A 56,518-nucleotide genomic window follows, 5' to 3' on the forward strand; every position below is an offset into this window, starting at 1 on the left:
ATTCTCGGCATGAATCCGCGGATTCTGTGTTCTTCACCCCGCCTCCCGGTCACCCGGTCGGCGTCTTGAGCACGAGATGGAACTCTACACACGAATCCCACCGAACACAAAATCAGGGGTGACACCCGGCGTCCGGGCACGAGGGAGGGCCCCGTTCTCCGCAGAATCCTGCGGAGAACGGGGCCCTGTGCTCCTCCCGTGGGCGGTTCCTCCGCCGTCGCCGCCCGTCGTGTCCTCGGTCACTTCTGGCGACCCGGTGGACACCGGTGGTCTGCGGCCGTGGTCAGGCCTCCCCCAGGTCCGCACCCGCCATGTTCTTCTTGCCCCGGCGCACCAGCAGGTGCCGGCCGGCGAAGGCGTCGTCTCGGGTGAACACCTGGTCGGCATCCGTCACCCGCACGTTGTTCACCGAGGCGCCGCCGTCGCGCACCGTCCGACGCGCCTCGGAGCGCGAGGCGACCAGCCCGGTGGAGACCAGCAGCTCGACCGCGGTCACGGTGCCCGGCTCCCCCTCCCACTGGGTCCGGTCGGCCTGCGGCAGCTCGGCCAGCACGGCGGTCAGCGTGTCCGGGTCCACCGTGGTGAGGTCGCCGCCTCCGAACACCGCCTGGGAGGCCTCGATGACCTTCGTCGTCGTCTCCTCTCCGTGGGCCAGCGCCGTGACCTCCCACGCCAGGCGCCTCTGGGCTTCCCGGCGGAACGGCTCGTCGGCCACCTTCTGCGCGTACTCCTCGATCTCCGCGCGGGTCAGGAACGTGAAGACCTTGAGTCGGTCGACGACGTCCGCGTCCGCCGTGTTGAGCCAGAACTGGTAGAAGGCGTACGGGGAGCACATCTCCGCGTCGAGCCAGACGGCGTTGCCCTCGGACTTGCCGAACTTGGTGCCGTCCGCGTTCGTGATCAGCGGCGTGCCCAGCGCATGGGCGTGGGTCCCCTCCACCTTGCGGATCAGCTCGGTGCCGGCGGTGAGGTTGCCCCACTGGTCGGAGCCGCCGGTCTGGAGGGTCACGCCGTGCCGGCGGTGCAGCTCGAGGAAGTCGTTGCCCTGCAGCACCTGGTAGGAGAACTCCGTGTAGGAGATGCCCTCATCAGAGTTCAGGCGCTTGGCCACGATCTCCTTCTTCACCATCGTGCCGACGCGGAAGTTCTTGCCGACGTCCCGCAGGAAGTCCAGCGCGCTCATGCCCGCGGTCCAGTCCAGGTTGTTGACCATGGTCGCCGCGTTCTCCCCCTCGAAGGAGAGGTACGGCTCGATCTGCGCGCGCAGCGACTCCACCCACGCCGCCACGGTCTCCTGCGAGTTCAGGACGCGCTCCGAGGTCTGCCGCGGGTCGCCGATGAGGCCGGTGGCGCCGCCCACGAGGGCATACGGGCGGTGGCCGGCGAGCTGCAGGCGGCGCAGGGTGAGCAGCTGGACCAGGTGTCCCAGGTGGAGAGACGGAGCGGTCGGGTCGAAGCCGCAGTAATACGAGACGGGCTCCCCGGCCAGCGCCTGTTCCAGCGCGGCCTCGTCCGTCGAGACGTGCACGAGCCCGCGCCAGCGCAGCTCCTGCCAGACGTTCTCGAAGCTCGGGTCGTTCGCCTGTGCGCGCAGTCGGGCCGCGCGCTCCTCGTTCTGGGGTGCCATAGCCCCCAGCCTAGCGACGCGCCCGCGCGCCTCCGCGACGCCGCGCACGTGCGACGTCGCCCGCGGGGCTCACTCCGGGACGTCCGCCAGCCCGGCCGGCAGCGCGGCCGCGTCCGTCCCGGCGACGACGGACAACGACTGGGTGGCGCGGGTCATCGCCACGTACAGATCGCCCACCACGCCGCGCGCGTCGGCCACGATCCGCTCGGGCGAGACGAGGACGACGGTGTCGAACTCCAGTCCCTTGGTCTCCCACGGGGTGGCGACGACGATCTCGACGCCGGGCAGCGGCGCGGTGTCCACGGCCGCCTCCCCCCACCGCTCCCGGAGGACCGTGAGCAGCTCCCCCGTCCGCCCGGCGGGGGCGATCACGGCGGTCAGGGCCTCGGGCACGCGGTCCCGCTCGACCTCGACCGCGTCGAGGGCCAGGGCCGCGACGTCCCCGCCCGGCTCCGTCACCAGGCGCGGGCGGTGGTCGCCCTCGCGCACGGCGCGCGGATGGGAGACCTCGAGCCCGGCCGCCCGTGCGACCTGCGCGGCCCAGCGCATCACGCGCGCGGGCGAGCGGTAGTTCACGGTCAGCTCTTCCAGGCGCCAGCGGTCCCCGAACTCCGGGGCGAGGACGGACGCCCACGAGCCGGCCGCGTCACGACGGGAGGACTGCGCGATGTCCCCCACGATGGTGAACGACTTCATCGGGCAGCGGCGCGCCAGCAGGCGCCACTGCATCGGAGAGAGCTCCTGAGCCTCGTCCACCACCACGTGCCCGTACGTCCAGGTGCGGTCGTGGGCCGCGGTCTCAGCGGTGGTCCGTCGCACCCCGCGTGCCTCATTGGCCGCGGCCAGCTGCTCGGCGTCCACGACGCCGTCGACGCCCAGGTCCGCGAGCGTCTGGTGCATGTTCTCCAGGGACGCCCTGGCGTTCTCGAGGTTGCGCTCGTGCTGGGCCGCGAACTCACCGCCCCGGCCCGGGGTCTCGAGGCGTCCGAGCAGCTCGGCCGCCTCGTCCAGCAGGGGCACGTCGGCCTCGGTCCAGGGGGCGTCGGCCGGCCGCAGGAGCGTGCCGACCTCGGCGTCGGAGAGCCACGGGGCGGCCGCCCGGAGCAGGTCCTCCCGGGTGAGGAGGTCGCCGATCAGCTTCTCCGGCGTCAGCGGCATCCAGCAGAGGTTGAGCGCGATGCGCACGTCGCGCGAGGTGCGCACGTCCTCCAGCAGGAGGTCACGCTGCACCGGGGTGCCCGAGGACTTCTCCAGCTTCTTGCGCAGCTTCTCCGCGAGCTCGCGGACGAGGATCTTCACGAACGTCACCCGGGCCTCGTTGTGGGGCTTGCGGGTGGCCCGCGCCTTGTCCCGGGCGCGCCGGACCATGGCCGGCTTGAGCTTGACGGCCGTGCCGTCGATCATCAGGCGCCGCGGCTCGACGAGCAGGCGCTGGCGCTGCGCGACCGCGTGGGCGACGGCGTCCACCATGTCCAGCCGGCCCTTCACCGCCGCCGCGTCGAGGTCCCGCTCCGGGACGGCCCGCACACCCGGCATCAGCGTCCCCAGCGAGGACATCACGACACCGGTCTCGCCCAGCGAGGGCAGCACCCGCTCGATGTACCGCATGAACGCGGTCGACGGGCCGACGATCAGCACGCCCGAGCGCGCGAGGCGCTCCCGGTGGGTGTACAGCAGGTAGGCGGCGCGGTGCAGGGCGACGGCGGTCTTCCCCGTGCCGGGCCCGCCCTGCACCACGACCGCCCCGGGCAGGGGCGCGCGGATCACCTCGTCCTGCTCCGCCTGGATCGTGGCGACGATGTCCCCCATCCGTCCCGTGCGTCGGGCGGTGACGGCGGCCAGCAGCGCACCCTGGGCATCGGCGCGCACGCCGTCCTCGCCCAGCAGCGTCGGGTCCAGGATGTCGTCCTCGAGGTCGCGCACCTCGCGCCCCCGCAGCATCAGGTGACGACGACGGCGCACGCGGCCCCGGTGGGCCGCCGTCGCCTGGTAGAAGGCGCCGGCCTCGGCCGCGCGCCAGTCGACGAGGAGGCGCTCGTGGTCCTCGGTGGTGAGGCCGATGCGCCCGATGTACCGCTGCTCGTCGGCCCCACCCTCCCGCTCGGCGTCGAGGTCGAGCCGGCCGAAGACGAGGCGGTCGTCCACGGCGTAGAGCTGGGCGAGTCGGTCCTCGTAGAGGCTGGCGAAGGCGTCGCGCTCGGAGTGGTTCTGCAGCGACCCCTGCGGGCCGGTCCGGCGCACGGCCGCGAGCTGGCGCTCCTTCTCCTCACGCAGGGCGTCGAGGCGGGCGTACCGCTCGGCGACCCGACCCCGCTCGAGGTCGAGCTCGGACTGGCGGACGGACACGGTATCGGTCATCGGGGGCCCTCGCGGTGCGGTGAGGGGCGGACCACGCTGCGGCCCGCCCGGCGGAAAAGTGACCACCCATGCTACGCCGACCGCGGTGAACGGCGGGTGACGCGGCGGTGCCCTGGGGGCGCCGCCGCGTCCGGCCCGGTCGGCGCCGCCTCGGCCGGGCGACCGCGTCAGCGGGCGTCGACGACGGAGCCCGGCGTGTCGGCCCAGCGGCGCAGCGGCGCCAGGGCGTCCTCGAGCGCCCCGATCTGCGCCGCGACGGCCGTCGGCGCGGTCCCGCCCTGGGCGTCGCGAGAGGCGAGCGAGCCCTCCGTGCTGAGCACCTCGCGGACCTGCGGGGTCAGCGCCGGCGAGATGGCCGCGTACTCGTCGTCCGTGAGGTCCCACAGCTCCACGCCCCGGGCCTCGGCCGCCTTCACGGCCTCGCCCGACAGCTCGTGGGCCTCGCGGAACGGGACCCCCTGGCGGACGAGCCACTCGGCGACGTCGGTGGCCAGCGCGAAGCCCTGCGGGGCCAGCTCCGCCATGCGCTCCGTCTGGAACTCGAGGGTGGCGATCATCCCGGAGACGGCGGGTAGCAGCAGCTCGAGGGTGTCCGCGGCGTCGAAGACGGGCTCCTTGTCCTCCTGCAGGTCGCGGTTGTAGGCCAGCGGCATGCCCTTGAGCGTGGCCAGCAGCCCCGTGAGGTCGCCGATGAGGCGGCCGGACTTGCCGCGGGCCAGCTCGGCGACGTCCGGGTTCTTCTTCTGCGGCATGATCGAGGACCCCGTGGAGTACGCGTCGTGCAGCGTCACGAAGCCCGCCTCCTTGGTGGCCCAGAAGATGACCTCCTCCGAGATGCGGGACAGGTCGACGCCGACCATCGCGGCGACCCACGCGAACTCCGCGTACACGTCGCGGGCGGCGGTGCCGTCGATCGAGTTCCACACGGCCGACTCGAAGCCGAGCTCGGTGGCCACGGCGTTCGGGTCCAGACCCAGGGAGGAGCCGGCCAGGGCCCCGGAGCCGTACGGCGAGACGGCCGCGCGCGCGTCCCAGTCCACGAGCCGCTGCAGGTCCCGCGCGAACGCCCAGGCGTGCGCGAGCAGGTGGTGCGAGAGCAGGACGGGCTGCGCGTGCTGCAGGTGGGTGCGGCCCGGCATCGGCGCGTACGGGTGCGCCCGCGCCTGATCGAGCAGCGCGTCCACCGTGGCGATCACGCCCCGCGCGATGATGCGGGCGTGGTCGCGCAGGAACATCCGGCCGAGGGTGGCGACCTGGTCGTTGCGGGATCGGCCGGCCCGCAGGCGGCCGCCGAGCTCGGGACCGGCCCGCTCGATGAGGCCGCGCTCGAGCGAGCCGTGCACGTCCTCATCGGACGCCGCCGGGGTGTAGGCACCGGAACGCACGTCCGCCTCGAGCCGGTCGAGGGCCGCGATCATCCCGTCCAGGTCGTCCGCACTGAGCAGACCGGCGGTGTGCAGCACCCGGGCGTGGGCACGGGAGCCGGCGATGTCATAGGGCGCCAGGCGCCAGTCGAAGTGCGTGGACTTGCTGAGCGCGGCGAGCGCCTCGGAAGGGCCGCCGGCGAAGCGGCCGCCCCACAGGGCGCCCTCGTTGGTCCCGTGGCGGGCGTCGGTGTTCTCGGTCATCGAAGGTCTCCTCGAGGTCGGTGACAGGCCGACGGCGGCCGGCCCGGGCGCGGGCGGGCCGCCGTCGTGCGCGGGGCGTGCGGGGTCAGTCGTTGGACAGGCGGGCGACGTCCTGGAGGTCGTCGCCGCCGCGCAGGCGCTGCTCGCGCTCCGAGGCCGTCTTCGCGGACAGGCCGAAGATGTCGATGAACCCGCGGGCCGAGGACTGGTCGAACGAGTCGCCCTCGTCGTACGTGGCGAGGTTGAAGTCGTACAGGCCGGTCTCGGACCGGCGACCCTGCACCGTGGCACGGCCGCCGTGGAGCTCCAGGCGGATCTCACCGTTGACGTGCTCCTGGGTCGCGTCGATGAACGTGTCCAGGTTCCGCTTCAGCGGGGAGTACCACTGGCCGTCGTAGACCAGCTCGGTCCAACGCTGGTCCACATGCTTCTTGAAGCGCGCCTGTTCCCGCTCCAGGGTGACGTTCTCGAGCTCACGGTGGGCCGCGATCAGCGCCATGGCGCCCGGTGCCTCGTAGATCTCACGGGACTTGATGCCCACGAGGCGGTCCTCGACGATGTCGATCCGGCCCACGCCCTGGGCACCGGCCCGGCGGTTGAGCTCCTCGATGATCTCCAGCGGGCTCAGCGCGCGACCGTCGAGGGCCGTGGGGACGCCGCGCTCGAAGGCGATCGTGACCACGTCCGGCGCCGGCGGGAAGGCGGGGTCGTCCGTGTAGTCGTAGACGTCCTTCGTGGGGCCGTTCCAGATGTCCTCGAGGAAGCCGGTCTCGACGGCGCGGCCCCACACGTTCTGGTCGATCGAGAACGGGTTCTTCTTGGTGGTGACGATCGGCAGGTCGTTGCGCTCGGCGTACTCGATGGCCTTCTCACGGGTCAGGGCGAGGTCGCGCACCGGCGCGATGCACTTCAGGTCGGGGCCGAGGGTCTGGATGGAGACCTCGAAGCGGACCTGGTCGTTGCCCTTGCCGGTGCAGCCGTGCGCCACCGTCGAGGCGCCGAACTGGCGGGCCGCCGCGACCAGGTGGCGGGAGATCACCGGGCGCGAGATCGCGGAGACCAGCGGGTAGGCGTCCATGTAGAGGGCGTTGGCCTTGAGCGTGGGCATGCAGTACTGCTCGGCGAACTCGTCACGCGCGTCGGCGACGTAGGCCTCGACGGCGCCGCAGTCCAGGGCGCGCTGGCGGATCGTCTCGAGGGACTCGCCCCCCTGGCCCACGTCGACCGCGACGGCGACGACCTCGGCGCCCGTGGCCTCGGCGATCCAGCCGATGGCCACGGAGGTGTCCAGGCCGCCCGAGTAGGCAAGGATGATGCGTTCCTTCACGTTTTCTCCTCTTTATATAGGGGGGTCTCCGAGCGCGGCACGTGGCCGTCGGAGGCGTGCTCGGCGACGATCCTACCCGGGTCTTGAATAAATATGCAACTGACGGAATATCAGCTCCTGATGGATCCTGCGCAGCCCCTCTGCGCCCACCGCGGCGGCCACCCGCAACCATGGCCCCGCGCTCGAAGTTCGGGTCGAACGCGACGCCGGTCACGGCTTCGACCGTCGATCGTGACCTTCGCCCACGCCCCTGTGACGGAGGTTGTCCACACTGTCCAATCAGACGCCCTAAGATCCAATGCGGGCAGTGGCGTGCATTTCGTCCACGTACTCCCGCCTCAGGGAGCGATTCGTCACCTGATCTCAAATGTGAGACGGACGGGCAAGAATTCGTCGACCCATGATTTGACGCGAGGGGGGCTCCCGTCGTTGACTCTTCCGTAGCCGATTCGTGATCGAACCGTGATCTGACCGAGAGGTCGGGGACGGGGAGGCCACGACATCGAACCCCCTCCGACGGTCGCCCGCTGCTGGGTCGTCTCGAACCGACGGAGGGCATGACCCGACCAAGGAGAAGGACGACCCCGGTGTGCCTCGGCCACCGATCAGCGAGGACTCGCCATGGACACCATGACTCTCTTCACCACTTCCGCCACCCGCTCCCGCCGTGCCACCGCCTCGATCGTTGCGGGCATGACCCTCGCCGGCGCCGCCGCCGTGGGCTTCTCCGCCCTGGCCCAGGCCGCCACCGTGGACACCTGGGACCGCCTCGCCGAGTGCGAGTCCAACGGCACCTGGGACATCAACACCGGCAACGGCTTCTACGGCGGCGTGCAGTTCACCCTGTCCTCCTGGCAGGCCGTCGGCGGCGAGGGCTACCCGCACCAGGCCTCCAAGGCCGAGCAGATCAAGCGCGCCGAGATCCTCCAGGACCTGCAGGGCTGGGGCGCCTGGCCGCTGTGCTCGCAGAAGCTGGGCCTGACCCAGGCTGACGCGGACGCCGGTGACGTGGACGCCACCGAGGCCGCCCCGGTCGCCGTGGAGCGCACCGCCACCGTGCAGCGCCAGTCCGCCGCCGACGAGGCTGCTGCTGAGCAGGCCGCTGCTGAGCAGGCTGCTGCCGACCAGGCCGCCGCCGAGCGCTGGGCCGCCGAGCAGGCTGCTGCCGACCAGGCCGCCGCCGAGCGCTGGGCCGCCGAGCAGGCTGCTGCCGAGCAGGCCGCCGCCGACAAGGCCGCTGCCCAGCGTGCCGCCGCCGCGGAGAAGGCTGCCGCTCAGAAGGCTGCCGCCGCGGAGAAGGCCGCCGCTCAGAAGGCTGCCGCCGCTGAGCAGGCCGCTGCCGCGGAGCAGGCCGTCGTCGCCGAGGCCGAGACCATCGTCGTCAAGTCCGGTGACTCCCTCTGGAAGCTCGCCAACGAGTACGAGGTGGAGGGTGGCTGGACCGCCCTCTACGAGGCCAACAAGGGCGCCGTCTCCGACGCCGCCGTGATCTACGTCGGCCAGGAGCTCGTCCTGCCGCAGGCCTGAGACGCCTGACCGGTCCCCCGGACCGGTACCACACGAGGAAGGCCCCCGCCGTCGGCGGGGGCCTTCCTCGTGCCTGGTGCCCGTCACCCGCGCGGGCGGGGCCGGACGGGTCGGTTAGCCCGCCAGACCCAGCAGGTGGGCCGCGACGGCCGGGGCGGACGTGGTCCCCGTGGTGATGAGGAGGATGGTGTCGTCGCCGGCGATCGTGCCCATCACGTGCTCCACGCGCGCCTGGTCGATCACGCTGGCCAGGAACTGCGCCGCGCCCGGGGGCGTGCGCAGGACCACGAGGTTCGCGGTGGGCTCGGCGGAGACGAGCAGCTCGCGGGCCATGCTCGCCAGGCGATTCAGCTGCGCGTCCGAGCCGCGGCCCGGCACGGCGGCGTCGTCGCCCTCCGCCGGAAGGGCGTAGACCATGCCGGCCGGCCCGCGCGTCCGCACCGCGCCGAGGTCCACCAGGTCCCGCGAGAGCGTGCCCTGGGTGACGGACAGCCCGCGATCGCCCAGGGCGTCCGAGAGTTCGGCCTGGGAGCGGATGCCCCGGGTGGCCAGGATCTCCCGGATCGCGGCCTGACGGGCGATCTTCGTCGTGGGGGCGGCCATCAGCGCGGCTCCTCGGCCAGGCCGGAGCGGTACAGCAGCCAGGCGATGAGCGCCTTCTGCGCGTGCAGCCGGTTCTCGGCCTCGTCGAACACCACGGACCGCGGCCCGTCGATCACCTCGGCCGTGACCTCGTAGCCCCGGTACGCGGGCAGGCAGTGCAGGAAGATCGCGTCGTCGGCCGCCCGCGCCATCGCGGCGGCGTCCACCTGGTAGTCCCGGAACAGCGCCAGGCGGGCCTCCTTCTCCTCCTCCTGGCCCATGGACACCCACGTGTCGGTCACGACGACGTCCGCGCCCGCCAGGGCCTCGGCCGCGTCCGTCGTGACGAGGACGGAACCGCCCGTCTCCGCCGCCCGCCGTCGGGCGGCGGCCACGACGTCCTCGGCAGGCAGGTGCCCCTCGGGGCCGGCGACCCGCACGTGCATGCCGGCCGTCGCGCAGCCGAGCAGATACGAGTGGGCCATGTTGTTCGCCGCGTCCCCCAGATACGTCAGAGTGCGGCCCGCCGTGCCGCCGAGGTGCTCGCGCACCGTCAGCAGGTCGGCGAGGATCTGACAGGGGTGGTAGTCGTCGCTGAGCGCATTGACCACGGGCACCGAGGAATGGGCGGCCATCTCCTCGAGACCGGCCTGCGCGAACGTGCGCCAGACGATGACGCCGACCATCCGCTCCAGCACGCGGGCCGTGTCCGCCACGGACTCCTTGTGGCCCAGCTGCGACTCCCCCGGGTTCACGATCAAGGGCGTCCCGCCGAGCTCGGCGATGCCGGCCGCGAACGAGACGCGGGTGCGCGTGGAGGTCTTGTCGAAGAACACGATGCCGGTCCGGGGCCCGGCCAGCGGGCGGTGCCGGAACCGGTCGGCCTTCATCTGCGCGGCGAGGTCGAGCACCTCGGCCTGCTCGGCCGGGGTGAGGTCCGTGTCCACCAGGAAGTGGCGGACGGCGGTGGCGGGGGTCATGGGCGGTCTCCTTCGGCGGGGGTCAGGGCGGCGGCCACGAGCCCGGGCAGGGCGGCGGCGAAGCGCTCGAGCTCGGCCACGGGCACGGTGAGCGGCGGGGCCAGGCGCAGGGTGGACGGGCCGGTGGCGTTGAGGATCCAGCCCGCCTCGAGGCCGGCGGCGACGACGGCGGGGGCCAGCCCGCCGGCCGGGACCGGTCCCGCGGGGTCGGCCAGGTCGACGCCGATCCACAGGCCGTGACCGCGCACCGCGGCCACCTCGGGCAGGTCCTCCAGCAGGGCGGCCACGGCCTCGCCCGCGGCGCGGACGTGGCCGAGCAGGCCCTCGTCCTCGACGGTCTGGAGCACGGCCAGGCCCGCGGCGGTGGCCAGGGGGTTGCCGCCGAACGTGGTGCCGTGCTGGCCGGCGGTGAGCAGCCTGGAGACGGCGGGGCCGACGCACACGAGCGCCCCGATCGGCACGCCGCCGCCCAGTCCCTTCGCCAGGGTGAAGGCGTCGGGCACCACCGGCTCTGCCGCACCGGTGACGGCCGGGTTCTGGAAGCCGAACCACGTGCCGGTGCGGCCCACGCCGGACTGCACCTCGTCGAGGATCATCAGGGCGCCGGCCTCGCGGGTCGCGGCCCGCACCTCGGCCAGGTAGCCGGCCGGCCAGCCGTGCACGCCGGCCTCGCCCTGGACCGGCTCGAGGATGACGGCGGCGACGGTGGCGCCGTCGTCGTCCGGGGCCAGGGCCGCCCGCAGGGCTGCGGCGTCCCCGCCCGGCACGTGCTCCACGCCGCCGGGCAGCGGCTCGAAGGGCGCCCGGTAGGCCTCCTTGTGCGTGAGCGCGAGGGCGCCCATCGTGCGGCCGTGGAAGGCCCGCTCGAGCGCGATCACCCGCGTCCGGCGGCCGGACGGGTCGTCCGCACCGTGGCGGCGGGCGAGCTTGAACGCGGCCTCGTTGGCCTCCGTGCCGGAGTTCGCGAAGAACACGGTGGAGCCCGCGGGCACGCCGGCCAGTTCCAGCAGGCGCTCGGCCAGGCGGATCTGCGGCTCGGACGTGAAGAGGTTGGACACGTGGCCGAGCGTGGCGATCTGCTCGGACACGGCCCGCACCAGCGCCGGGTGGCCGTGGCCGAGCGCATTCACGGCGATGCCGGCCAGCAGGTCCGTGTAGCGCCGGCCGTCGGCGTCCCACACGTGGACCCCCTCGCCGCGCACGAGCACGCGGGTGGGGCGGCCGAAGACGCCGGTCAGGGCGGCGTGGTAGCGCTCCAGCAGCGCGGACTGGTCGGTGCTCATGCGTCCTCCTCGGGGGTGGTCGGGGCGGTGGGTTCGGCGTCGGGCACCACCTGGGTGCCGACGCCCGCGGAGGTGAAGACCTCCAGCAGCATCGAGTGGGGGCGGCGGCCGTCCACGACGTGGGCGCGCTGCACGCCGGCGTCGACGGCCGCCAGGCACGCGGCCATCTTCGGGATCATCCCGGAGGCCAGGGAGGGCAGCAGCGCACGCAGCTGGGCGGCGGTGAGCGAGCTGATGAGGGAGTCCCGGTCCGGCCAGTCCGCGTAGAGGCCCTCGACGTCGGTGAGCAGCACGAGCTTCGCGGCGCCGAGGGCGGCGGCCAGGGCCGCGGCGGCGGTGTCCGCATTGACGTTGAGGACCTGCCCGGTGGGCTGGCCGTCGTCGTCGATCTCGGGGGCGACCGACGAGACCACGGGGATCCGCCCGGACTCGATCACGTCGAGGATCGCGGTCGGGTCGACGCCGGTGACCTCGCCCACGAGGCCGAGGTCCACCTCCTGCCCGTCCACGACGGCGCCCGTGCGGCGGGCGCGCAGCAGCCCCGCGTCCTCGCCGGAGAAGCCGACGGCGTACGGGCCGTGGGAGTTCACGAGGCCGACCAGCTCGCGGCCCACCTGTCCCGTGAGCACCATGCGGACCACGTCCATGGCCTCCTCGGTGGTCACGCGCAGGCCGCCGCGGAACTCGGACGCGATGCCGAGGCGGTCGAGCATCGCGTTGATCTGCGGGCCGCCGCCGTGCACCACCACGGGGTGGACCCCCACGTGGTGCAGGAACACGATGTCCTCGGCGAACGCCCGGCGCAGCTCCTCCGACACCATGGCGTTGCCGCCGTACTTGACGACCATGACGGTGCCGGCGAACCGCCGGATCCAGGGCAGGGCCTCGACGAGGACCTCCGCCTTGGACTCGGCGCGGTCGAGCCGGTCCGCGGTGGACAGGACGGGTGCGGCCGCCGTGGCCGGGTCGGTGTGCGGGCTCATGCTGGGGGTCCTCACGTGGAGTAGGCGGAGTTCTCGTGGACGTAGTCGTGCGTCAGGTCGTTGGTCCAGACCGTGGCCTCGGCGTCGCCGGCGTGCAGGTCGACCTCGACGAGCACCTCGCGGGCCGTCAGGTCCACGCGGGAGCGGTCCTCCCCCACACCGGAGGCGCGGCACACCTGGACGCCGTTGAAGCGCACGTCGAGGGCGTACGGGTCGAAGGCGGCGACCGACTCCGGGACCGTGCCGACGGCGGCGATCACGCGTCCCCAGTTCGGGTCCTGGCCGAAGATCGCGGTCTTGAACAGGTTGGAGCGGCCGACGGCGCGGGCGACGGCCTCGGCCGCTTCCTCGGTCTCGGCGTGGACCACGCGCACGGCGATGTCGTGCCGGGCGCCCTCGGCGTCGGCGACGAGCTGGCGGGACAGGTCCGCGCAGACCTCGTGGAGGGCCGCGGCGAACGCCTCGGGCTCGGGCGCGGTCCCGGACGCGCCCGAGGCCAGCAGGATCACGGTGTCGTTGGTGGACATGCACCCGTCCGAGTCGACCCGGTTGAAGGTGGCGCGCACGGCCTCGCGCAGGGCCGCGTCGAGGGCGGGGGCGGGGACGTCGGCGTCCGTGGTGATGACGCTGAGCATGGTGGCCATGCCGGGTGCCAGCATGCCCGCCCCCTTGGCCATGCCGCCCACGGTGAAGCCCGCGCCGCGGGCCACGGCGGTCTTGGCCACGGTGTCCGTGGTCTTGATCGCGACGGCGGCGTCCTCGCCGCCGTCCGGACTGAGGGCGGCGACCGCCTCGGACACGCCCGCGGTGAGGGTGTCCATCGGCAGGCGTTCGCCGATGAGGCCGGTCGAGCAGACGAGCACGTCGTCGGCGGCGGTCGCGAGGGCCGCGGCCGCGTGCTCGGCGGTGCGACGGGCGTCCGCGAGGCCCTCGGCGCCGGTGGCCGCGTTCGCCCCGCCGGAGTTCAGGACGACCGCGGTCGCGCGGCCGTCCCGCACGGCGCGGCGGGTCCAGACCACGGGGGCGGCCGCCACCCGGTTCTCGGTGAGGACGGCGGCCGCCGCGCGGCGCGGGCCCTCGTTGACGACGACGGCGACGTCGGGCGTGCCCGAGGCCTTCAGCCCCGCGGTGACGCCGGCCGCCCGGAACCCCTGTGCCGCGGTGACGCTCACGGTGCGACCCCCTGCTGTTCGAGCCCCGCCTGCTCCGGCAGGCCCAGGGCGATGTTCATGGACTGCACGGCGCCGCCGGCCGTGCCCTTGGTGAGGTTGTCGAGCGCCGCGCAGACGATCACGCGGCCGGCCCGCTCGTCCACGGCGAGCTGCAGCTGCACGTGGTTGGAGCCGAGGACCGCCTTCGTGGTGGGCCACTGGCCCTCGGGCAGCAGGTGCACGAAGCGTTCGCCGCCGTAGGCCTCGGCCCATGCGTCGCGCACGTCCGCGGCGGCGACGCCGGGGCGCAGCCGCGCCGTGGCCGTCGCGAGGATGCCGCGCGACATCGGCGCGAGCGTGGGCGTGAAGGAGACGCGGACCGGCTCGCCGGCCGCCTGGGCCAGGCCCTGCTCGATCTCCGGGGTGTGCCGGTGCCCGCCGCCGACGCCGTACGGGCTCATCCCTCCCATGACCTCGGCGCCGAGCAGGTGCGGCTTGAGCGCCTTGCCCGCCCCGGAGGTGCCCGAGGCGGCGACGATCACCACGTCCTGCGGCTCGAGCAGCCCCGCGGCGAAGCCGGGCGCGAGGGCGAGGATCGAGGTGGTCGGGTAGCACCCGGGGACGGCGATGCGGCGGGTGCCGGCGAGTCGCTCACGCTGACCGGGCAGCTCGGGCAGGCCGTAGGGCCAGGTCCCGGCGTGCGCGGTGCCGTAGAAGGCCTCCCAGTCTGCGGCGGACTCGAGGCGGTGGTCGGCGCCCGCGTCGATCACCAGGGTGTCCGGGGATCGCTCTGCGATCTCGGCCGCCAGCGCCCCGGAGGCCCCGTGGGGCAGCGCGAGGATCACGACGTCGTGGCCGGCGAGGACCTCCGCGGTGGTCTCGGCGAGGACGCGGTCCGCCAGGGCGTGCAGGTGCGGCTGGAGAGCGCCGAGGCGCTCCCCCGCGTTCGAGTGGGCCGTGATGGCTCCGACGGTGACGGACGGGTGGCCGGCGAGCAGGCGCAGGGCCTCTCCCCCGGCGTAGCCGCTGGCTCCGGAGACGGCGACGGTGTGGGTCATGGCTTCATCCTAGCGCAGATATGCGTTGCACCGAATATCTATGCGGCGCCTCGGGTCCCTCGGGCCGGGCCGGATGGCCCGGCCCGCTCCTAGAGTGGGGCCATGACCACTGCGAACACCCCCGCCGTCCCCCGCACCCACCACGCCGTCGTCGTGTCCGCCACGGGCGGCCCCGAGGTCCTGCAGTGGACCGAGACGGAGGTGCCCTCCCCCGCGCCGGGGCACGTGCTGGTGCGCACCGCCGCGGCGGGCCTGAACTTCATCGAGACGTACCAGCGCTCCGGGGTCTACACGATGGACCTGCCCTTCACCCCCGGTACGGAGGGCTCCGGCGAGGTCGTCGCGCTCGGCGAGGGCGTGGACGCCGGGCTCCTGGGGGCCCGTGTCGCCACCGCGACGGCCACCGGTGCGTACGCCGAGCACTTCACCGCCCCCGCGGATCGTCTCCTCACCGTCCCGGAGGGCATCGACCTGGCCGAGGCCGCCGCCCTTCCGCTGCAGGGCATGACGGCCCACTACCTCTGCCGGTCCACCTTCCCGGTGGAGGAGGGCCACACGGTGGTCGTGACGGCCGGTGCCGGCGGGGTGGGGCTCCTGCTCACCCAGCTCGCGACGGCCCGCGGCGCCCGCGTGGTCACCACGGCGTCCACGGAGGAGAAGCGGGAGCTGTCCCGGGGCGCGGGCGCCGTCGCCGCGGTGGACTATCCGGACCTCGCCGCCACGGTGGCGGAGCTGACCGACGGCGAGGGCGCGCACGCCGTGTACGACGGCGTGGGGAAGGACACCTTCGACACCTCGCTCGAGGTGCTGCGCGTGCGCGGCACACTCGTGCTCTTCGGCGGGGCCTCCGGGCAGGTGCCCCCCTTCGACCTGCAGCGGCTCAACGCGGCCGGCTCGCTGTACGTCACCCGGCCCTCGCTGGTGCACTACACGCGCACGGGCGAGGAGACCCGCTGGCGTGGTGGAGAGGTGTTCGGGGCGTGGGCCTCCGGCGAGCTCGACGTACGGATCGGCGAGCGCTTCCCGCTGGCGGACGCGGCCGCCGCGCACGCCGCACTCGAGTCCCGGTCGACGACGGGCAAGGTGCTGCTCACCCTGTCCTGAGCCGGACCCGCCCGGTGCCTTCCAGGCGCCCCGCGCGGCCGCGGGCGGGGCATAGAATGTCCCGCTGCGGCCTGGTCCGCGTCCGACCCTCGGTTTGCCGCTCACACCCCCGGAGGCCCCTGTGTCCCTTTCGTCCGCCGCGCCCACCCCGCCCTCCGTCCCCCTCGACCCCGCGGGCGCGCCGCATCGGCCGCAGCTGCCCGGCTCCGAGCGCACCCCGCCCGCCCGGACGCTCGTGGAGCTCTTCGACGCCACGGCGCGCGAGCACCCGGACGCGACCGCCCTGGACGACGGCGTCGAGCCGCTGACGTACGCGGAGCTGCGGGAGCGCGTCGACGAGACCGCCCGCCACCTGTGGGCCGCCGGCGTGCGGGCGGGAGACCGGGTCGGCGTGCGGATCGCCTCGGGCACGGCCGCGCTGTACGTCTCGATCCTCGGCGTGCTCGCCGCCGGCGCGGCCTACGTCCCCGTGGACGCGGACGATCCGGAGGAGCGCGCCCGCCTCGTGTTCGGCGAGGCGAAGGTGGCCGGCGTCCTCACCGACGAGCGGGTCTACGCCCCGCACCCCGAGCACACCGCGGACCCGGCCGCGGAGGCCCGCGCCCCCGGGCTCGAGGACGACGCGTGGATCATCTTCACCTCTGGCTCGACGGGCACCCCCAAGGGCGTGGCGGTGAGCCACCGCTCGGCCGCGGCCTTCGTGGACGCCGAGGCGCGGATCTTCCTGGCGGACGATCCGCTCGCCCCGGGCGACCGCGTGCTGGCGGGACTGTCCGTCGCGTTCGACGCCTCGTGCGAGGAGATGTGGCTCGCCTGGCGTCACGGTGCGTGCCTGGTCCCGGCCCCCCGCTCGCTCGTGCGCTCCGGCATGGACCTCGGCCCGTGGCTCGCCGAGCGGCGCATCACCGCCGTGTCCACCGTGCCGACCCTCGCCGCGATGTGGCCCACCGAGGCCATGGACAACGTCCGGCTGCTGATCTTCGGCGGCGAGGCCTGCCCGCCCGAGCTCGCCGCGCGCCTGGCGGAGGACGGCCGCGAGGTCTGGAACACCTACGGCCCCACGGAGGCCACCGTCGTCGCGTGCGCGGCCCCGCTCACGGGTCTCGGCCCGGTCCGCATCGGCCTGCCCCTGGACGGCTGGGACCTGGCCGTCGTCGACCCGCAGACCACGCTGCCCGTGGCCGAGGGCGAGACGGGCGAGCTGATCATCGGCGGCGTCGGCCTGGCCCGCTACCTCGACCCGGCCAAGGACGCCGAGAAGTACGCCCCCATGCCCTCCCTCGGCTGGGAGCGTGCCTACCGCTCCGGTGACCTCGTGGTCTTCGAGCCGGAGGGCCTGCTGTTCGTCGGCCGCGCCGACGACCAGGTGAAGCTCGGCGGCCGCCGCATCGAGCTCGGCGAGGTGGACGCGGCCCTCCAGGCCCTGCCCGGCGTCCACGGCGGCGCCGCGGCCGTGCAGACCACCCCGGCGGGCCACCAGATCCTCGTCGGCTACCTCGTCCCCGCGGACCCCGAGGCCGAGCTCGACCTGCACATGGCCCGCGAGCACCTCGCGGCGGAGCTGCCGGCCGCCCTCGTGCCCCGGCTGGCCGTCGTGGACTCCCTGCCCACGAAGACCTCCGGCAAGGTGGACCGCCACGCGCTGCCGTGGCCCCTGCCCGGCGCCGAGGTGGACGAGGACGCGCCCCAGCCGAACGAGGACACCGCCGACGGCTGGGTGCTGCGCCAGTGGGCGGACGTGCTCGGCGCGCCCCCCAAGGACGCCGACACCGACTTCTTCGAGGCCGGCGGCGGCTCGCTCGCCGCTGCCCAGCTCGTGGCCCGCCTGCGCCTGCGCCACCCGGCCGTGACCGTCCAGGACGTCTACCGCAACCCCACCGCCGGGGCCCTCGTGGCCGCCGTCGTGGGCGACGACGGCCCCCGCGGCATCGAGGTGCACGACCGGCACGTCGACCGCACCCGCCACCGCACCCAGTGGGTCCAGACCCTCGTGGGACTGCCCGTGTTCGTCCTGCCCGCCCTGCGCCTGGGCGTGTGGACCGGCCTGGCCCTGAACCTGCTGACGCTCTCCGGGCTCGCGCCCGGGCTGCCCACCGTGCCGTGGTGGGTGCTGATCGTGGCCGGTCTGCTGGTGGTGACCGTGCCCGGCCGCATGCTGCTCACCGCCGCGACGGCCCGGCTGCTGCTGCGCGGCGTGAGCCCCGGGTCCTACCCGCGCGGTGGCCGCGTCCACCTGCGCCTGTGGCTCGCCCAGCAGATCAGCGACCTCGTGGACCCCTACTCGCTGGCCGGCGCCACGTGGGTGCCCGCCTACGCGCGACTGCTGGGCAACCGGATCGGCAAGGACGTGGACATGCACACCGTGCCACCGGTCACCGGCATGCTCACGGTCGAGGAGGGCGCCGCGATCGAGCCTGAGGTGGACCTGTCCGGCTACTGGGTCGACGGCGACGTCGTCCGGCTCGGCGAGGTGCGCATCGGCGCGGACGCCGTCGTGGGCGCCCGCTCCACGCTCCTGCCGGGCGCCCAGGTCGGCGCCGGGGCGCACGTCGAGGCCGGGTCCACCGTCGCCGGGCGGGTGCGCGGCGGCCAGCGCCACGCCGGCTCCCCCGCCGTCAAGGTGGGCAAGGTGAAGTCCCGCGGCCCCGCCGAGGCGCCGCGGGAGACCCCGGGCTGGCGCCTGATGGCGACCGTCCTCTCGACCCTCATCTCCCTCCTTCCGCTCGTCTCCGCCGCCGCGGCGGCCGCGGTGGCCGCGTGGTCGCTGACCTGGTGGCCGCCGGCCCCGGAGGCGGGGCCGCTGGCCGCCGTCGGGACCACCGCGGCGCGCCTGCTGGCCGCAAGCCCCCTGGTGGCCGGCGTCTGGTTCCTGACCCAGATGCTGCTCGTGCTCGTCACCGTGCGCCTGCTCGCGCTCGGCATCACGGAGGGGCACCACCCCGTGCGCTCCCGGGTCGGCTGGCAGGTGTGGGCCACCGAGCGCGTCCTCGACGCCGCCCGCGACCAGCTGTTCCCGATCTACGCCTCCCGCTTCACGCCGACGTGGCTGCGCCTGCTGGGCGCCGAGGTGGGCCGCGGCGTCGAGGCCTCCACCGTGGTGCTCCTGCCCTGCATGACCCGCGTGGGCGACGGCGCGTTCCTCGCCGACGACACGATGGTCTCCTCCTACTCCCTCGACGGCGGGTGGATGCACGTGGCCCCCGCGAAGGTCGGCAAGCGCTCGTTCGTGGGCAACTCCGGCATGGTGCCCGGCGGCCGCACCCTGCGCCGCGACTCGCTCGTGGCGGTGCTGTCCACCACCCCGGCCAAGACCAAGGCGGGCACGTCCTGGATGGGCTCCCCGCCCGTGCGCCTGCGCCGCAACGAGGTCACCGCAGACGCCGCCCTCACCTACGACCCGCCGGCCCGACTCAAGGCCGCCCGCACCGCCTGGGAGCTGCTGCGCGCGATCCCGGTGTGGCTGCACGTGGCCCTGTCCCTCGCCGTCGGCGCGACGCTGGCCGCCCTCATCGCGGTCGGCACGTGGGCGCTGGCCTTCGTCCTGGGCGGCGTCGTCCTGCTCGCGGCCGGCGCGGTCGCGGCGAGCCTGACCGTGCTCGCCAAGCGGGTCTTCGTCGGCCGGATCCGCGCGGGCGAGCACCCGCTGTGGTCCTCGTTCATCTGGCGCAACGAGGTCGCGGACACCTTCACCGAGTTCCTCGCCGCCCCGTGGTTCAGCCGGGCCGCGGCCGGCACCCCCGCCCTGGTCTGGTTCCTGCGCGCGATGGGCGCCCGCATCGGCCACGGCGCCTGGGTCGAGTCCTACTGGCTGCCCGAGGCCGACCTCGTGGAGCTCGGCGACGGCGCCACCGTGAACCGCGGCTGCGTCGTCCAGACCCACCTGTTCCACGACCGCGTGATGTCCCTGGACTCCGTCGTCCTGGAGGACGGCGCCACCCTCGGCCCCCACTCCGTGGTGCTGCCCGCCGCTCGCCTGGGCCGCGGCACCACCGTCGGCGCCGGGTCCCTCGTGATGCGCGGCGAGGAGCTGCCCGCCGGCACGTGGTGGCTCGGCAACCCGGTCTCCCCGTGGCGTCGTCCCGACGGCGACCCCGCCGCCGCGACCACCCCCTCCCGAGAGGAAGCATGAGCACCGATCCCTACGTCCCGGGCGTCGGCACCGACGCCGCCACCATCGAGCACATCGCGCTGGACCTCGACGTGCGCCTGGCCGCGAACCGGGTCTCCGGCACCGCCGTCCTGCGCGTGCGCCTGACGAAGCAGAGCCGCCGCATCGAGCTGGACCTGCACCGGCTGCGCGTGTCCCGGGTGGACGCCGTCATCGACGGCCGCGCCATCGCCTCCTCGTTCACCCAGCCGGGCCGCGCCCCGAGCCGCCTCGTCGTCGACCTGGGCGAGAGCCGGCCGGAGGGCACGCTCGTGGAGCTCACCGTGGTCTACGCGGGCACGCCCACGCTGCGGCGCAGCCCGTGGGGCACCATCGGCTGGGAGGAGCTCACCGACGGCGTGCTCGTGGCCGGGCAGCCCCACGGCGCCTCCACGTGGCTGCCGTGCGTGGACTCCCCCACCTCACGCTCGACGGCGGAGATCACCCTCACCTGCGATGCGGGCTACCTGCCCGTCGCCAACGGCGTGGGCGTACCCGTGCGCACGCGCGGCTCGCGGGTCACGTGGCGGTGGCGGCTCGACCAGCCCGTGCCCGCCTACCTGCTCAGCGTGCAGATCGGCCGCTACCGGCTCGTGGACGCCGCCCCTCCCGCCGAGGGCCTGCCGCCGCTGCGCCTCGTGGTCTCCCCGCGGACCGAGCAGCGGGCCCGCCGCGCCCTCGCCCCCCAGCCGGCCATGATGGCCACGTTCATCGACGCCTACGGGCCGTACCCGTTCGAGGACTACACCGCGGTCGTGGCCGACGAGGAGCTCGAGATCCCCCTCGAGGCCGCGGGCATGTCCCTGTTCGGCACCAACCACCTGGACGGCTCGTGGGAGTCCGAGCGGCTGATCGCCCATGAGATGTCCCACCAGTGGTTCGGCAACGCCGTGACCCTGGGCCGCTGGTCCGACCTGTGGCTGCACGAGGGCTTCGCCTGCTGGTCCGAGTGGCTGTGGGCCGAGGCCTCGGGGCGGTCCAGCATCACCTCGATGGCGCGGCGGGCCTGGCAGAAGCTGGCCGCGCACCCGGTGGAGCAGGCGCTGGCCGAGCCCGGGCCGGAGGAGATGTTCGAGGACTGGGTGTACAAGCGCGGCGCGCTCACCGTGGAGGCGCTGCGGCAGCTGCTCGGCACGGACCTCTTCGGCTCGATGCTGCGCGCCTGGGTGCGGGAGCACCGGTTCGGCACCGTCGACTCCCTGGGGCTGCGCACGCACGTGCACGCATGGGCCCCGCACGCCGGGGTGAGCCGGGCGCAGGTGGACGAGCTCTTCGACGCGTGGACGCTGCGGCCCGCCCTGCCGCCGTTCCCGGGCTGAGGCGGCCGCGCGGTCGACTCAGCGGCCCCGCCACGCCAGCGCCCCGACGAGACCGCCCGGCAGCCGGTCGGTCAGGTCCACCAGCACGACGTCGGCCGGCACGGTCAGCGCGTCGACGGCGGCGGGGTCGCCCGTGAAGCCGGTGCCGGCGGCCTTCACGAGCGCCTCCTTGCGCGTCCACAGCCGGGCCCGCGCGGCGGGCCTCTCGGGGGCGGGGAGCTCCCGCACCCGGGCGCGCTCCGCCGTCGAGAAGCCCACCCCGCCCAGGCCGTCCTCGTCCGCGAAGGCCGCGGCGTCCGCCCGCTCGACGTCCACCCCGAGGCCGAGCCCGTCGGCGGGCCGTGCCGGCGCCCACCACGCCCCGATCCGCGCCCGATCCTCGGCGCCGGGCATCCGGACGTGCGTGAACGAGACGAGCGCGACCCGGCCGGGAGGCAGGCCGGTCAGCGCGGGGACGCCGTGCGCGGCCGAGCCGCAGCCCGCGCAGGCGTGCCGGAGCCCGAGCGGCCCCACCGGCACGCCCCAGGCCGCCGTCAGGGCGGTGCGCACCTGACCGAGCAGCGCGGAGACGGCGTCGGCCGCCCCCGCCGAGGCGGGGACGGCCGACGTCAGGCCCCACGGGCCGGTCGCGGCGGACACGGTCAGCGCTGGACCGCCCCGTGCCGCTGCGCCGCGAGCGCGGTGGCCGCGGCGCGGGCCTCGGAGGCCTCCTCCGCGGTGAGCGTGCGGTCGGGGGCGCGGAACCGCAGGGAGAACGCGAGGGACTTCCGCCCCTCCGGCACGCCCGCGCCCCGGTAGACGTCGAACAGCTCGACGGCCTCGAGCAGCTCCCCGGCGCCCTCGGCGAGGGTCGCGCGCACGTCCCCGGCCACGACGGCCTCGTCCACCACGAGCGCCACGTCCTGCGTGCTCACGGGGAACGTGGACAGCGGCGCGGCGACCACGGTCTCGGGCGCCGCGGCGCACAGCGCGTCCAGGTCCAGCTCCCACACGCTCATGCGGGCGGGCAGATCCTCGGCCTCGAGCCACTGCGGGTGCAGCTCGCCGGCCACGCCCACCACCCGGTCCCCGTGCTCGGTCACGACGACGAGCTCGGCCACCCGGCCCGGGTGGAACGCGTGGTGCCGGCCCTGCCGGACGGTCAGCTCGACGCCGAGGACGTCGGCCACGTCGAGGGCCCCGGCGACCGCGTCCTGCCAGTCCACCGGGCGGGGGGCGTGGTCCGGCCCGGGCGCCGAGTCGTGCCCGGCGTACAGACCGGCCACGTGCCACGGCTGGGCGGGGATGCCGGCCTCGAGGTCGGCGAGGACCTCGGGGGAGGGATGGACCGCGCGCGGGGGGATCGTCGCCGAGCCCAGCTGCGCGCCGGGCAGGAAGACCAGCCCCATCTCGTACAGCGCCAGATCGCGGAAGCCGCGGCCGAGGTTGCGGCGCGCGGTCTCGACCAGGCCCGGCAGCAGCGACAGGCGCAGGTGCCGGTACTGGGAGGCGATCGGATTGGCCAGGGCCACCATCGCCGGGACCTGGCCCTGCGCGTCCGAGTCCGCCCCGAAACGCCGGTTCTGCTCCTCGGAGACGAACGGGTAGGCGAGCACCTCGGTGAGACCCGCGGCCGCGAGCGCGGCCGACACGCGGCGACGCTGGGCCTGGCGGCGGGTGAAGCCGCGGCCCGGCGGGGCCACGGGCACCACGGAGGGGATCGCGTCGTAGCCGCGCAGGCGCGCGACCTCCTCGGCGAGGTCCTCGGGGATGCGCAGGTCCGTGCGCCACGACGGGGCGGTCACGGTCAGCCGCGGGGCGGCGCCGTCGGCGGCCTCGGTCACGGCCACCTCGGCGCCCAGGGCGCGCAGCGTCTCCACGACCTCGTCGGTCGTGTACGCCACGCCCACCAGGGCGGAGGGGAAGTCGGCGGCCATCTCGACGACGGCCGGCTCCGGCCGCGTCCCGACGTCGGTGACGCCGGGCTCGGCGGTGCCGCCGGCGAGCTCGACGAGCAGCTGCACGGCCCGCTCGGCCGCCTCGTCGGCGACCTCCCAGTCGACGCCGCGCTCGTTGCGCTTCGACGCCTCCGAGGGCAGGCGGTGCCGGCGCCGCGTACGGGCGATCGACACCGGGTCGAAGTTCGCGGACTCGACCACGATCGTGGTGGTGGCGTCCGTGACCTCGGTGGCGGCCCCGCCCATGACGCCCGCCAGGCCGATGGGGCCGGAGTCGTCCGTGATGAGCAGGTCCTCGGGGTCGAGCTCGCGCTCCTTGCCGTCGAGGGTGGTCAGGGTCTCTCCGGCCCGCGCGCGACGCACCACGATCTCACCGGAGAGCGTGTCCGCGTCGTAGAAGTGCAGGGGCTGGCCCAGCTCCCACATCACGTAGTTGGAGATGTCCACCGGCAGGGAGATGGTGCGGATGCCGGCCAGGCGCAGGCGCGCGGCCAGCCACGGCGGGGTCGGACGGGTCGCGTCCACACCGGAGACCGTGCGGGCGACGAAGCGGGTGGCCCCGGGCTCGCCGTGGATCGGCGCGTCGTCGGCGATCCGGACGGCCGGGCCGGCGTCGTCGGCCGCCGGCGGGTGGACGGCGGCGGCCGGGTCCGTGAAGGGCACGCCGGTGGCGTGCGCGTACTCGCGCGCGACGCCGCGCATCGAGAACGCGTAGCCGCGGTCGGGCGTCACGTTGATCTCGGCGGCCTCGCCGTGCAGGTCCAGGACGTCCCGGGCGTCGGTGCCCGGCTCGGGGTCGAGCCCGAGGTCGCCGAGCACGATGATCCCGTCCGTGCCGTCGTCGCCCATGCCCAGCTCCGTGCTGGAGGCGATCATCCCGGCCGAGACGTGCCCGTAGGTCTTGCGGGGGCTGATGCGGAAGTCGCCGGGCAGCACCGCGCCGGGCAGGGTCACGACGACCTTGTCCCCGACCTCGAAGTTGTGGGCGCCGCACACGATGCCCTGCACGCCGGAGGGCTCGATGCCCTCGCCGGTGAGCGGCTGGGCGGCGCCCTCGGGAACCACCCGCACGGAGCACCAGTTGATGGTCTTGCCGTTCTTCTGCGGCTCGGGCTCCTTGGAGAGCACCTGCCCGACGACGATCGGGCCCTGCAGCTCGGCGGCCGGACGGTGGACGTCCTCCTCCTCGAGGCCGACGCGGACGAGGTCGGCCATCACGTCCTCGGCACGGTGCTCCGCGGGCACGGGGACGAACTCCCGCAGCCAGTCCAGGGGGATGCGCATGGATCAGACCTCCATTCCGAAGTGCTGGGAGAAGCGGACGTCGCCCTCGATCATGTCGTGCATGTCCGGGACCTCGTTGCGGAACATGAGCGTGCGCTCCACGCCCATGCCGAACGCGAACCCGGAGTACTCCTCCGGGTCCAGGCCCGCGGCGCGCAGCACATTCGGGTGCACCATGCCGCAGCCGCCCCACTCGATCCAGCGGGGCCCGCCCTTGGCGCCGGGGTGCCAGATGTCCAGCTCGGCGCTGGGCTCGGTGAACGGGAAGAAGTTCGGGCGCAGGCGGATGGCCGCCTCGGCCCCGAACATCTGGCGGGCGAAGTACTCGAGGGTGCCGCGCAGGTGGGCCATGGTCAGGCCCTTGTCCACGGCCAGGCCCTCGAACTGGTGGAACACCGGGGTGTGCGTGGCGTCCAGCTCGTCCGTGCGGAAGGTGCGACCCGGGCACAGCACGTAGGTGGGGGCGCCCCGCTCGAGCAGGGAGCGCATCTGCACCGGGGAGGTGTGGGTGCGCAGCAGCAGGTGGGCCTCGGCCGGGGCCACGAAGAAGGTGTCCTGCATCTCGCGGGCCGGATGGTCCGGCGCGAAGTTGAGGGAGTCGAAGTTGAACCACTCGGACTCGAGCTCGGGGCCCTCCGCGATCTCCCAGCCCATGCCGACGAAGATCTCCGAGACACGGTCCATCGTCAGCGAGAGCGGGTGACGGGCGCCGACGCGGCGGCGACGGACCGCGGTGGTCACGTCCACCGTCTCCTCGCGCAGGATCCGCGCGGCCCGCTCCGCCTCGAGCACCTCGGTGCGGGCGGCCAGGGCCTTGCCCAGGCGGCCGCGTGCGGCGCCCATGAGCTTGCCGGCCTCCGCCTTGCGCTCCTTGGGCAGAGCGCCGATCGCCTTGTTCGCGAGAGTCAGGGGGGCCCGGTCGCCGGTGTGGGCCAGGCGGGCGGCCTTGAGCTCATCGAGGTCGGCCGCGGCCTCGTACGCGGCGAGCGCGGCCTGCACGGCGGCCTCCACCGCCTCCGCGTCCACGGGGGAGATCTCCGCCACGGGCGCGGTGGGCTCCGCGCCGGTCTCGGGGCTGGGTGTCATCAGGGCAACGACCTTCGCATGGGGGACGGTGGGACGCCCGTCAGTCTAGTGTCCGCCCCGGACGCGCCCGGCCTAGGCTGAGGCGCATGACCGCCCCGGACTCCCTCGACGGCACCGACCCGCTGCTGCGGGGCGTGGGCCTGGACGCGCAGACCCGCTGCGCCCATTACGCCACGGCGCGGGACGTCGTCGCCCTGCGCTTCGCCTGCTGCCCCGCGTACTGGTCCTGCCACCGCTGCCACGCGGAGCTCGCCGACCACCCGGCCGTGCCGGTGCCGGCCGGCGACTTCGACCGGCCGCACGTGCTGTGCGGGGTGTGCCGCACCGAGCTGAGCGTGACCGCCTATCTCGCCCTCGAGGCCGCCGCCGATCCCGCGTGCCCGGCCTGCGGGGCGCCGTTCAACCCGGGCTGCGCCGCCCATGCCCCGCTCTACTTCGACGTCCCCGCGTCCGGGTCCCCCGCCGGTGAGGCCGATCCCCCGGCACAGCCATGACCGCGGCCCCTTCCCGGCCGTCGCCTCCGGCGCACGTGCGGGCGCGCGGGCTGTGGAACCTGCTGAACCTGGCGACGCCGCTGGGGCTGGTGGGCGCCGTCGTCGCCGGCTGCGCGCTGCGGCCCGGGCCGCACGGGCTGATCGAGGCCCGCGGCTGGACGCACCGGTTCCCGGGCGGGGCCGCGTTCACGGTCGGCGACGTCGTGTTCACCCGCCCCGGCCTGCGCATGACGCCCGCGCTGTGGCGGCACGAGGCCGGCCATGCGGACCAGTACGCCCTCCTGCTGGGTCTGCCGTTCCTGCCGGCGTACGCGCTGGCGGCGGCGTGGTCGATGTGGCGGACCGGGGATCCGGCGTCGCGCAACGTCTTCGAACGACGCGCGGGCCTGGCCCTGGGCGGCTACGTCGAGCGGCCCGTGGTCCGCGGCCTGCGGCCGCGCCGCTGACGGGCACGGGCGGTCGCGCCGACGCGGACCCGGGGTCCGGGGAGGTCAGTGCAGGGTGCCGCCGGGGACGTCGAGGTCGGGGCCGCCGGCCAGCGCCGTCAGGGCGGCCTCGGCCACCGCGCGCGCCAGGTCGGCCGCGGGCAGGGCCGGGGTGTCCGGCGTCGGGCGGTGCTCGGTGTCCCACGGCACGTGGATGAAGCCGGCGGCCCGGGCGGTGCCGGGGGCGTCGAGGAGGGCGTACATGACGTGGTTGCACACGAACGCGCCCGCGGACAGGGACGGCTCCGCGGCGACGCCGGCCTCCCGGATCGCGGCGACGGCACGCTTGGCGGGCAGGGTGGCGAACAGGGCCGCGGGACCGTCGGCGCGCACGGGCCGGTCCACGGGCTGCTCCCCCGCGTTGTCCGGGATCCGGGCGTCCTGCAGGTTCACGGCCACCCGTTCGACCCGGACCGTCGCCGTGCCGCCGGCCAGCCCGACGGCGATCGCCACCTCCGGCCGGACCCGGTCGAGGGCCGCGGTCAGGGCCGGCCCGGCCGCGCCGAACGCGCACGGCAGCTCGACCGCCTCGGCCGTCACACCCCGGTCCGCCAGGATGCCCACGGCGTCCCGCGCGGCGGCGATCGACGGGTTGTGGACATCGCCGCCGAAGGGCTCGAAGCCCGTGAGCAGGACGCGGGCGGCCGGGGCGGGTGCACGGGAGGTCATGGCGACCACGGTAGGCGCGTCTCGGCGCCCGCGCCACGCCCGGACTCGAACACGCTTGCGGGTCGATTCGAACATGTGTTCTACTTCTGGCCATGCGATGGGAAGCGCAGACCCTGCGGTCCGAGGGCGGAGCCCAGCGGGCGACGGCCGGCACACCGGCCGGCTCCGCCGCCCTGCTGCCGCTCTCGGACCTGCAGCGGAGTGTCACCACCCCGGAGTTCGCGGGCGTCACCTTCCATGAGGTGCTCGCCAAGACCGCACTGAACTCGGTGCCGTCCGCCTCGGCCATGCCGTTCCGCTGGACCGTGAACCCGTACCGCGGCTGCACCCACGCCTGCCGGTACTGCTACGCCCGCAGCACCCACACCTTCCTCGAGCTCGACGCCGGGGCCGACTTCGACCGGCAGATCGTCGTGAAGGTCAACGTCGCCGAGGTGCTGCGCGCCGAACTCGCCCGCCCCACGTGGGGCCGCGAGGCGGTGGCGTTGGGGACGAACACGGACCCGTATCAGCGGGCCGAGGGCCGCTACGCGCTGATGCCCGGGATCATCCGGGCCCTGGCCGATTCCGGCACCCCGTTCTCCGTGCTGACCAAGGGGACCCTGCTCGCGCGGGATGTGCCCCTGCTGCAGGCGGCCTCGCGCCAGGTGCCGGTGCAGGTCTCGCTGTCCCTGGCGATGCTCGACCCCGCCATCGCCGCCGCGGTCGAGCCGGGCACGCCGTCGCCGACCGCACGCCTGCGCCTGATCGAGCGGCTCGCCGCCGCGGGTGCGGACGTCACCGTCATGGCCATGCCCCTGCTGCCGTGGCTCACGGACGGGGACCGCGAGATCGACGCCCTCATGCGCGCGCTGGCGGACGCCGGAGCCGCGCGCGTCATGCCGGGCGCCCTGCACCTGCGGCCGGGCGCGAAGGAGTGGTACCTGGACTGGATCCGCCGCGAGCACCCGGATCTGCTGGCCGGCTACGAGCAGATGTACGCCCGGTCCGCCTACGCGCCCGAGTCGTACCGCCGCATGCTCACCCGGATGGCCGGGGAGGCCGCCGCACGGCACGGCCTGGCCCGCGGCGGCGCCCACGGCATCCGGCGCGAGGACGGTCCCCCGGCCCGGCGCCGGCCGGCGTCCCGGCCCTCCGCTCCGGCGGCGCAGCCCGCGCTGTTCTGACCGGTCCGCGGGGCGCGGCCGGCCGCGTGTCGACTCAGCGCCCCGCGGAGAACGCCGTGGCGGCGCCACGGAGCACCTCGGCCACGATCGGCCGGTCCGCCGGGATCCAGTCCAGGTGCCGCACGCCCGGCCCGGCGAGCGGCAGCCACGCCAGCAGGTCGTGGTCCTGGAGGGCTCGGGGCGTCGCCCCCTCCTCCGCCAGGACGCCCCAGAACACCCGCATCCGGGCGCCGTTGGCCAGCTCCCACCCGTCCGGCTCCGGCGCCGCCACCTCGGGGCCGAGCCGCACGGCGACCCCGAGCTCCTCCCGGCACTCCCGCAGCAGCGCCTCCTGGACGCCCTCCCCCGGCTCGACCTTGCCCCCGGGGAACTCCCAGAGCCCCCGCAGCGGGGCAGGCGCGCTGCGACGGGCCGCCAGCAGGCGGGTCGGCGCGGCCACATCGTCGAGCAGCGCGAGCCCCACGACCTGCCGCGGTCGCGCACCGTCCCGGGGCGACGTCGTCGGGCGGGCGGCGGGCGCGGGGCGAGCAGGTGTGGCGGAGGTCATGAGCCCAGGCTAGCGAGGCCCCCGCCCCCGCAGACCGGAGTCCGTAGGCTGGGTCGGTGCCCACCCCCACTCCCGCCGCCGACGGCGCCCACGACCGTTCCCCCCGCGCCCCGCGTCCGACGCGCCCGGACCCGTCCATCCCACCGACCGCGCCGACGGGCCCCGGCGCGCTGCTGGGCGGCCGCCGCGTGCGTCTGCTGCCGGCCATCCTCGCGCTGGCCCTGGGCAGCTTCGCGATCGGCACCACGGAGTTCGCGATGATGGGCCTGCTGCCGCAGGCGGTGGCCGACCTCGGCATCGGTCTCGAGGCCGGCGGCGTGCTCATCTCCATGTACGCGCTGGGCGTCGTGATCGGCGCTCCCCTGCTGGCCGCGTCCTTCGCCCGCGTCGACCGGCGGGTCACGAGCATCGTGCTGATGCTGCTGTTCGTCGTGGGGCACGTGGCCGCGTTCCTCGCCCCGGACATGGGGAGCATGATGGCGGCCCGGTTCGTGTCGGGCCTGCCCCACGGCGCCTACTTCTCCGCGGCCGCCCTGGCCGCGGCGGACCTCGCCGGGCCCGCCCGCCGCGGCCAGGCCGTGGCCTGGGTGATGGCCGGGCTGTCCGTGGCCAACGTGCTGGGCGTGCCGGGCGCGACGGCGCTCGGGCAGGCCGTCGGCTGGCGCTGGATGTTCGTCATCGTGGCGGTCTGCGCGGCCCTGTGCGTCGGGGCGACCGCGTGGCTCGTCCCGTCCGTGCCGGCCCCCGCGGGCGCCTCGGTCGGCCGCGAGCTGCGCGGTCTGGCCTCCGGCCGCCTGTGGGCGACGGTGGCCGTGGGCGTGATCGGCTTCGCCGGCATGTTCGCGCTCTACACCTACATCGCGCCGCTGCTCACGGAGGTCGCGGGCCTCGAGGAACGGTGGGTCCCCGCCGTGCTGGCCCTCTACGGCGTCGGCATGGTGATCGGCACGCTCGTCAGCGGCGCCCTCACGGACCGCGACCCGGTGGGCACCCTGCGCCTGAGCTTCGGGCTCAGCGCGGTCTCGCTGGCCGCCGTCGCGCTGACGGCCTCGTGGGCTCCGGTGATGATCGTGTTCCTCTTCTGCGTGGCCGTCAGCGGCTCCGGGATCGCCCCGTCCCTGCAGGTGCTGCTCGTGGACTCCGCGCCCACCGCACCCCAGCTGGCCGGTTCGCTCAACCACTCCGCGCTGAACATGGCCAACGCGATGGGCGCGTGGGTCGGGGCCGCCGCGATCGGGGCCGGTGCGTCGCTGCGGACCCCGCCGCTGGTCGGCGCGGGCATCGCCCTGGCGGGCCTGGTGCTGGCGTTCCTGCTCGTGCGCCGCGACGTCGCGGCGCGGCCCGGCGTCCGGGCTGACGACGACGGCTCGCCCCGCTGAATCTCCCACACGAGGCCGGGGCGAACCTCGTCACGTCGGAGAATCTCGAAAAAGTCGGGGCGCCAGAGGTGGCCCCCCGTGAAAATCCCTTGCTACGTTCCTTCTCGTACGTCAGATTCGAAACCCGAAAGGAACCATCATCATGGGCATCATTGGCTGGATCGTGCTTGGTCTCATCGCCGGCGCCATCGCTCGCGCCATCCTCCCCGGACGTCAGGGCGGCGGGTGGCTCGGCGCCCTCCTCACCGGCATCGTCGGCGCTCTCCTCGGCGGCTGGATCGCCTCCCTGCTGTTCGACTTCGACGTGAACGAGAAGTTCTTCGATCTGGGCACCTGGATCTTCGCGATCATCGGCGGCGTTATCGTCGCCGCAGTGTGGCAGGCCATCACCCGCCGCACCGGCACCCGCGCCTGAGTGAGCTGAGCGGCCCGGGTTCCACCCGGGAACACGCAGATGGGGCGGGGATCCACGTGGATCCCCGCCCCATCTGCGTCTCCGGACGGCTGGCGCCGCCTCGTGCGCCCCGTCAGCCGGCGCGCCGTGCCCCCGCCATCGCGGACGAGTACAGGCACACCGTGGCGGCGGTCCCCACGTTCAGGGACTCCGCGGCCCCATACAGCGGCACCGCCACCCGGCGGTCCGCCAGCGCGAGCTCGCCGCCGTCCAGGCCCTGGGCCTCGTTGCCGAACAGCCACGCGGTCGGCGCGGCGACCACGCCGGGGGCGAGGGCGTCGAGCCGATCCGAGCCGTAGCCGTCGGCGGCCCACACCTGCAGGCCTGCGGCCCAGGCGGCGGCCGCGGCCGCCTCTGCGGGGACGGCGGTGACCACGGGCAGGTGGAACAGCGACCCGGCGGTGGACCGGACCACCTTGGGGTTGAACGGGTCGACGGAGCCCGGCGTGAGGACCACCGCGTCCGCCCCGGCCGCGTCCGCGGCTCGGATGACCGTGCCGGCGTTCCCCGGGTCCTGCACGCGGCACAGCACGGCGGCCAGGCGCGCCTCCCCGAGGACCGCTTCGACGGCCTGCGGCTCCGGCATCCGCGCCACGGCGACGATGTCCTGCCCCGTCACGGCGTCGGCCATGGCGGTGAGCACCTCGTCGCTGGCCTGGCGCACCAGGACGCACTCACCACCCGGCGTCGGGCGGTCCCGGACGCGCGCCACGAGCTCGGCCAGCGCGGGGTCCCGGTCCACGAGTCCGACGGACATGTACACCTGGGTCAGCACCCGCCCCGCGCGCCACTGCCCCGCGGCGGCCGCCGGCCCCTCCCCCAGGTGGGCGCGCAGGGCCTCGCGGCAGGCCTGCGGCCCCTCGACGAGGAACGTGCCCGTCCGGCGTCGGGCGGAGCGGCCCGCCAGGGCTGCCACCGCGCGCACGCGCTCGGCGCGGGGATGGGTCATCGGCTCGGCGTGCGGGGTCATGGGGTCTTTCTGGTCGGGGCTCGGCTGCGGATGCGCAGACGCCGACGGGGCGGGCCTCGGTGGAGGACCCGCCCCGTCGGCGGTGGTGTTCACGCCTGGGACGTGGTGGTGGGGGCCCTCAAGGCCCCGGAGCCGGCTCAGCGGGAGGCGGCGGGGGCGTTCACGTCTGCGGGCAGCGCCTCGCGGGCGGTCTTCACCAGCACGGCGAAGGTCGCGGCGTCGGAGACGGCGATCTCGGCCAGCATGCGGCGGTCCACCTCGACGCCGGCCAGCTTGAGGCCCTGCATGAAGCGGTTGTAGGTCATGCCGTTGGCGCGGGCGGCCGCGTTGATGCGGGTGATCCACAGGCGACGGAAGTCACCCTTGCGCTTGTGGCGATGCTGGTAGTTGTAGGTGAACGAGTGGAGCATCTGCTCCTTCGCCTTGCGGTACAGGCGAGACCGCTGGCCGCGGTAGCCGGAGGCGCGCTCCAGCATGGTCCGACGCTTCTTGTGGGCGTTCACTGCCCGCTTCACACGTGCCACGTGCGTACTCCAATCTGTGTGGTCCCCGGGGCGCGCACTGGCGCGTCACGGCCGAGGAGGAAGGGGTTCCGGCGAGGCCGGGGGGGGTGTCAGATGCCGAGCATCCGCTTGATCTGCTTGATGCTGCCCTTGGAGACGAGCTGGTCGCCCTTGAGACGGCGGGTCAGGCGCGAGGACTTGTGCTCCAGGTAGTGGCGGCGGTTCGCCTGCTGGCGCATGATCTTGCCGGAGCCGGTCACGCGGAAGCGCTTCTTGGCACCGCTGTGGGTCTTCATCTTCGGCATGGCTGCCGTTCTCCTTCACTCATCGCTGCCGTGCGCGGCGCGCACGGCAGTGCTGGTCACCCCGGTCCGTCCGGACCGGGCTGGTCTGTGGCGACCCCGGGGGGTCAGGCCCGAGGACCGGGCTTGGGGGCACCGCCGCGGGGGGCGGCGGGCTTGGGCGGGGCCGGCATCGGCTTGGCCGCCGGCTTCGGAGCCGACGACGGCGCGGCCGGCTTGGCGGCGGACCGCGGCTTCGGCGTGGCAGCCGGCGCAGCCGAGGACTGCGGCTTCGGCGTCGCGGCCGGCTTCGGGGCCGATGCGGGCGTGGCGCTGGAGGCCGGCTTCGCAGCCGGGGCGGCCGCGGCCGGGCGGGGAGCCGCCGGGGCCGGGGTCTTCGGCGCCTGCGTCGTCTCGGCCGGGGCCGCGGAGGCGTTCTCCTGCGTCCGGGCGGCCATGGCCTTCAGCTGCTCGGGGAACGCATCCCCGACCGAATTCCGCACCGGGGCGGAGTCGGACGCCGCCTTCTGCGCGGCGCGCTCCTTGGCCTCGCGGGCGGCCTGGTCGCGACGCGAACCGCCGCCCTGACGCTCGCGGTGGCTCTCGGCCGAGTTCTTGCGCTGGTCCGCCCGCGCATCGGCCTTGGTGCGCAGCGGGGCGACCACCATCACCATGTTGCGGCCGTCCTGGCGCGGCTGCGACTCGACGGTGCCCAGCTCGGCGACGTCCTCGGCGAACTGCTGCAGCAGCTTGATGCCGAGTTCGGGACGCTGCTGCTCACGGCCGCGGAACTGGATGATGGCCTTGACCTTGTCGCCCTGGCTCAGGAACTTCTTGGCGTGGCCGGTCTTGGTCTCATAGTCGTGCTTGTCGATCTTCAGGCGGAAGCGGACCTCCTTGAGGACCGTGTTCACCTGGTTCTTGCGCGACTCACGGGCCTTCACCGCGGCCTCGTACTTGTACTTGCCGAAATCCATCAGCTTGCACACCGGAGGCTTGGCCGTGGGGGCCACCTCCACGAGATCCAGGTCCGCCTCGGCGGCAAGCCGGAGGGCGTCCTCGACGCGGACGATGCCGACCTGTTCGCCGTTCGGGCCGACCAGGCGGACGTCCGGAACGCGGATACGCTCGTTGATGCGGGGATCGCTGATGGTGCTGCTCCTCTGTGTGAGACGACGGGTGATCCCGCGCCCACCGGAGGGGCCCTCGGAAACGAGGAAGGCCTCCCCTGCGCGGACGCAGACGGAGGCCTCGACACGGTCCCGCAGACGGGACCCTCGGTGCGGGCTGCGCGCCACGACGCGGCGGTCCCGACCGGCGACCCGGCAACTCGGTCCGGGGCGAACCGGACATCCTGCTGACGCGGGTGGGAGAGAGGCCTCCACTTTGCTGCTCCTGGCCCGTGCATGCCCGCCCCGGGGTCACCGGATGACGAGGTCTTGCGCGGACCACGAGTGGTCTATGGGAAGCTTACCACCATGACAGACGAACGTCAGGCCCAGGACGCCACCCCCATGGACGCCCCCGCCGAGATCCGCGACATCCACGAGGTCCCCGCCGTCGAGGTCATCACGACCACCGCCGTGCACCTGATGACCGCCGCCGCCGTCAAGTGCGGCCTGGCCGACTCCCCCGACGCCCGCGAGCTCATCGATCTCGACGAGGCCCGCAAGCTCATCACGGCCCTCGCCGGGCTGGTCACGGCCGCGGCCCCCGAGATCGGCAGCCAGCACGCCGGCCCGCTGCGCGACGGCCTGCGCTCGCTGCAGCTGGCGTTCCGTGAGGCCTCCCCGTTCCCGGACGCCCCGGGCAAGGGCCCCGGCGAGAAGTTCACCGGCCCGGTGAACTGACCACGCCCCCCGATGACGACGACGGCGCGCCCCCGACCGGGGGCGCGCCGTCGTCGTCGGAGCCGGGCTCAGGCGTCCGTCGAGGCCTCCGGGGCGGGGGTGAGATGCCGGGTGACCGGCGTCGTGAAGAGGGTGAGCAGCGCGACGCCGGAGACCGCGAGCAGCGGCCCACCCAGAGCGGCGGCGTCCACGCTGAAGAGCCATGACGACAGGAGCACACCGAAGAGCTGGATCGCGACGGCGGCGCCGCGGCTCCACGCCCGACCGCGCAGCAGGGCGACGGCGGTCGCAAGGATCCACAGGGTGAGCAGCGCGTAGATGACGACCAGCATCACGCGGGCGCCGGCCGGGAGCACCCCGTCCGCCGCATGCACCACCGCGTCCACGGCGAGCCAGAGGAGCGCGCCCGCCTCGAGCACGAGCGCCGCGGCGACCACGAGGACGGCCACCGGCAGGCCCCGGCCGGGGCGGGGCGGGACCGTCGTCGCGTCGGCGCCCGACGACTCGGACGGGGCGACGGGGTCGGGGCGGCGGGACTGTGCCATGGGGCCTCTCCTGCGGGACGGCTGCGGGGACGGACGTGTCCCCCACCGTACGCCGGGCGGTGCGCGGGCCAGGTCCGCGGCGACGCGCCGCCCCGGGCATGGGTGTGACCAAGGACTCACTGGGAGGTGCGGTGATGCACCTCATTCACCTCTTGTTCACTCGTGAGGGCCGTGCGAGGATGGCACGCGAAAGATTTCCGGGGGCCGCGTTCGTACGAAAGCGGTCCCCGTTGCAATGACCAGGGTCGCCCTCCGTATCGGTCGTGCCGCGCGTCGTCCGCGCAGGCCCCCGCGCCCGCCGCCGGCGGAGGCCGTGACCACCGGCGCCCGCGGGCTCCGGCTCTTCCGACAGAAAGTGAGCGGACCGATGGATTGGCGCAGTAAAGCAGCGTGCCTGGACAAGGACCCGGAGCTGTTCTTCCCGGTGGGCAACACCGGCCCCGCCCTCCTGCAGATCGAGGAGGCCAAGGCGGTGTGCCGCTCGTGTGAGGTCGTGGACACGTGCCTGAAGTGGGCCATGGAGTCCGGCCAGGACTCGGGCGTCTGGGGCGGCATGAGCGAGGACGAGCGGCGCGCCATGAAGCGCCGCGCCGCGCGTGCCCGCCGCGCCTCCTGACCCACCCGGACCACCGGCCCCGTCGACGACGTCGACGGGGCCGTCCTCAAGCCCGGCCGGGTTCACGTCAGGGGCAGTCGCAGCACGACGCGCGTGCCGCCGTCGTCGGACCGCTCCCAGCGCAGGGTGCCGCGCAGGTCCCCCTCCACGAGCGAGTGCACGATGCGCAGGCCGAGCCCCGATCCCTCGCCCGCGCGGGGAGACTCCCCCGGCACCCATCCGTCGGGGGCGGCGGGGCCGCCGTCCGTCACGGACACGACCAGCACCGTTCCCGCGGGGGTCGACTCGCGGTCGGCGTGCAGGCCCACGCAGCCACCGCCCGGCGCCGTGCCGTGCTCGACGGCGTTGGCCGCCAGCTCATTGAGCACCAGCGCCAGCGGCGTGGTCACGTGGGAGGGCAGTTCACCGAACTCGCCCGTGACCGCGACCTGCAGCGGCCGCCCGTCCCCGGCCACCTCGACGGCCAGGCGGAACTGCCGCTGCAGCAGACCGTCCACGGGGACCTGGTCCTCGATCTCCTCGCTCAGCGTCTGGTGGACGAGGGCGATCGTGTCCACCCGCTGCATCGCCTGACGCAGCGCACGCTCCGCCTCGGGCGAGGACGTGCGCCGCGCCTGCATGCGCAGCAGCGATCCCACGGTCTGCAGGTTGTTCTTGACGCGGTGGTGGATCTCGCGGATGGTCGCGTCCTTGGTGAGCAGACGCTGCTCCTGGCGGCGCAGCTCGGTCACGTCGCGCAGCAGCAGCAGCGCCCCCTGCCAGCCGTCCGGACCGAGCAGGGGGACGGAGCGCACCGTGAGGGACGCCCCGCCGGACTGCACCTCCCGCCGTCCGGCACGCAGCCCGGTGAGCACGGCCCACGTCCCCTCGTCGGTGGGCACACGGGCGGCGTCGGTGCTGGCCAGGACGTCGGTGAGCCGGTGCCCCTCGAGCGTTGAGGCGATGCCCAGCCGGCGCAGGGCGGAGACCGCGTTGGGACTGGTGAACTCGGCGACCGAGTCCGGCCCGAGCACGACGAGGCCGTCCCCCACCCGCGGCGTGCCGCCTGCCCAGAGGCCGGGAGGCTCCTCGGGCGCCGGCCAGCGGCCGTGCTGCATCATGTCCAGCAGGGTGCTGGCCGTCCGGCTGTAGTTCTCCTCGATCACCGAGCGCGCCGGCCGGCCGTTCGGGTCCGCGTGCGCGGAGACGACCGCGATGACCCTCCCGGCGCGGACCACCGGCCACAGACGCACCTGCAGCGTGCCTCCCGGGGCCTCGACGGGGCCGGCCCCCTCGGCCCGCTCCCCGCCATGCCACGTCTGCCCGACGACGGCCCGCAGGTCCGCGCGGGCGCGCGAGCCCACGATGTCGCGGTGGAAGAGGGTGGGAGCGGTGAAGGGCCGGACCTGGGCGAGCGCGACGAACCCTCCGGCCTCGTCGCGGCGGGGCACGGGGCACCAGAGCACGAGGTCCGCGAGCGCCAGGTCTGCCACGAGCTGCCAGTCCCCCACGAGCCGCTGCAGCCAGGCGCGGTCCTCGTCTCCGATGTCCGGGTGCGACGTCAGGGGGTCCTGCGCGAGCGAACTGACCATGGGATCAGGGTACGGCGACGTGCCGGGCGGCCCGTGTCCGTGGCGTCGCGGGCGGCGTCGGACGACACGGCGGCGATGGTCTGCGAGGGCCGTGCGCGGTGCCGTCCGCGGCGGGCGGGGCGGGCAGGGACACCGGCCAGCGTGGCGAGGGCGCGACGCAGCGGGCTGTTCGGAGCGGCCTCGGCGAGCACCTGGCCGGCGAGCAGCGCGGGGTCCGCGGCGGCCGGGTCCCACGGCAGGAACGCCTCCAGGGGCGTGGCCGGCGAGGCGTAGCGGTTCCAGACGGCCTCGACCTGCCCGCGCGGGGCGACGCCGGCGGCGGCGGGCCGGAGCCGGTTGACCACGACGCGCAGCCGTGCCGCCGGGGCCGCCTCCGCCAGCTCCTCGACCCCGCGGACCAGGCGGGGCAGGGCGACGGCGTCCGGCCCGCCGACCGCGATGACCTCGTCGGCCGCGGCGAGCGCCGCCAGGGTCGCACCGTTGCGCTGTGGGGCGGGCACGTCGAAGGACAACTCCTCGTCCTGCTCGAGACCGAACCCGACGTCGACGACCACGCGGTCCCAGTGTTCCCTGGCGGCCGCGATCAGCGCGGAGACGGCGGCGGGGCGCAGCTCGGGCCACCGGTCCACGCGGGTGAGCCCCGTCAGAACCGTCAGGTCCGCGCCGGCGACGCGGACGCGGACGCCCGCGGCCGCCAGGTCGGCGGCGCCCAGTCGGCCGTGGTCGGCCCGCCGCACGGCCCGCGACACGCCGGCCGACTCCTCCGTCAGCCCCAGGTGCACACCGACGGCGGGGCCGTACGTGTCCAGGTCGACCAGCAGCGTGTTCCGGCCGGCCACGGCGTGCTCGGCGGCGAGGTTCACGGCGACGGTGGTGCGTCCCGGGGCGCCGGTGGGACCCCACACCACGGTCACCAGGGACTCCCGCGCGGGTGCGGTCGGTTCGCCCTCCTCCGGAGAGGGTGCGGGGTCGGCTCCCTCGCCCGCGGTGGCGGGGCCGTCGTCGGGGGTGGCCGCGGCGGGGGCGGCGCCCGGCCCGGCGTCGTCGGGCTCGTCGGCGTCGCGCCAGGGGTCCGTGAGGCCGGGCACCTCGTCCGCGCCGAGCGTCTCCAGGGTGATCGGCAGGTCGTCGAGGTCCTCGGCGTGATCCCGGGCGTGGTCGGCGTCCTCCCCGTGCGAGGTCTCCGGCCGGCGGCCCTCCGCGGCGGCGCTCGCGGACTCCACGACGACGGCCGCGATCTGCTCGGGGTCGGCGTCGGCGCGCACGCAGGGCACCCCCATGCTGCGGAGACGACGCCGCTCGGCACGGACCTCGCTGAGCGCCGCCACGCCCACGGGTCGGGGCAGCCGGGCCGTCTCCTCCAGGAAGGCGGCGGTGAGGGACTCGGTGTCCCCGGCCACGAGGACCGCGTCCACGAGACCGGAGCGGGCGATGGCGAGCAGCTCGGCGATGTCCTCGGCCCGGCGGAGGACCGTGATGTCCGTCTGGTGCCGCTCGAGCGGGCCGATGTGGTCCAGGCCCGGCTGGACGGTGGTGGCCAGGGCGATGCGCACGGTCAGCGCACCCCGTGGGCCGGCACGAGGGTGACCCGCGCGTCCTTCACCTTCGCGTCCACGATGCGCGGCAGGGTCTCCTTTGGTGCCAGCAGCTGCACCCGGGTGGTGCCCGAGCCGCCGAAGCCGTTCTGCTCCGCCGTGACCTCGGAGATCTCGAGCGCCTCGGCCAGCCGGGCCGGGTCTGCATGGCCGCGGCCTCCCTCCGCCGGCATGGCCACCCAGACGTCCACGCGGTCTCCCACGCCCACGCCGGACGGCAGCGGCTCGTCCAGGGCCACCCCGACGGGACGACGGCCGTCCGGGTCCGCGTCCACCAGTGCCGCCGCCGGCAGCAGCTCACCGGCCCGGACAGTCCCGGAGACCATCCGCCCCTCGGGAGCCGGAGCATCGGCGCTGAGGTACCGCTCGCCGGCCTCGCTGAGGTTCACCTCCACGGGGCGCAGGTCCCCGGACGCGATGGGTGTGCCCGGGGGCAGGTCCTCCGCAGCCGTCCAGTACGCTGCGGTCCGCTGGGCGGAGGCGACCAGCGCCACGACGCCGGCGATCGAGGCGAGGACGAGCACGAGACCGACGAGGAGCCGGGGATCCCGCCAGCGGGGCCGGCGCAGACGGCCGCCCTCGGCGGACGCGGACATGGTCGTGGACACCGGATGTTCCCCCCTTCGGACCGGCCCCTCGGGCCGCCGCGGCCCCGGCACCCCGTCGGTGTCGGCCCCTCCGCGCTGCGCCCAGAGTAACCACAGGGGCCGTGGATCGCCGGATCCGCCGCGTACGCTGTGGAAAAGTGTCGCCTCCGGGTGTTCCCGGGGTTGAATGGGTCGACGTCGTGGGCCGCCCGCGACCGTCCTGGACGCCTCGACCGAAGGAGCACCGTGCAGCGCTTTCTCACCCTGACCGACGTCGCGGAGACCCTGAACATCTCCGGTCAGGCCGCCCGTGCCCTGGTCCGCTCGGGTGAGCTGCAGGCCATCCAGGTCGGGGGCCGCGGTCAGTGGCGCATCGAGCTGTCCTGGCTCGAGGACTACGTGGAACGTCAGAAGGAAGTGACGCGCGCCCGCGTCCGGGAGTGGACCGAGGCGGACGCGCAGGCCCGCTGAGCCCACACGGTCTGCTCAGGCGGGGCGCAGCGCGGTCCGGACCGTCCCCAGCGCCCCGAACGGGATGACGAGCCGCCCGCGGACGGCCGCGGCCCGCCGGGCCTCGTCCCGCGGGTGGCGGGCGATGTCGAGGTGGTCGCCGCCGACCCGGTCCACGGTGCCCTCCGCCAGCGCCGCGCCGAGGCGTCCCGTCACCGCCACCGGCTGGCGCGTCCGCGCGATGCCGCGCAGCACCGTCCCCCAGCCGGCCGCGGCGAGCTCGGGCGCGGCCACGGCCCGGGTCAGGTCGGCCTCCACGGCCGCCACGCAGTCCACCGCGACGATCGCCGATCCCGAGCCGTCGACGTGCACGCCGACCCAGCCCTGGCCCACCGTGTGCACCACGCCGTCCACGACCTCGCCCCAGGCCAGGTGGAGCCGGACCTGCCGCCCTCGGGCTCCGCGCAGGCGGTCGGCCAGGGACAGCGCCATCCACTCCGCTCGGGTCAGCTCCGCGGCCTCGGCCACCGTCTCCTGCCAGCCGAGGTCGGCCCAGTGCGCCTCCAGGTCGTCGAAGAGTCCGTTCCACCGCATGCGCTCAGCATAGGAGGCTCAGCGCCGGACATCGGTCGTCATCAAACATCATCAAACATCACTCTTGACACCTATCGGCCCGTGCAGTTCACTGTGATCATCATCACCGGCCTGATCGCGGGATCCCGGCCGGACGGACGCACAGGAGGGGAATCCATGGAGCGCTCGACATCACCGGCCGGCCCGGCCCCGACCCGTCCGGTCGACGCGGCGGACGCCGTCGGCCTCACCGTCCTGCTTCTGGCCGGTCCCGGTCTGCTCGCCTGTGCCGCGGCGCTGCTGCAGACGGGCACCAGCGCGCCCGGGGCGGAACTGACCCGCGTGCTGGGCCTCGGTGCCGGTCTCGCCGGGCTCGGACTGCTCGCATGGTGGGCGGTGGGCCTGATCGGGCTGGCGCTCGTCGCGCTGGGGCGCCGCGCGGGTCGGCCGGCCTGGGCCCGCCTGGGCCGGAGCCTCACTCCCGCCCTGCTCGGACGCGTGGCAGGCGCCGTCGTCGGTGCCCAGCTGCTCGCGGCACCGGCCGCGTGGGCGGACGCGGCTCATCCCGTGCCGGACGCCTCCTGGACCGTGGCTGCGGTGCCTGCGCACGCCACCGGCGTCGAGGCCCCGGCGCCGGACGCCGCGTGGACGCCCCGGCCCCCGGCGCCGGCCCCACCGGGCGCCGGCACCGGCCGTGCGGATCCGGACCACCCGACCGTCACCGTCCGGCGCGGCGACTGCCTGTGGCACCTCGCCGCCGCCGAGCTCGGCCCGGACGCGACCCCCCGAGAGATCGACGCCCGCTGGCGCCGCTGGTACGAGGCCAACCGACGGGTGATCGGCGACGACCCGCACCTGCTGCTGCCCGGCACCGTGCTGACCTCCCCCGTGTTCACCCCGCACGCCGGCGTGGACGGACCACGGCCATGACATCCACGACCCTGCACTCCCCCGCTTCGCCTCGTCCTCAGGAGACCGCCATGACCACCCTCGCCACCCGCCCCCGCGCCGCTTCCGACCGGCGCACCGCCGACACCCTCCTCCACGGGCCCGCCCACAGCCCCGCAGTCCTGCCCCGCGGTGAGGAGATCGCCCGGCGGGCCCGCACCGAACAGGGGCGCGAGGAGCTGCGCCGCGTCCGCTCGCTCGCCGCCGTGATCGCCGTCGCCTGCGTCGAGGTCGAGACGGGCCGCCGTGCCCTGCGGGACCTCTCCGCCTGGCTCTCGCCCGAGGTCCTGGACAAGTTGACCCGTCGCATGGAGCTGCTGGGCGCCGTCGCGCCGACCGGGCCCGGTCGACGGCCCTCCGCGGCCGTCCCGCCCCGGACGCCCAAGTCCGCACCCCGCCCGGTGGGTGCCCGCGTGTGCGAGGTCGCGCCCGGCCGGGTGGAGGCCAGCGCGACGGTGCTGTGGGAGGGCCGGGCCCGGGCCTTCGCGCTCCGACTCGAGCGGCGGCTCAGCCGGTGGAAGGTGACGTCGGTCGAGATCGGCTGAGCCGGATCGTCCCGTCGGACTGACGAGCGAGGGCCCGGAGACCTGGAGGTCTGCGGGCCCTCGTCCTGCGTCGTGGCAGGATGCCGGTCAGCCGCGGCGGCCGCGGCGCTCCGCCTGACGGCGGGAGCGGCGGTTCGTGCCCGCCGCGACCGTGGCGCCGGAGTCCGTGCCGCTGCGGGTGACCGCGCTCTGCCCGTCCTCGGACGGACCGGTGAAACGCAGCTGCGCCGGCTGCTGCGGGGCGTCGATGCCCTCCACGGAGATCTGCGGGGCCATCGTCACGGCGCGGGCGTCCTGGACGCCGGGCAGCGACGTCGACGCGGGGGCCGCACTGATCTGCGCCTGGAACAGCGTGCGCACGGCGTCCTCGCGGATGGCGGCGAGCATGTTCTGGAACATCGTGTAGCCCTCGCGCTGGTACTCCACGAGGGGCTCGCGCTGGGCCATCGCGCGCAGCCCGATGCCCTCCTTGAGGTAGTCCATCTCGTAGAGATGCTCCTGCCAGCGGCGCCCGATGGTGGCGAGCACCACGCGACGCTCCGCCTCCCGCAGCGCCTCGGACCCCACCTGCGCCTCCCGGTCCTCGTACGCCAGGAGCGCATCGGAGACGAGTTCGCGCTTGAGGACCTCGGCCTTGAGCCGGCCCCGGCCGCCGACCTCGTCGAGGACGTCCTCCTGCGAGATGCCCACGGGGTAGAGCTCTGCCAGGTCCCGCCACAGCTGGTCGAGGTCCCAGTCGGTGGCGTGGCCCTCCTCGGTGGCCGCGTCCACGATGTTCCCGACGGCGTCCTCCACGAAGCGGCGCACCCGGTCCTGCAGGTCCTCCCCCTCGAGGATGGAACGGCGGTCCGTGTAGATGGCCTCGCGCTGGCGGTTCATCACGTCGTCGTACTTGAGCACGTTCTTGCGCTGCTCGGCGTTGCGCCCCTCGACCTGCGCCTGCGCGTTCTGGATCGCCTTCGAGACGAAGCCGAACTCGAGCGCCATGTCGTCCGGGATCGACGGGCTGTTCATGATCCGCTGGGCCACGCCCGGGTTGAAGTTGAGCATGAGCTCGTCCGTGAGGGAGAGGTAGAACCGGGACTCGCCCGGGTCGCCCTGACGGCCGGAACGACCGCGCAGCTGGTTGTCGATGCGGCGCGAGTCGTGGCGCTCGGTGCCCACCACGTACAGGCCGCCGGCCTCGATGACCGCGCGGTGCGCGTCCTCCACGGCGGCCTCGGCCTGCGCCAGCACCTCGGGCCAGCGGGCCTCGTACGCCTCCGGGTCCTCGGCGGCGTCGAGGCCCAGCTCCTGCATGCGGGCCACCGCCGTGAACTCGGCGTTGCCGCCGAGCATGATGTCGGTGCCGCGGCCGGCCATGTTGGTGGCCACGGTGACGGCGCCCGGGCGGCCGGCCTGCGCCACGATGGCGGCCTCGCGGGCGTGGTTCTTCGCGTTCAGGACCTCGTGGCGGACGCCGCGCTTGGCCAGCAGCGTGGAGAGGTACTCGGACTTCTCCACCGAGGTGGTGCCCACCAGGACCGGTTGGCCCTTCGCGTGCCGCTCGGCGATGTCGTCGACGACGGCGTCGAACTTGACCTTCTCGTTCTTGTACACCACGTCGTTGCGGTCCACGCGCTGTCGCTCCCGGTTCGGCGGGATCACGACGACGCCGAGGCCGTAGGTCGACGTGAACTCGGCGGCCTCCGTCTCGGCGGTGCCCGTCATGCCGGCGAGCTTCTCGTAGCCGCGGAAGTAGTTCTGCAGGGTCACCGTGGCCAGCGTCTGGTTCTCGGGCTTGACCTCGACGCCCTCCTTGGCCTCGATGGCCTGGTGGAGCCCCTCGTTGTAGCGGCGTCCCTTGAGCACGCGGCCCGTGTGCTCGTCGACGATCTGCACCTCGCCGTCGAGGACCACGTAGTCCTTGTCCCGCTTGAACAGCTCCTTGGCCTTGACCGCGTTGTTCAGGAACTGGATGAGCGTGGTGTTCTGCGTCTCGTACAGGTTCGTGATGCCGAGGTGGTCCTCGACCTTCTCGATGCCGGGGCCGAGGATGCCGACGGTGCGCTTCTTGTGGTCCACCTCGTAGTCCGTGTCCGCCTCGAGGCGGCGCACCAGCCGGGCGAACTCGCCGTACCACCGGTTGGCCTCTCCCTGGGCGGGGCCGGAGATGATCAGCGGGGTGCGGGCCTCGTCGATGAGGATCGAGTCCACCTCGTCGACGATCGCGTAGTGGTGCTCACGCTGCACGAGCTCGTCGAGGGACCAGGCCATGTTGTCCCGGAGGAAGTCGAAGCCGAACTCGTTGTTCGTGCCGTAGGTGATGTCCGCGGCGTACTGCTCGCGGCGTACGGCCGGGGTCTGGCCCGCCACGATGACGCCCGTCTGCATGCCGAGGAAGCGGAACACGCGGCCCATGAGGTCGGCCTGGTAGGAGGCGAGGAAGTCGTTGACCGTCACCACGTGCACGCCCCTGCCGGACAGCGCGTTGAGGTAGGCCGGGGCGGTGGCCACGAGGGTCTTGCCCTCGCCGGTCTTCATCTCCGCGATGTTGCCCTGGTGCAGCGCGATGCCGCCGAGCAGCTGGACGTCGTAGTGCCGCTGGCCGAGCGTGCGTCCCGCGGCCTCCCGGACCGCGGCGAACGCCTCCGGCAGGAGCAGGTCCAACGACTCGCCGTCCGCATGCCGGGCCCGGAGCGTGTCCGTCTCGGCACGCAGCTCCGCATCGCTGAGCGCCCGGAAGTCATCCTCGAGGAGGTTCACGGCGTCCACCGTGGCCTGCATACGCTTGAGGACGCGGTTGTCCGAGATCTTCAGGACGCGGTCGATGATCGAAGGCACTGGTTCTCTGCTCCCTTGCGGTGTGGCCGGGGCGGGACGGGATGCCCCTCGCGCTCGGCCGTGGCGCGGTCTCCGGGACAGTGTACGGGCCGAGCCCGGACGGGCCGCGGCGCCCGTCCCGGAGGGGAAGGGCGCCGCGGCGTCAGCAGGTCGTGGTCGACGTCGGCGGGGCGGTCAGTCCTCCCGCGCCTGGTAGGCCCGCTCCCCCTCGGAGGCGGAGACGTGATCCTGCGGGAGGGACTCGTCCAGGCGGATCACGCCGTAGCTCCAGCCCCGACGACGGTAGACCACGGAGGGCACGCCGGTCTCGGCGTTCTGGAAGAGGAAGAAGTCATGACCCACCAACTCCATCGCGTCCACGGCCTCGTCCACGCTCATGGGGGTCGCGGGGAACGCCTTCTGGCGGATGCGCACCGGGGTGCCCACCTCGGGGGCGTCCTGCTCGGCGGCCTCCTCCGCGGCCAGCGCGGCACCCGACGGCGGCAGCGGCGGCACGAATCCGACCTCGCCCGCACCGCGGGAGGCGCCGAGCTTGCCGTGGCGGCGGTCCTTGCGGCGGTCGCGCATGCGCCGCAGGCGCTCGGTCAGTCGGGTGGCGGCCTGGTCGAAGGCTGCCAGCTTGTCGTCCGCGTCGGCCTCGGCCCGCACGACGTCCCGCGGGCCACGGACCGTCAGTTCCACGCGGACCGTCTCGTCCGAGTGCTTGTGGTGGGAGGACTTCGTCACGCGGACCTCGAGCGTGTCGGCGCCCTCGGCGAGCGGCTGGAGGCGCTCGGTGCGCTCGACGACGTGGTCGCGGAAGCTCTCCGGGAGCCTGAGGTTGCGGGCGATGTAGCTGACATCCATGGTCATGGCGTCCTCCTGGTCCGACTCTCACGGGTCCGGCCTCGGGAGGGGAGGTGCGCCTCGGTGTCGCGTCCGCAGGGCGGCGGCGGGTCCGAGGGTGCGACCTCCTTCCAGCCGTCGGCAGGACGGGAACCGTAGGGGCGATTCCGTGCCGTTCACCCTACCCGGGGGCCTGGCCGGGGGCCAGGCTCGGCGGGGTCCCGCGGCGGGGCCACGGCCGCGAGCACGACGGCCCCGACGGGGTGCCCGCCGGCGCGGCGCACCGCCTCCGCGAGCGCGGCGAGGGTGGCGCCGGTGGTGAGGACGTCGTCCACGAGCAGGACGGGCGCGCCGGCCGGCAGCCGCCCGGCGGCGACGCGCCAGTCCCGGGCCCGCCGGCGGCGCTGGCCCGCCCCGGCGCCCGCGTGGGACGGGCCGCCGCCCCGGAGCGTGCTCGCGCGGGGCAGCAGGCGCGCACGGACGGCGTCGGAGACCAGCCACGGCGCCGGCAGCGCCCGGGTGAGCTCGGCGAGCGGGTCGTAGCCGCGCCGTCGGAATCCGACCGCGCCGCCCGGGACCGGGACGAGCAGGGCGTGCCGCGCCCCGGGCAGGTCCGGCTCGAGGCGCGCCGCGGCGACGGTCCGGCAGAGGGCCTCGCCCAGCACGCCGCGCAGGTGCAGCGCGTGATGGTCCTTGAACGCGAGCACGGCGGCCGCCAGCGGTTCTGCGTAGCGACCGGCCGCCATCACCGGCAGGGGAGCGCCGCCGGGGCCCAAGGGCAGGGCCGGGGCGTCCTGCTCCGCCCGGAAGGGCAGGGACAGGGCGGCGGTCAGTCCCTCCGCGCAGGCCGGGCAGAGCCGGTGGCCCGGCGCCGCGCACACCGCGCACTCGGCGGGCAGGACCAGGTCGGCCAGGGCCCGACCGAGGGCGCCGAACGCCGACGCCGGGGACGGGGAGGACGGCGGGGAACGCATGCAACGAGTCCACCGCACGCCACCGCCGTCCGGGCGCCGGGGCGGGCCGCTGTGCGGGACGGGGCGGCTGTGCAGGAATGGACGACGGGCGCCCGGCGCGGGCCCGGCTCAGTCCGGGAACGAGAGGTCGCGCACCCCGCGGTCGAGCTCCTGCGCCCGCCACGAGGAGCCCACCAGCAGGAACACGAACTCCTCCGTCTCCGCGTAATAGGCGCCGTCGTCGCCGGCGGAGATCCCCCGCAGACCGCCCAGCGGGTTGAGCTCCCGGACGGTGCCGTCGATCGAGACGATCCGCGGCACCACGCGCTCCTCCGGCTTCTCGGCGTACGCCGAGACGAGCAGGTTCGTGTCGCCGGCCCACTCCACCGAGTCCTCCGACCCGGAGGAGGGCAGCAGGATCGGCTCGGTCAGGGCGTTCGGCACCCCGTCCGAACCGCGCACGACGCCGGACACGCGCAGAGTGGTCCGCTGGCCGTCGTCGACGAGCATCGCGGCCCGGGCCCCGCTCCGGGACAACCGCAGGTCGACGATCCGCTCGCCGGGCCGCAGCCACGTGGCCGTCACGATGCGCTCCTGCCCGCCGGGCTGGGCCGAGACGGCGCGGATCCGCGAGGTCGTCCCCCGGTCGGCCGCCCACACCCAGCCCAGGAGGTCCAGCGACGGGACGGTGAGCCCGGTGCCGCGCAGCACCTCCCGCAGGGAGCCGTCCGTGCCGGCGACGTGGACCGCCGTCCGGTCACGGGTGACGAACGCGAAGCGGCTGCGGTCGCCGGACATCGTCGGGCGGACCGGATCGAGCGCGGTGACGTCCGGGGCGCCGCCCACCGGCGTGACGCTGGTCCCCTGCACGTAGACGAGTCCGCCCGTCGCCGTGTCGATGCCCACCTGGACCGAGCCGACGGCGGCGTCGGTCTGGACCGGGGCGGGGCCGTCGTCTCCCGACGTGGACAGCTGGGCGCCGGCGACGGTCACCTCGACCTCCTTGACCGACTGGAGGCCCGTCAGGGTCAGCTCCAGCTGCTCCCGCATGCGGTGCCGCCGGTCGGCGTCGGCCCCCTCGGCAGCCGCCTGGGTGAGGTCGACGTGGGCCACCCCGTCGTCGTCGACGGGCACCGTGGGCGCGGCCAGGTCGGTGCCGGTGCGCAGCGGGAAGGCCGTGTCCACCGCCCCGGCCAGATACGGTGCCGGCCCGCGCAGCAGCGCTCGCGTCACCGCGGTCACGGTGGTGCCCCGATTGACGAACCACCGCACGTCCGGCACGACGTAGCGCTTCGCGGTGTCGTAGAAGGCGAGCTCGTGCGGGGCGAACAGCTGTCCGAACTGCGCCTGGGAGAGCAGCGTGCCGTTCTCCGTGGACGTGATCCGCATGCCCTGCGGCCGTTCCTGCACCGTGACCGCCCAAGCCCGCGTGGTCCCCGGCGGCGCGATGGTCCGCAGGCCGTACTCGTCGATCTCCGAGTCGACCTCGACCTGGATCTGGTAGTGCCCGGCGCCGTCGCCCCGGGTGATGCGCGGCTCCGCCGAGTACACGAGAGTGCGCTGTCCGGGCGTCCACTGGGTGGCCGCTGGCCCGTCGAGGAACTCGCGCGCCACCGCGTAGTCGTCCTGCGGGCTCGTGCCCGCGAGCAGGAAGCCCCGGATGGCCTCCTCCGCTGTGTCCGACTCGGCCGGTCCCGGCGGATGGAACTGCGGCGCGTCGGCGGCCGCGGTGGCCCCGTCGACCGGGTCGGCGCTGCGCACCTCGGAGCTCTGGGGGATCTGGGTGCAGCCGCTGAGGGCGAGCACCAGGGCGACGATCACGCCGACGACGGCGACCCGCGGCGGGCGGGGCGGCTGCGGATCCACGGTGGTCATCGGGCCTCCTCTGCCCCGTTATCGCCGGTCCGGTCCCCGGCAGCCGACCCGTCGGCGGGAGGGACCACGCGCACCGGCCGGGTCGGCGCGGTCAGGGCCTGCTCGGCCTGGCGCGCGGACGGCGGGGCGGCCGCGGCCGCCGCGGCGACGTCCGTGATCGCGCCGGCGGCGTCGGCGTCCGCCTCCTGCGGGACGGGCCGGGACAGGTCATCGGCGTACCGGCGGTCCGCCGTGCTGTAGCGGGGCGGAATGGGCAGCACGGAGCGGCCGATCGGTTCGGGGGCCTCCGCGCCCTGCACGGCCGGGCGCGGCGCCCGCGGCAGGGTCACCATGAAGGTGGATCCCTCCCCCAGCTCGCCCCACGCCTCGAGCCGGCCGCCGTGCAGCCGGGTGTCCTCGGTGGCGATCGCCAGACCCAGTCCGGACCCGCCGGTGGTGCGCTTGCGTGCGGGGTCGGCGCGCCAGAACCGGTCGAACACGCGCTGCACCTGCTCGGGGCTCATGCCGATGCCGTGATCCACGACGGCGAACGTGACGGCCTCCTCGTCGGCCGCCACGAGCACGTCCACCGGCCGGCCCTCGGCGTGCTCGATCGCGTTGTTCACCAGGTTGCGCAGGATCCGTTCGATCCGCCGCGGGTCGACCCAGGCGACGTGGCCGTCGGCGCGGTCCCGGTCCATGGGCACCACGTACACGGGCACGCCGATCTGGTCGGCCAGCGGCTGAGAGGTGAGCACGACGTCGCGGGCCAGCTCGAGCATGTCCGTGGCCTCGAGGGCCGGGGTGGCGGCGCCGGCGTCGAACCGGGTGATCTCCAGCAGGTCCGCGAGCATGGCCTGGAAGCGGTCCACCTGGTGGTAGAGCAGCTCGGTCGAGCGTCGGTTGACCGGGTCGAAGTCCTCGCGTGAGCCGTACAGCACGTCGGCCGCCATCCGCACGGTCGTCAGCGGCGTGCGCAGCTCATGGGAGACGTCCGAGACGAACCGCTGCTGCATCTGGGACAGCTGGGCGAGCTGGCCGATCTGGTCCTGGATGCTGTCCGCCATCCGGTTGAAGGACATGCTCAGGCGGGCCATCTCGTCCTCACCGTCGACCGGCATCCGCACGGCCAGGTTACCGCTCGAGAGGGACTCGGCCGCCCGGGCCGCCTGCTGCACGGGCCGGGTCACCCGCCGCGAGACCCACCACGAGACCAGCACGTTGATCACCAGGAAGCCGACGCCGAACACCAGCAGCACCCCCAGCACCGAGTCGAGCGAGCTCTGGACGTCCGAGAGGTCGTAGACGAGGTAGAGCCCGTAGGTGGCACCCGGGGGCAGCACCACCTGGGCGCCGAACACGAGGCCGGGTCGGGTGCCACCGCCGGGGTCCGGCAGCGCCACGCTCGCGTCATACACGCCCGGCCCGGAGGCGACCGCGTCCTGCAGCTCCTGGGGGATCACCGCGGGATCGAGCCCGGCGGAGGAGATCGTCCCCACGTACGCTGACTCGGAGTCCGGCAGCGGGGCGAGGTGGTAGCGGCGACGGATCGTGGTGCCCGAGTCCCCCTCGAGGGCACGCAGGGTCTGGGTCACCAGCACGTCCGTGCTCTGCGCGTCCGTGGCGGTGGTCTGCGCGAACGTCTCGCGCACCTGGCTCAGGCCACGGCGGGCCTCGGCCTGGACCTGCTCGTAGCGGGCCTCGAAGAGGGCCTGGGTGATCTGCTGCGTCAGGAACGCGGCGACCACGAGGCCCGCGAGGATCGAGAGCAGGGCCGCGAGCACCGCCGTGCGCAGCCGCAGGGACCGGCGCCACCGGCGGCGCAGCGCACGCCACGCGGGGCCGGGGACCCACGACCGTGGGCGGCCGGCGGCGGGCTCGACCGGCTCGGCACCGGACTCGGCCGCCGGGGCCGCGCTCACATCCGGGCCGGACACGGTCATGCGCTCAGCCCTGGCCGGCCTTGTACCCGACGCCGCGGACGGTCAGCACGACGCACGGGTTCTCGGGATCCGGCTCGACCTTGGAGCGCAGGCGCTGGACGTGGACGTTCACGAGCCGGGTGTCGGCCTGGTGCCGGTAGCCCCAGACCTCCTCCAGGAGCATCTCGCGAGTGAAGACGTGGCGCGGCCGCCGGGCGAGGGCCACGAGGAGATCGAACTCCAGCGGGGTGAGGGCGATGCCGACGCCGCCGCGGGTGACCTGGTGGCCCGCCACATCGATCTCGAGGTCCCCGATGTGCAGGACCTCCGCCGGCTTGGCCTCCCCCTCACGCAGGCGCGCCCGGACGCGAGCCACGAGCTCGGCTGGCTTGAACGGCTTGGGCACGTAGTCGTCCGCACCCGACTCGAGGCCGCGCACCACGTCCGCCGTGTCCGATTTGGCCGTGAGCATCACGATCGGCACGTCCGACTCGGCTCGGATGAGCCTGCAGACCTCGATGCCGTCGATGCCGGGGAGCATGAGGTCCAGCAGCACGAGATCGGGGCGCTCGCGGTGGAACGCGGGCAGTGCGGAGGTGCCGTCTGCGGCGAACGTCGGCTCGAAGCCGTCGTTGCGCAGGACGATGCCGATCATCTCGGCCAGCGCCTCGTCGTCGTCCACCACCAGGATCTTGGCCTTGCCCATCCTGACCTCCTCGTCAGCGCTCCCCCCGGCGCCGCGGGCGGGACCGGCCCCGGGCACAGGAAATTTTCAGGATCAGCCCGATGATACCCGCCGGGCGGGCCCGTCCCCGGCGGACGACGCCGGAGGTCGCCCCGGTCCGTCGGGGCGCCGGCTCAGCCGCGCAGCTCGGCGAGCCGTGCGGTCAGCTCCTCCGCGTCCCGCCGCAGAGTGCGGAGCACGGCGGGGTCGTGCGACCCCGCCGCCGTGAGGCCGACGTCGCCCACGCGTCCGGGGTCCACCCCCAGCCGTTCCCACGTGCGGACGACGTCGACCGGGCGCACGCCCGGCTCGGGGGCCAGCGTCAGCCCGCGCCCCACGTCGGCCCAGCCGGCCGCCGCCTCCCACGCCTCGCGGGTGCCGGGCGTGCCGTCCGCGCCGTCGTCGAGGGCGCCCACGCCCACCACGAGGGAGACCGGGGCCGGGGCGGGCGCGTCCGCGGCTGCGTCGGGCCTGGGCAGGGACTCTCCCGTCAGCGTCGCCAGCGCGGCGGGCCCGGGCAGCTCGGCCCCCGGGGAGGCGGCCCGGCGGCCCGGCGCGAGCCACACCCGGGCGACGTCGGGCAGGGCGGTGAGCCCGTCGAGAGCGGCGCGCCACAGCCCGCGGGCCTCCTCGCGCGGCAGCGACCGGACGGTGCGGTACCCGCTCGCGGTGGGCAGGGTCCCGGCGAGGACGGCCGCCGCCCACGGCTCGTCGACGACGACGCCGAGGCGGGCCGCCCCGGTGGCCCTCCGGAGGCGGGGCAGGGCGTCCTGCAGTCCCTCGAGATAGGACTCGGCGACGTCGCGGCGGGCGCCGTGGTCGCCGAGGACGCGCTCTCCCCCGGGCAGCCAGAGGCCGGCGAGCAGGCTGAGCGGGCCGCGCACCCGCACGGCCAGACGTTCGACGACGGCGCCCTCGGCCCCCGCGGTGTCCGCCCAGCGGTGTGCGTCCTCGCGCCAGAGGGAGACGGCGCGGCGTCGGTCACGGCCGGAGCCGGCGGCCCCGGGCGGGCTGACCCGCCAGCCGTGCGGCTGCAGGTCGACGGCCAGCTCCTGCAGAAGGGCGGCCGAGCGGCCGGTGGCGTCGGCGCCGGGTCCGCGATCGGGCAGCTCGGGGAGCACCGGCCAGTGGTCCGCGCCGAGCTCGCCGAGCGTGACGCGCTGCGCCTCGGCGACGTCGGTGCCGCGCCACGGCGTGCCGCCGAGGGCGACGGGGCCGGTGGCGCCGTCGTCGTGGGCGGCCTCAGTCATCCGCGTCCCCGGAGCGCGCCCCCGGCTCCGCCTCGGCGTCCGGCCGGCCCTCGGCCGCCAGCGCGCGGTGGTGGCGGATGACCTCGGCGATGATGAAGTTCAGGAACTTCTCGGCGAACGCGGGCTCGAGGTCCGCCTCGAGCGCGAGCCGGTGCAGCCGCGCGATCTGGGCGGCCTCACGCCCGGGGTCCGAGGGCGGCAGGTCGTGCCGGGCCTTCAGCGCACCGACCCGCTGCGTGAACTTGAACCGCTCGGCCAGCAGGTAGACGAGCGAGGCGTCGATGTTGTCGATGCTGCCGCGGATCGCGAAGAGCTCGTCGAGGACCGCCGGGTCCGCGGTGCCGGGCAGTGAGCTGGCGTGGGGGTCGTAGTCCGGGCTCATGGCCGAAGCCTACGCATCCGCGGGGGCGGACAGCCGGGCATTGCGGGCGGTGTCGATGGTGGCCTGGCCGAGCACGCGGGTGCCCCGGTACAGGACGGCCGTCTGACCGGGAGCCACGCCGCGCAGGGGGCGCACCGGCTCGATCTCCCACCCCGGATGCCCCGCCGCGTCCGCGCGCTGGCGGGCGCGGGCCTCGACGATCTCGCCGTGGGCCCGGAACTGCAGCGCACAGTCGAACCAGGCACCCGTGCGGGCTTCGGGCACCGGGGCGCCGGCCCACGACGGTCGGATGCCGGTGATGCGGTCGACGTCGAGCAGCTCACGCCCGCCGACGACCACGGTGTTCTCCTTCGGCCGCACCTCGAGCACGAACCGGGGCTTGCCGTCGGGCGCGGGACGGCCGATGGCCAGGCCCTTGCGCTGGCCGACCGTGAACGCCTGGGCGCCCGCGTGGGTGCCGAGCTCCTGTCCCTCCGCGTCCACGATGGGGCCGGGGGCCAGGTCGATGCGCTCGGCCAGCCAGCCGCGGGTGTCGCCGTCGGGGATGAAGCAGATGTCGTGGGAGTCCGGCTTCGCCGCCACGGACAGGCCGCGCTCGGCCGCCTCGGCGCGCACGAGCTCCTTGGACGGCGTGTCCGCGAGCGGGAAGAGGCAGTGGGCGAGCTGATCCGCCGTCAGCACGCCGAGCACGTAGGACTGGTCCTTCGCGTCGTCCGCGGCGCGGTGCAGCTCCAGCGAGCCGTCCGGACCGGGCCGCACGGCGGCGTAGTGGCCGGTGCAGACGGCGTCGAAGCCCAGCTCGAGGGCACGCTCGAGCAGCGCCGCGAACTTGATGCGCTCGTTGCAGCGCATGCACGGGTTGGGCGTGCGGCCGGCCTCGTACTCGGCCACGAAGTCGTCCACGACGTCCTCCGCGAACCGCTCGGAGAAGTCCCACGTGTAGAAGGGGATGCCGAGCCGCTCACACGCGCGCCACGCGTCCGAGGCGTCCTCGATGGTGCAGCAGCCGCGCGAGCCGGTGCGCAGGGTGCCGGGCATGCGGGACAGGGCCAGGTGGACGCCGACGACGTCGTGTCCGGCGTCCACGGCACGCGCCGCGGCGACGGCGGAGTCGACTCCCCCGGACATGGCGGCCAGGACCTTCACGGGCGGACTCCTCTCTCGACGGCGGACGGGCGGTCCAGTCTAGACGCCCGGCCCCAGCAGCGTCCGCAGCGCGTCGATGAGCGCGGCCGCCTCGGCCTGCGTCGTCGTCCGGCCGAGGGTGAACCGCTGGGTGGCCCGCGCGTCGGCCTCCGTCCGCCCCGGCAGGGCCGCGACCACGTGCGACGGCTCGGCCACCCCGGCGGTGCACGCGGACCCGGACGAGGTGTCCAGCCCGGCCATGTCGAAGGAGAACAGCAGCGCGTCCGCCGTCCGGCCCGGCACGGTGATGTGGACGTTGCCGGGCAGTCGGTGCGTCCCCGGCGGCAGCGGCTGCCCCGTCGCCGGGTCGAGGTCCCGCGGCCCGGTCAGGCGCACCCCATCCAGGGCGTCGACGGCGGCGATCACCTCGTCCCGCAGCCCGCCCAGGCGGGCGGCCTCGGCGGGCTGCTCCGCGACAGCCTCCGCCACGGCGGCCGCGAGCGCGGCGGCCAGGGCCACCGAGACCGTGCCCGAGCGCAGGCGGCGCTCCTGGCCGCCGCCGTGCACCACGGCCTCCAGCGTGACGTCCCGGCGTACGAGCAGGGCGCCGACACCCACGGGGGCGCCGACCTTGTGCCCCGAGACGGCCAGGGTCGCGGCCCCGGACGCGGCGAAGTCCACGGGAACCGCCCCGAGGGCCTGGACGGCGTCGGTGTGCATCGGGACCCCGTGGTCGGCCGCGAGCCGGGCGGCCTCGGCCACGGGCTGGACCGTGCCGATCTCGTTGTTGGCCCACATCAGCGTGGCCAGGGCGGTCCGCTCGGGCGCGGTCGCCAGCGCGGCCCCCCATGCGGCGAGGTCGACCCGCCCGTCGTCGTCGACCGGGACGAGCACCGGCTCGGCGCCCTCGTGCGCGGCGAGCCAGTCCACCACGTCGAGGACCGCGTGGTGCTCGATGCCGGTCAGCACGATCCGGGTGCGCTCCGGCGCGGCCGCGCGGCGGGCCCGGTACAGCCCCTGGACGGCGAGGTTGTCCGCCTCGGTGCCCCCGGACGTGAGGATCACCTCGGTGGGGTGCGCCCCGAGCGCCGCGGCGATGCGCTCCCGCGCTTCCTCGAGGCGCAGCTTGGCCCGGCGGCCGGAGGCGTGGAGGGAGGCCGGGTTGCCCGGGAGCGCGGCCGCCTCGGCCAGGGCCGCGAGCGCGGTGGGGCGCACCGTCGTGGTGGCGGCGTGGTCCAGGTGCACGCGGTCCGGGGTGGTCACCCGGCCAGTCTAGGAGCCGCCCCGGATGTGCCCCGGCTCAGTCCCGGGCGAGGAACCGCTCGACGTCGCGGGTCGGGCCCACCAGGAGGATCGTGTCCTCGGGCTCGAGCACGTAGTGACTCGGCGGGTAGAGCCACGTGCCGCGGCTGCGGACGGCGACCACGCGCATGCCCCGCTCCCCCGCGAGCCCGGTGGCTCGCAGGTCCCTGCCCAGCAGGCGCGACGGCGGCGCGGCCCGGACCATGGCCAGGCCCGGCTCGACCTCGACGAAGTCCTGGAAGGACGTGCTGACCAGGTGTGCCACGCGGCGGCCCATGTCCCGCTCCGGGTGGACCACGTGCTCCACGCCGAGCTGACGCAGGATCTCGCCGTGGCGGTCGTCGTTGGCCTTGGCCCAGAGCTGGTGCGTCCCGAACCGCCGCATCAGCGAGACGGTGAGGATCGAGTCGGCGAGGTCGCCGCCGATGGCGACGACGACGTGGTCCATCTCGTGGACCGAGAGCTGGCGCATCGCCTCCTCGTCCGTGCTGTCCGCGCGGACGACGTGGGTCAGCCGGCCGTTGAGCGCCTGGACGGCCTCGGCGTCGGCGTCGACCCCCAGCACGTGGCAGTCGGACTCCATGAGCTCGAGGGCGACCCCGGAGCCGAACCGGCCGAGCCCGAGGACGGCCACGGTGGGGCGGTCGCCCCGGCGGGGGGCGAACAGGGAACGGGTGAGATCAGCCAATGAGGGGCCTCTCCTTCGGGTACTCGAAGTGGCGGGTGCGGTCGGTCAGGGCCAGGCTGCCGGCGACGGTGGCGGGGCCGATGCGGCCGACGAACATGAGGAGCATGAGGATGCCCTGCGCGGCCGGCGGCAGCTGGGCGGTGATGCCGGTGGACAGGCCCACCGTGCCGAACGCGGACACGCACTCGAACAGGATCTGGTCGGTCGTGAACGAGGACAGGCCCATGAGCGCCATCGTGGCGACGGCGATCGCGGTCGCGGAGAGCATGATCACGGTGATCGCCTCGCGGTGCGTGGTCCGGGAGAGCCGGCGGCCGAACGCATGGACGGCGCCCTCCCCCCGGATCTCCGCGAGCACGATGAACAGCAGGACGCTCGCCGTCGTGATCTTCACGCCCGAGGCGGTGCCGGCGGGGCCGCCGCCGATGAACATGAGCACGTCGGTGCCGAAGAGCGTCACGGGGTGCATCTGCCCGTAGTCCAGGGTGTTGAAGCCGGCGGTGCGGGTCGTGACGGACTGGAAGAACGCCGCGAGCACGCGCGAGGCCGGGTCCAGACCGCCCAGGGTCCGCGGGTTGGACCACTCGAGGACGAGGTACATGAGCGTGCCGCCCACCAGCAGCACCGCGGTGCCCACGAGCACGAGCCGGACCGTGAGGTTCCACCGCTCGGGTCGGCGCAGGTCTCGCCGCAGGGTCAGCACGACCGGCAGGCCCAGGCCGCCCAAGATGATCGCCGCCGCGATCGGCAGGCAGATGAACGGGTCCGAGACGAAGCCCATGAGGTTGTCGCTGAACAGCGCGAACCCGGCGTTGTTGAATGCGGAGACCGCGTGGAAGACCCCCTGCCACAGTGCCTGGCCCGGGGACATCCCCGCGCCCAGCCAGAAGCGCAGGCTCAGCAGCAGCGCCACCGAGGCCTCGACGGCCGTGGAGTACAGGACCAGGGCCCGCAGCACCCGCGGCACGTCCCCGATCCCCTCGGCCCGGGTGGAGGCCGCGGCGTCGAGGCGCTGGGTGAGGCCGAGCCGCCGGAGGATCACCAGCCCCAGCAGCGACGTG

At 74.8% G+C, this 56,518-nt stretch carries 50 protein-coding genes (1 of these 50 cut by a window edge); 14 read left to right on the plus strand and 36 right to left on the minus strand.

The genetic code is table 11. The features are described 5' to 3' along the window. Positions 1–283: 283 nt before the first annotated feature. From tyrS to ABIB16_RS07940, 4 genes are all read right to left on the minus strand, one after another. Entirely contained in the window at positions 284–1,627 is a 1,344-nt protein-coding gene (gene tyrS / locus ABIB16_RS07925; protein ID WP_070708495.1) for a tyrosine--tRNA ligase, read from the minus strand. 69 nt (positions 1,628–1,696) lie between these two features. Then, a complete protein-coding gene (locus tag ABIB16_RS07930; RefSeq protein WP_041104703.1) occupies positions 1,697–3,985 on the minus strand; it encodes a HelD family protein in 2,289 nt (762 codons plus the stop codon). Positions 3,986–4,152: 167 nt separating this feature from the next. Continuing rightward, entirely contained in the window at positions 4,153–5,613 is a 1,461-nt protein-coding gene (gene argH, locus ABIB16_RS07935; RefSeq protein ID WP_044659914.1) for an argininosuccinate lyase, read from the minus strand. A gap of 85 nt (positions 5,614–5,698) precedes the next feature. Then, positions 5,699–6,940 (minus strand): argininosuccinate synthase, encoded by a 1,242-nt coding sequence (locus tag ABIB16_RS07940; protein WP_041104698.1) that lies wholly within the window; start codon positions 6,938–6,940, stop codon positions 5,699–5,701. A 621-nt stretch (positions 6,941–7,561) separates the two neighbouring features. Here ABIB16_RS07940 and rpf point away from each other — a divergent pair. Beyond that, a complete protein-coding gene (rpf, locus tag ABIB16_RS07945; protein WP_216886109.1) occupies positions 7,562–8,467 on the plus strand; it encodes a resuscitation-promoting factor Rpf in 906 nt (301 codons plus the stop codon). 114 nt (positions 8,468–8,581) lie between these two features. Here rpf and argR read toward each other — a convergent pair whose 3' ends face one another. The 6 genes from argR to argC are packed head-to-tail and all read right to left on the minus strand — an operon-like array spanning position 8,582 to position 14,504. Beyond that, a complete protein-coding gene (gene argR, locus ABIB16_RS07950; protein ID WP_036337506.1) occupies positions 8,582–9,070 on the minus strand; it encodes an arginine repressor in 489 nt (162 codons plus the stop codon). Next, a complete protein-coding gene (argF, locus tag ABIB16_RS07955; RefSeq protein ID WP_041104176.1) occupies positions 9,070–10,029 on the minus strand; it encodes an ornithine carbamoyltransferase in 960 nt (319 codons plus the stop codon). The genes argR and argF overlap by 1 nt, the downstream gene beginning before the upstream one ends. Then, entirely contained in the window at positions 10,026–11,312 is a 1,287-nt protein-coding gene (locus ABIB16_RS07960) for an acetylornithine transaminase (RefSeq protein ID WP_041104178.1), read from the minus strand. The genes argF and ABIB16_RS07960 overlap by 4 nt, the downstream gene beginning before the upstream one ends. After that, positions 11,309–12,295 (minus strand): acetylglutamate kinase, encoded by a 987-nt coding sequence (gene argB, locus ABIB16_RS07965; protein ID WP_196296765.1) that lies wholly within the window; start codon positions 12,293–12,295, stop codon positions 11,309–11,311. Before argB ends, ABIB16_RS07960 begins: the two co-directional genes overlap by 4 nt. Positions 12,296–12,306: 11 nt before the next feature. Further along, positions 12,307–13,467, minus strand: a complete 1,161-nt coding sequence (gene argJ / locus ABIB16_RS07970) for a bifunctional glutamate N-acetyltransferase/amino-acid acetyltransferase ArgJ (RefSeq protein ID WP_041104181.1) — start codon at positions 13,465–13,467, stop codon at positions 12,307–12,309. Continuing rightward, positions 13,464–14,504 (minus strand): N-acetyl-gamma-glutamyl-phosphate reductase, encoded by a 1,041-nt coding sequence (argC, locus tag ABIB16_RS07975; RefSeq protein WP_061866989.1) that lies wholly within the window; start codon positions 14,502–14,504, stop codon positions 13,464–13,466. Before argC ends, argJ begins: the two co-directional genes overlap by 4 nt. A 102-nt stretch (positions 14,505–14,606) precedes the next feature. On the opposite strand from argC, the gene ABIB16_RS07980 reads away from it, so the two are divergent. The 3 genes from ABIB16_RS07980 to ABIB16_RS07990 all read left to right on the plus strand — a co-directional run bounded on the left by ABIB16_RS07980 (position 14,607) and on the right by ABIB16_RS07990 (position 21,074). Further along, a complete protein-coding gene (locus tag ABIB16_RS07980) occupies positions 14,607–15,608 on the plus strand; it encodes a quinone oxidoreductase family protein (RefSeq protein WP_041104185.1) in 1,002 nt (333 codons plus the stop codon). Positions 15,609–15,729: 121 nt separating this feature from the next. Next, positions 15,730–19,737, plus strand: coding sequence for a Pls/PosA family non-ribosomal peptide synthetase (locus ABIB16_RS07985; RefSeq protein WP_354436183.1), 4,008 nt, complete (start codon positions 15,730–15,732; stop codon positions 19,735–19,737). Further along, positions 19,734–21,074: a M1 family metallopeptidase gene (locus tag ABIB16_RS07990; RefSeq protein WP_354436184.1), complete on the plus strand. Its 1,341-nt coding sequence runs from the start codon at positions 19,734–19,736 to the stop codon at positions 21,072–21,074. Before ABIB16_RS07985 ends, ABIB16_RS07990 begins: the two co-directional genes overlap by 4 nt. A gap of 18 nt (positions 21,075–21,092) precedes the next feature. Here ABIB16_RS07990 and ABIB16_RS07995 read toward each other — a convergent pair whose 3' ends face one another. From ABIB16_RS07995 to pheS, 3 genes are read right to left on the minus strand one after another with little or no spacing between them, the layout of a single operon-like run. Then, on the minus strand, positions 21,093–21,713 hold the full coding sequence (locus tag ABIB16_RS07995; RefSeq protein WP_354436185.1) for a 4'-phosphopantetheinyl transferase family protein: 621 nt from the start codon (positions 21,711–21,713) through the stop codon (positions 21,093–21,095). A 2-nt stretch (positions 21,714–21,715) separates the two neighbouring features. Next, the gene (pheT, locus tag ABIB16_RS08000; RefSeq protein WP_354436186.1) at positions 21,716–24,295 is read right to left on the minus strand and encodes a phenylalanine--tRNA ligase subunit beta; all 2,580 of its coding nucleotides are present in this window, start codon (positions 24,293–24,295) and stop codon (positions 21,716–21,718) included. A gap of 3 nt (positions 24,296–24,298) precedes the next feature. Further along, positions 24,299–25,381, minus strand: a complete 1,083-nt coding sequence (pheS, locus tag ABIB16_RS08005; protein ID WP_020624685.1) for a phenylalanine--tRNA ligase subunit alpha — start codon at positions 25,379–25,381, stop codon at positions 24,299–24,301. Between the two features lie 86 nt (positions 25,382–25,467). Between pheS and ABIB16_RS08010 the strand changes: the two genes are divergently transcribed. Next, the gene (locus tag ABIB16_RS08010; RefSeq protein WP_052520072.1) at positions 25,468–25,875 is read left to right on the plus strand and encodes a CHY zinc finger protein; all 408 of its coding nucleotides are present in this window, start codon (positions 25,468–25,470) and stop codon (positions 25,873–25,875) included. Beyond that, entirely contained in the window at positions 25,872–26,321 is a 450-nt protein-coding gene (locus ABIB16_RS08015) for a hypothetical protein (protein WP_041104193.1), read from the plus strand. Before ABIB16_RS08010 ends, ABIB16_RS08015 begins: the two co-directional genes overlap by 4 nt. A gap of 45 nt (positions 26,322–26,366) precedes the next feature. On the opposite strand, the gene ABIB16_RS08020 is transcribed toward ABIB16_RS08015, so the two are convergent. Continuing rightward, positions 26,367–27,029: a pyroglutamyl-peptidase I gene (locus ABIB16_RS08020; protein WP_242679251.1), complete on the minus strand. Its 663-nt coding sequence runs from the start codon at positions 27,027–27,029 to the stop codon at positions 26,367–26,369. Between the two features lie 92 nt (positions 27,030–27,121). On the opposite strand from ABIB16_RS08020, the gene ABIB16_RS08025 reads away from it, so the two are divergent. Next, positions 27,122–28,195 (plus strand): Rv2578c family radical SAM protein, encoded by a 1,074-nt coding sequence (locus ABIB16_RS08025; protein ID WP_020624690.1) that lies wholly within the window; start codon positions 27,122–27,124, stop codon positions 28,193–28,195. Positions 28,196–28,229: 34 nt separating this feature from the next. Here the strand turns inward: ABIB16_RS08025 and ABIB16_RS08030 are convergent, their stop codons facing one another. Beyond that, positions 28,230–28,742, minus strand: a complete 513-nt coding sequence (locus ABIB16_RS08030) for a (deoxy)nucleoside triphosphate pyrophosphohydrolase (protein ID WP_098092377.1) — start codon at positions 28,740–28,742, stop codon at positions 28,230–28,232. Positions 28,743–28,798: 56 nt separating this feature from the next. Here ABIB16_RS08030 and ABIB16_RS08035 point away from each other — a divergent pair, with 56 nt between their 5' ends. Next, positions 28,799–30,121 carry an MFS transporter gene (locus tag ABIB16_RS08035; protein ID WP_101966041.1) on the plus strand — a complete coding sequence of 441 codons (1,323 nt, stop codon included), beginning with the start codon at positions 28,799–28,801 and terminating at the stop codon, positions 30,119–30,121. Positions 30,122–30,263: 142 nt separating this feature from the next. Then, entirely contained in the window at positions 30,264–30,536 is a 273-nt protein-coding gene (locus ABIB16_RS08040) for a GlsB/YeaQ/YmgE family stress response membrane protein (protein WP_101966042.1), read from the plus strand. Between the two features lie 112 nt (positions 30,537–30,648). On the opposite strand, the gene ABIB16_RS08045 is transcribed toward ABIB16_RS08040, so the two are convergent. The 4 genes from ABIB16_RS08045 to infC all read right to left on the minus strand — a co-directional run bounded on the left by ABIB16_RS08045 (position 30,649) and on the right by infC (position 33,627). Then, positions 30,649–31,545 (minus strand): TrmH family RNA methyltransferase, encoded by an 897-nt coding sequence (locus ABIB16_RS08045; RefSeq protein WP_230278114.1) that lies wholly within the window; start codon positions 31,543–31,545, stop codon positions 30,649–30,651. A 137-nt stretch (positions 31,546–31,682) separates the two neighbouring features. Continuing rightward, positions 31,683–32,069, minus strand: coding sequence for a 50S ribosomal protein L20 (rplT, locus tag ABIB16_RS08050; protein ID WP_002853696.1), 387 nt, complete (start codon positions 32,067–32,069; stop codon positions 31,683–31,685). 89 nt (positions 32,070–32,158) lie between these two features. Continuing rightward, positions 32,159–32,353 (minus strand): 50S ribosomal protein L35, encoded by a 195-nt coding sequence (rpmI, locus tag ABIB16_RS08055; protein WP_002853699.1) that lies wholly within the window; start codon positions 32,351–32,353, stop codon positions 32,159–32,161. 104 nt (positions 32,354–32,457) lie between these two features. After that, on the minus strand, positions 32,458–33,627 hold the full coding sequence (infC, locus tag ABIB16_RS08060) for a translation initiation factor IF-3 (RefSeq protein ID WP_230278115.1): 1,170 nt from the start codon (positions 33,625–33,627) through the stop codon (positions 32,458–32,460). Positions 33,628–33,807: 180 nt separating this feature from the next. Between infC and ABIB16_RS08065 the strand changes: the two genes are divergently transcribed. After that, a complete protein-coding gene (locus tag ABIB16_RS08065; protein WP_036313345.1) occupies positions 33,808–34,179 on the plus strand; it encodes a DUF1844 domain-containing protein in 372 nt (123 codons plus the stop codon). 68 nt (positions 34,180–34,247) lie between these two features. Here the strand turns inward: ABIB16_RS08065 and ABIB16_RS08070 are convergent, their stop codons facing one another. Next, positions 34,248–34,724 (minus strand): hypothetical protein, encoded by a 477-nt coding sequence (locus ABIB16_RS08070; RefSeq protein ID WP_041105247.1) that lies wholly within the window; start codon positions 34,722–34,724, stop codon positions 34,248–34,250. A 367-nt stretch (positions 34,725–35,091) separates the two neighbouring features. Here ABIB16_RS08070 and ABIB16_RS08075 point away from each other — a divergent pair, with 367 nt between their 5' ends. Beyond that, the gene (locus ABIB16_RS08075) at positions 35,092–35,340 is read left to right on the plus strand and encodes a WhiB family transcriptional regulator (RefSeq protein WP_002854852.1); all 249 of its coding nucleotides are present in this window, start codon (positions 35,092–35,094) and stop codon (positions 35,338–35,340) included. Positions 35,341–35,402: 62 nt separating this feature from the next. Here ABIB16_RS08075 and ABIB16_RS08080 read toward each other — a convergent pair whose 3' ends face one another. Genes ABIB16_RS08080 through ABIB16_RS08090 form a run of 3 tightly spaced genes read right to left on the minus strand, consistent with a single transcriptional unit; the run spans position 35,403 to position 39,114 of the window. Further along, on the minus strand, positions 35,403–36,911 hold the full coding sequence (locus tag ABIB16_RS08080) for a sensor histidine kinase (protein WP_134415753.1): 1,509 nt from the start codon (positions 36,909–36,911) through the stop codon (positions 35,403–35,405). After that, positions 36,881–38,464: a tyrosine-protein kinase family protein gene (locus tag ABIB16_RS08085; protein WP_123244130.1), complete on the minus strand. Its 1,584-nt coding sequence runs from the start codon at positions 38,462–38,464 to the stop codon at positions 36,881–36,883. The genes ABIB16_RS08080 and ABIB16_RS08085 overlap by 31 nt, the downstream gene beginning before the upstream one ends. Before the next feature lie 2 nt (positions 38,465–38,466). Continuing rightward, entirely contained in the window at positions 38,467–39,114 is a 648-nt protein-coding gene (locus tag ABIB16_RS08090; RefSeq protein WP_123244131.1) for a CpaB family protein, read from the minus strand. A gap of 225 nt (positions 39,115–39,339) precedes the next feature. Here ABIB16_RS08090 and ABIB16_RS08095 point away from each other — a divergent pair, with 225 nt between their 5' ends. Then, positions 39,340–39,564, plus strand: a complete 225-nt coding sequence (locus ABIB16_RS08095; RefSeq protein ID WP_123244132.1) for a helix-turn-helix domain-containing protein — start codon at positions 39,340–39,342, stop codon at positions 39,562–39,564. A gap of 15 nt (positions 39,565–39,579) precedes the next feature. On the opposite strand, the gene ABIB16_RS08100 is transcribed toward ABIB16_RS08095, so the two are convergent. Beyond that, positions 39,580–40,137, minus strand: coding sequence for a hypothetical protein (locus tag ABIB16_RS08100; protein WP_036383497.1), 558 nt, complete (start codon positions 40,135–40,137; stop codon positions 39,580–39,582). Between the two features lie 156 nt (positions 40,138–40,293). Here ABIB16_RS08100 and ABIB16_RS08105 point away from each other — a divergent pair, with 156 nt between their 5' ends. Together ABIB16_RS08105 and ABIB16_RS08110 are read left to right on the plus strand one after the other, a co-directional pair. After that, positions 40,294–41,046 carry a LysM peptidoglycan-binding domain-containing protein gene (locus ABIB16_RS08105; protein ID WP_044659782.1) on the plus strand — a complete coding sequence of 251 codons (753 nt, stop codon included), beginning with the start codon at positions 40,294–40,296 and terminating at the stop codon, positions 41,044–41,046. Positions 41,047–41,096: 50 nt separating this feature from the next. Continuing rightward, positions 41,097–41,609 carry an Rv3235 family protein gene (locus ABIB16_RS08110; protein WP_061866997.1) on the plus strand — a complete coding sequence of 171 codons (513 nt, stop codon included), beginning with the start codon at positions 41,097–41,099 and terminating at the stop codon, positions 41,607–41,609. Between the two features lie 87 nt (positions 41,610–41,696). Here the strand turns inward: ABIB16_RS08110 and secA are convergent, their stop codons facing one another. The 12 genes from secA to ABIB16_RS08170 form a co-directional block, all read right to left on the minus strand. Continuing rightward, positions 41,697–44,432 carry a preprotein translocase subunit SecA gene (secA, locus tag ABIB16_RS08115; RefSeq protein WP_354436187.1) on the minus strand — a complete coding sequence of 912 codons (2,736 nt, stop codon included), beginning with the start codon at positions 44,430–44,432 and terminating at the stop codon, positions 41,697–41,699. A 174-nt stretch (positions 44,433–44,606) separates the two neighbouring features. Further along, the gene (hpf, locus tag ABIB16_RS08120) at positions 44,607–45,284 is read right to left on the minus strand and encodes a ribosome hibernation-promoting factor, HPF/YfiA family (protein ID WP_041105232.1); all 678 of its coding nucleotides are present in this window, start codon (positions 45,282–45,284) and stop codon (positions 44,607–44,609) included. Positions 45,285–45,433: 149 nt separating this feature from the next. After that, on the minus strand, positions 45,434–46,231 hold the full coding sequence (locus tag ABIB16_RS08125; RefSeq protein WP_354436188.1) for a ComF family protein: 798 nt from the start codon (positions 46,229–46,231) through the stop codon (positions 45,434–45,436). 108 nt (positions 46,232–46,339) lie between these two features. Continuing rightward, positions 46,340–48,085, minus strand: coding sequence for an LpqB family beta-propeller domain-containing protein (locus tag ABIB16_RS08130; protein WP_002854873.1), 1,746 nt, complete (start codon positions 48,083–48,085; stop codon positions 46,340–46,342). Continuing rightward, positions 48,082–50,007 (minus strand): MtrAB system histidine kinase MtrB, encoded by a 1,926-nt coding sequence (gene mtrB / locus ABIB16_RS08135; RefSeq protein ID WP_041105228.1) that lies wholly within the window; start codon positions 50,005–50,007, stop codon positions 48,082–48,084. The genes ABIB16_RS08130 and mtrB overlap by 4 nt, the downstream gene beginning before the upstream one ends. Before the next feature lie 4 nt (positions 50,008–50,011). Further along, entirely contained in the window at positions 50,012–50,692 is a 681-nt protein-coding gene (mtrA, locus tag ABIB16_RS08140; RefSeq protein ID WP_036315993.1) for an MtrAB system response regulator MtrA, read from the minus strand. A gap of 152 nt (positions 50,693–50,844) precedes the next feature. Continuing rightward, a complete protein-coding gene (locus ABIB16_RS08145; protein ID WP_041105226.1) occupies positions 50,845–51,960 on the minus strand; it encodes a hypothetical protein in 1,116 nt (371 codons plus the stop codon). Further along, positions 51,953–52,342: a chorismate mutase gene (locus ABIB16_RS08150; RefSeq protein ID WP_041105225.1), complete on the minus strand. Its 390-nt coding sequence runs from the start codon at positions 52,340–52,342 to the stop codon at positions 51,953–51,955. The genes ABIB16_RS08145 and ABIB16_RS08150 overlap by 8 nt, the downstream gene beginning before the upstream one ends. A gap of 9 nt (positions 52,343–52,351) precedes the next feature. Then, positions 52,352–53,488 (minus strand): tRNA 2-thiouridine(34) synthase MnmA, encoded by a 1,137-nt coding sequence (mnmA, locus tag ABIB16_RS08155; protein ID WP_041105223.1) that lies wholly within the window; start codon positions 53,486–53,488, stop codon positions 52,352–52,354. Positions 53,489–53,527: 39 nt separating this feature from the next. Continuing rightward, positions 53,528–54,730: a cysteine desulfurase family protein gene (locus ABIB16_RS08160; RefSeq protein ID WP_041105221.1), complete on the minus strand. Its 1,203-nt coding sequence runs from the start codon at positions 54,728–54,730 to the stop codon at positions 53,528–53,530. A gap of 37 nt (positions 54,731–54,767) precedes the next feature. Beyond that, complete coding sequence (locus ABIB16_RS08165) at positions 54,768–55,457, minus strand: potassium channel family protein (RefSeq protein WP_063189522.1); 690 nt, start codon at positions 55,455–55,457, stop codon at positions 54,768–54,770. Next, a protein-coding gene (locus ABIB16_RS08170) for a TrkH family potassium uptake protein (RefSeq protein WP_354436189.1) crosses the window boundary here: on the minus strand, positions 55,450–56,518 show its 3' portion. 290 nt of this gene lie beyond the right edge of the window; 1,069 of the gene's 1,359 nt are visible here — the last part of the coding sequence; its start codon lies beyond the right edge, outside the window; the stop codon is at positions 55,450–55,452. Before ABIB16_RS08170 ends, ABIB16_RS08165 begins: the two co-directional genes overlap by 8 nt.

The sequence above is a fragment of the Micrococcus sp. UYEF5 genome (assembly GCF_040546065.1).
Classification (GTDB): Bacteria; Actinomycetota; Actinomycetes; order Actinomycetales; family Micrococcaceae; genus Micrococcus; species Micrococcus luteus.

Excerpts from the sequence above, each read along its gene's own strand:
- tyrS (WP_070708495.1), bottom strand. The coding sequence starts at position 1,627 with ATGGCACCCCAGAACGAGGAGCGCGCGGCCCGACTGCGCGCACAGGCG.
- ABIB16_RS07930 (WP_041104703.1), bottom strand. The coding sequence starts at position 3,985 with ATGACCGATACCGTGTCCGTCCGCCAGTCCGAGCTCGACCTCGAGCGG.
- argH (WP_044659914.1), bottom strand. The coding sequence starts at position 5,613 with ATGACCGAGAACACCGACGCCCGCCACGGGACCAACGAGGGCGCCCTG.
- rpf (WP_216886109.1), top strand. The coding sequence starts at position 7,562 with ATGGACACCATGACTCTCTTCACCACTTCCGCCACCCGCTCCCGCCGT.
- argR (WP_036337506.1), bottom strand. The coding sequence starts at position 9,070 with ATGGCCGCCCCCACGACGAAGATCGCCCGTCAGGCCGCGATCCGGGAG.
- argF (WP_041104176.1), bottom strand. The coding sequence starts at position 10,029 with ATGACCCCCGCCACCGCCGTCCGCCACTTCCTGGTGGACACGGACCTC.
- ABIB16_RS07960 (WP_041104178.1), bottom strand. The coding sequence starts at position 11,312 with ATGAGCACCGACCAGTCCGCGCTGCTGGAGCGCTACCACGCCGCCCTG.
- argB (WP_196296765.1), bottom strand. The coding sequence starts at position 12,295 with ATGAGCCCGCACACCGACCCGGCCACGGCGGCCGCACCCGTCCTGTCC.
- argC (WP_061866989.1), bottom strand. The coding sequence starts at position 14,504 with ATGACCCACACCGTCGCCGTCTCCGGAGCCAGCGGCTACGCCGGGGGA.
- ABIB16_RS07980 (WP_041104185.1), top strand. The coding sequence starts at position 14,607 with ATGACCACTGCGAACACCCCCGCCGTCCCCCGCACCCACCACGCCGTC.
- ABIB16_RS07990 (WP_354436184.1), top strand. The coding sequence starts at position 19,734 with ATGAGCACCGATCCCTACGTCCCGGGCGTCGGCACCGACGCCGCCACC.
- pheT (WP_354436186.1), bottom strand. The coding sequence starts at position 24,295 with ATGCGCATCCCCCTGGACTGGCTGCGGGAGTTCGTCCCCGTGCCCGCG.
- pheS (WP_020624685.1), bottom strand. The coding sequence starts at position 25,381 with ATGACACCCAGCCCCGAGACCGGCGCGGAGCCCACCGCGCCCGTGGCG.
- ABIB16_RS08010 (WP_052520072.1), top strand. The coding sequence starts at position 25,468 with ATGACCGCCCCGGACTCCCTCGACGGCACCGACCCGCTGCTGCGGGGC.
- ABIB16_RS08015 (WP_041104193.1), top strand. The coding sequence starts at position 25,872 with ATGACCGCGGCCCCTTCCCGGCCGTCGCCTCCGGCGCACGTGCGGGCG.
- ABIB16_RS08020 (WP_242679251.1), bottom strand. The coding sequence starts at position 27,029 with ATGACCTCCCGTGCACCCGCCCCGGCCGCCCGCGTCCTGCTCACGGGC.
- ABIB16_RS08025 (WP_020624690.1), top strand. The coding sequence starts at position 27,122 with ATGCGATGGGAAGCGCAGACCCTGCGGTCCGAGGGCGGAGCCCAGCGG.
- ABIB16_RS08030 (WP_098092377.1), bottom strand. The coding sequence starts at position 28,742 with ATGACCTCCGCCACACCTGCTCGCCCCGCGCCCGCCGCCCGCCCGACG.
- ABIB16_RS08040 (WP_101966042.1), top strand. The coding sequence starts at position 30,264 with ATGGGCATCATTGGCTGGATCGTGCTTGGTCTCATCGCCGGCGCCATC.
- ABIB16_RS08045 (WP_230278114.1), bottom strand. The coding sequence starts at position 31,545 with ATGACCCCGCACGCCGAGCCGATGACCCATCCCCGCGCCGAGCGCGTG.
- rpmI (WP_002853699.1), bottom strand. The coding sequence starts at position 32,353 with ATGCCGAAGATGAAGACCCACAGCGGTGCCAAGAAGCGCTTCCGCGTG.
- ABIB16_RS08065 (WP_036313345.1), top strand. The coding sequence starts at position 33,808 with ATGACAGACGAACGTCAGGCCCAGGACGCCACCCCCATGGACGCCCCC.
- ABIB16_RS08070 (WP_041105247.1), bottom strand. The coding sequence starts at position 34,724 with ATGGCACAGTCCCGCCGCCCCGACCCCGTCGCCCCGTCCGAGTCGTCG.
- ABIB16_RS08075 (WP_002854852.1), top strand. The coding sequence starts at position 35,092 with ATGGATTGGCGCAGTAAAGCAGCGTGCCTGGACAAGGACCCGGAGCTG.
- ABIB16_RS08080 (WP_134415753.1), bottom strand. The coding sequence starts at position 36,911 with ATGGTCAGTTCGCTCGCGCAGGACCCCCTGACGTCGCACCCGGACATC.
- ABIB16_RS08100 (WP_036383497.1), bottom strand. The coding sequence starts at position 40,137 with ATGCGGTGGAACGGACTCTTCGACGACCTGGAGGCGCACTGGGCCGAC.
- ABIB16_RS08105 (WP_044659782.1), top strand. The coding sequence starts at position 40,294 with ATGGAGCGCTCGACATCACCGGCCGGCCCGGCCCCGACCCGTCCGGTC.
- ABIB16_RS08110 (WP_061866997.1), top strand. The coding sequence starts at position 41,097 with ATGACCACCCTCGCCACCCGCCCCCGCGCCGCTTCCGACCGGCGCACC.
- hpf (WP_041105232.1), bottom strand. The coding sequence starts at position 45,284 with ATGACCATGGATGTCAGCTACATCGCCCGCAACCTCAGGCTCCCGGAG.
- ABIB16_RS08125 (WP_354436188.1), bottom strand. The coding sequence starts at position 46,231 with ATGCGTTCCCCGCCGTCCTCCCCGTCCCCGGCGTCGGCGTTCGGCGCC.
- ABIB16_RS08130 (WP_002854873.1), bottom strand. The coding sequence starts at position 48,085 with ATGACCACCGTGGATCCGCAGCCGCCCCGCCCGCCGCGGGTCGCCGTC.
- mtrB (WP_041105228.1), bottom strand. The coding sequence starts at position 50,007 with ATGACCGTGTCCGGCCCGGATGTGAGCGCGGCCCCGGCGGCCGAGTCC.
- mtrA (WP_036315993.1), bottom strand. The coding sequence starts at position 50,692 with ATGGGCAAGGCCAAGATCCTGGTGGTGGACGACGACGAGGCGCTGGCC.
- ABIB16_RS08145 (WP_041105226.1), bottom strand. The coding sequence starts at position 51,960 with ATGACTGAGGCCGCCCACGACGACGGCGCCACCGGCCCCGTCGCCCTC.
- ABIB16_RS08150 (WP_041105225.1), bottom strand. The coding sequence starts at position 52,342 with ATGAGCCCGGACTACGACCCCCACGCCAGCTCACTGCCCGGCACCGCG.